The following is a 57,671-nucleotide window of genomic DNA, read 5'->3' as shown; positions in this document are numbered from 1 at the left end:
TAACCGAAGGTACTGACGCAAAGCGTTTATTAGATGCTAATAGTTTTAAAAACCTAACAATATTATCAGATACCCAACTGCATTTTGAAGCTCAGTTTGATATTGAAAATAGCGAAATAACCAAACGAGTGGCTTACTACGCTAAGCAGCTACCGCAGCTTCAAATTATAATTAATCATGCAGGGTTGCCAAGTAATTTAAATGATTGGCGACAAGGTGTTGAGTTACTTGCTCAGCATGACAACATAGCAATTAAATTCTCTGGTTTTGAATTACTACAACTCACCAGCGAGCAACAAGCCGCGTGTTTTAGTTTTCTTTTTAATCACTTTGGCCAGCAGCGTATTATGTTTGCTAGCAACTTCCCTGTGTGCCAAATAAATACAAGCTACAACAATCTATGGCACTGCCATAAGGCGTTATGCTCAAACAATAAGACATGGCATGACCTTAGCTATACAAACGCTAAGCACTACTACCAAGTGTAAGTAAAACTAGTTATATTAAACTCTCTTTTTATGATAATACGGCCAATTTATGAAAATGTACTTTTTACTAATCGTTGTATTTTCAGCGCTTCTTCTCAATGGCTGCATATCTCAAAATCCAGACCCGACACCTAAGCTGCAACATGCTCTACTGGCAAAGCCAAATAAAACAGCGGTTAGCAAAGCAATTAAAATACTTGTACATATGCAAGAGACTCAATTAGCTGATGATGTATTTACTACCAGCAGCACAGTAACCCTTAGCAATGTAGATGGTAATAATATTATCGACACGCAAAGTCGCAATACACCCGATCAGTTTGAATTGATGATTAAAGGCAAGCAATGCTATATACGCCACCTTGATAGTAAAGCAACTATTGAACTTAAAGACGTGGAATGTAAAATCAACGAGTTATAACAAGCTTTACCTCCCCCCAAACGAGTAAAAGCCGGTAAGTGACTAATCACTTACCGGCTTTTTAATGTATGACCTAAAGTTAGGTTAAAAGGCTATTATTTTATTTCTACGCGTTGAGAACGCATAACAATCTCATCGTTTAATTCAATACCCAATCCAGGTTCTTCTGACACTTCAAAGAAACCATTTTTAGGTTGTGGGTCTTGTAAACATAACTCGCGGTTCCACTTTTTAATCGCATAAGTATGATGCTCATGAATCAAAAAGTTAGGGATAGCGGTCTCTAAGTGTAGTGATGCTGCTGTTGCAACCGGACCACCACATACGTGAGCTTGAATACGCACATCAAAAATATCTGCGTAGTCACATACTTTTTTAGTTTCGGTAAAACCACCACACAAACCAATATCCGGTTGTAGTACATCAATACTTTGATCTTCTAAATACGGACGTACACCCCAACGATTATACAGACGCTCACCACCAGCAATAGGCACTGATACTTTATCAGCTACTTTTGCGTGTAATGAATGGTTTAAATAGTTAACTGGCTCTTCAAAGTACATACAGTCAAACTCTTCTGCAATTTCACCTAACTGAATAGCCGTTGTAACGCCAGGTAAGCTATGGCATTCAAAAATAATATCAACTTCGTCGCCTACCGCTTCGCGAATAGCTTGCATACGTGCACGGTATAGCTTCATTTCAGTACGTGAGATTATTTTTGTACGGTCGTAATAAGTATTGCCGTCTTTATCATACTGAATTGGGTCTACTTTTACTGCGTCGTAACCTTCAGCTATTGCCTTTAAAGCAGCTTCTGCATACTCTTGTGGCTGTACTAGCGCTTTAAATTCGCTATCCCAGTCAAACTGTAATTGCGATGCGTATGTACGTAGCTTGTCGTTAACTTTACCGCCTAGTAATTGATAGACCGGTAAACCAAGCGCTTTTCCTTTAATATCCCAAAGAGCGGTGTCTATTGCGCTCATTGCGGCATATACAACAGGTCCGCCGCCTAAGCCCCAAAAGCTTTCACGCAACATACGTGACCATAACTTTTCTGTTTGAAATGGGTCGTGACCAATTAAAAAAGCATCTGCCATTTCCTTTATCATAGCCGCTGCAGCACTATGACCTAAATCGTAAGCAAGACCGGCTTCGCCAACACCACTAATGCCTTCATCTGTATGAATACGTACAAATACTGGCGTCCAAGAAGGTCTATCAGGACAGTGAATATCAAATACTTCAACGCGATTTACTTTCATTAAAATTCCTTATTAACCGCTATGGGTTATTTTGCAAAACTAGGGTCAAGTCGATACGCTTTACGTAACATCGCAGGCCACGCAAGTTGCCCGCCAGTGCTGCCGCTGTGTACTACGTTTGCTTGATTATAAATATTGTCGATTATAGGTTGCGGTACTTCAATCACCTCTTGCAAGCTTGATTGTAGCGCTAATTGAATTTCACACGCTCGCTGTAAATCATAAAAGCGCATAAACGCATCGCCTACCGTTGGGCCTACCGTTAAGCCACCGTGGTTTACCAATAACATATGGTTAGTACTGCCCAAATCATCTTGCAGCACTTTTCGCTCGTCGTCGTTTACTGCAAGCCCTTCGTAGCCATGATAAGAAAGTGATGGCAGTGAAAACATTGAATATTGGCTAAGCGGTAATAAACCATTTTTTTGTGTAGCGACTGCGATTGTTTCTTTGGTATGAAGGTGAATAACACAATGAGCGTCTTCGCGTACCTCATGAATCGCACTGTGAATAGTAAAACCAGCAGGATTAATACTAAATGGCGTATCGTCAATAATGTTACCGTCTAAGTCGACCTTTACTAAATTAGACGCAGTTACTTCATCAAAGGTTAAACCAAAGGCATTCACTAAGTAATGATCGGTGCCAGGCAAACGTGCTGATAAATGCGTATAGATCAAATCCCCCCAACGAAAGTGCTCTACCAGTCTGTAACACGCAGCTAAATCAATACGCAGTTGCCACTCTTGTGCCGATACTTTATTTTTTAAATCGAGTTGGGGTAAATCAAACATAATAAGCCTTTTAAAAACGTACATTATTAACCTGTACGAACAGATGTTTAGAAGTCTAAAGCAGTCTCTATTTTATAGCAAACACCAAACAAAACAGCCACACTATTGTGTGGCTGTTTGTAAAACTAAAATACCAATTGTATTAAAATGGTATAACTGCGTAAATTATTTTACGTTAGCTAGGTAATCTGCAATTGCTTCAAACTCTTCATCAGTTACCGTTGCAACCATTGCTTTCATAGCCATGGTCATACCGTTATTACGTGCACCTGACTTAATATCTTTCATTTGCGCTACTAAATAATCTTTGTTTTGACCGTTTAGTTTAGGGTACATACCCATAATTGGTGCTTTACCTTCAGCGCCATGACAAGTTTGACAATTTTTAGCGGTATAGAGTGCAGCGCCATCGGCAGCAGCTGCATTAAACGAGAAGCTTGCGGCTAAAGTAATGCCCGCGCCTAATAGTAGTGTTTTCATCTTGCTCATTGTATTTACTCTTCTTTTTTGACGGTTAGAAAAACTGTTCTATTGATTGTAGTAAACAATCAAATAAAAAGCATACGTACGAAACGACGCTAGACGATCAACTTAACCAAAAACCGCTAACTCGTTTCTGTCTCACTTTTATATACTTTAGCAAATAAAAATGAGCTTACCCTTAATGGACTATTACCACACTATATCATCTGGTACTTCAAAGTCTGCGTACGGGTCATCTTCATCTTTTGGTTTGTTTTCTGGCTCTACATGAAAAACAATATACTTTTCGTCAACTTCAGCCACTTTGCGTGCTGGTTCGTCGTCTAATACGTAAAATTGCCCTTCTAGTACACAAATAGCTAAACGACCGCCCGATAACGCTTTTTGCGTTTTCTCGTTTACGTCGATATTTTTTACTTTATTTTGATAAGTAAAATTAAATGTGCGCTCACCACGAATAGCGTCTTGGTTGTGGTGCTCTAAAATTTGTTTAACACGCGCTTCTTGCTCGCGCTGCTTTAAGCTTACTTGGCGTGTTTGGTTAAGCTCTTCAGCTTTTTTTTGCTGCTCTAGCTTGGTTTGTTGAATATGCTTTTGCAGATCACTTGGGTTGCTAGTAGCCCCTTTCTTTTGCTTTTTTTGTTGCTTACGCTTTTCTGATTTAGCAACTTTAGCATTATGCGATGTTGTTAATCCTGCTTGAAGCAATTGGTCTTGTAATGAACCCATGGCTTTGTTCCACTAAAAACTAATATTATCGCTATTTTAATCACCAACGAGTTCAAATAACAGCGCTATCGACATTAATCTAGCAAACTAGTTAAAACAAACCATGATATAGCGCAATGACTATGGTTTTAATTATGAATTAAAAACAATTTTTAATACAATGCCACGCAACCAATCAGCAAATGCACAAGCCATATAATGCGTTTACCTCATCTACTCGTTTGCTCGGTATTTATATTTTTTGTGCTTTATGCACCGCAACCCCTACTTAGCCTTTTTGCGAGCGAATTTAATGTAGCACCTGCGGTAGCTGGCAGCTTAATGACTGCAACTATGCTGCCCTTAGCCATTGCCCCGCTCGTTTATGGTTTATTTTTAGCAAAAATAAATCCATTACTTATATTACGTATTGCAATGGTGCTTTTAGGCCTTAGCTGCTTACTTTTTATTTATGTACCTAGCTTTGAGCTTTTATTATTAGTCAGATTTTTACAAGGTCTAACGCTCCCCGCAGCTTTAACAGCAATGACTAGCTATATAGGTATGAGTTATAGCGCTGATACACTTCAAAAAAACATGACCCTATATATTGGTAGCAGTATAGTTGGTGGTTACTTTGGTCGTGTGCTCGCAGCTTTGTTTAGCGACTTATGGAATTGGCAGAGCTTTTATTACGTAATTGCTTTTATGCTTATTTTTTTAGCTTTAACAATCAAACATTCTCAATTTTCGAACCCAGCAACAAAGTCTCAGCTTTCACCACTGGACTACATTAAACAGCTTAAAGAAGGGGCTATCCTTAAAGTGTACGGTGCCGTTTTTTGTATGTTTTTTTGCTTTGCTGCACTACTTAATTACTTACCGTTTATATTACAAAACACGTTTTTAATTACCAATACTCGTGACATAGGTTTAGTTTACAGTGGTTATTTAGTTGGTGCCCTCGCCTCGATTGCTGCACCTTGGTTACTTAAAAAAGTCCCTTCGCCTTGGCATTTATTAACTGCGGTATTTAGTTTTTATAGTGTGAGTATTATTTTATTAATGAGCCACCAGCTTAGCTTATTTTTAATCGCATTTACTTTGTTTTGTGGCGCTATGTTTGTGATTCACTCAACTGCCGCACCGCTCGTTAATAAAATAAGTAAAGCCCCGCCAAGCGTAACCAATGGCGGATATGTATCGTTTTATTACAGTGGTGGGGCATTGGGGTCGTTATTACCCGGTGTGGTATACCAACATCATGGGCAAACAGCGTTTATGTTTACGCTGCTCGCGGTTTGCTTATGCGGTTTATCGTTAATTATGTGGGCTTATTTTGAGGGTAAAAATACAACGCGCGGTTGATGCTTTGTGTGATTAAAAAATGTTTCTAAATCAGCTTTACTAAGCAACCATGTTTGGGTGTTTTCAAACGGATGACAATGAAACAAATTACCACCCCAAATATCTTGATCGACCCATAAGCTCACTTCGTTTTGCTTATCATTTAAAAGAGCCAACATAGATACACACCCAGGAGCCACTTTTAAATACGTTGCTAAGCGTTCACTCGATGCAAACCCTAAACGCGAAAGCCCTTGTTGCTTTGATAGTGCCTTTAAATCGAGTTGCTTATTGTGCGCTGTAATAACTAAAAAGTGTCGCTTGCCTTCGTTATCGCGTAAAAATAGGTTTTTAAGACGAGTACCTGGGCGCTCAATCATAAACTCATCAGCCGCTAAGCTAGTATGTAGCGGCGGATGTTCTATTGCATCGTAAGTAATATTTAGGTCCACTAAAAGCTCTGCTAACTTAGTTTTATCAGCCAACATATTACAAGCAACGTCCTCTTAGCTGTACGCTCAAATCTCGCCATAAAACATCATTAACTTCATGTTTGTTATCGCAATACTCACGCTCTTTTAGCTCTTGATTTAATAATTCAACTGCTTGATCTTCTAGCTGCAACTTCAGAATGCTCGACTCTTCAAAATGCTCTTTCTCTATATACTGCTTAACCTCACCACGGCTTGGTCTATTGTTAGGAGCACGGTCTAGGTTAAAGTTTTCACGATGCTTAGCTTTTACCGAAACAACATAAGCAAAAAGCTTATTGCCTTGCTCATCTTGCTTTTCGTGAAACTGTTTATTATTTATTTCAAAAGGCGGCTCATCATTTGAGGCACAGCCAGCGAGTAAAACCATAAGCGCTAGAACACATTTTTTCATTGTTTTTTATCGTTTTAGTTTTGAATTAAGCCGAGTCTAACAAAAATTGACGTAAACAGTGAAAATTTACGAAAAAATACTTGACCAAATTTATAAAAAAACTTAAAGTTCTTCCCGCTTGGAACTCAGCAGTCAAGCAGTTACATTATATGTAATTTAGGAATGTGGGGCTATAGCTCAGCTGGGAGAGCGCCTGCCTTGCACGCAGGAGGTCAGCAGTTCGATCCTGCTTAGCTCCACCACTTTCCTACTCCTTTTCAAATTCGCTCTACTCTTCTATTTTTCCATTGTTTTTATTATTTTTTGATACCCTACTATTCTAGTTTTTCATTTTATATAATTTTAAATTTATCCATTCAACTTGTGTCTTTACAAGTTCTTAGCTATACATAATGTCACACATTAGTACTTTAGGCTTAACATGGACATACCTAAGCGTTCAACGCTAAAAAAGCTAGCTGCAATAGGTTTAACAGCTGGTGCAATAACACATGCGCCTTATGTTTTTGCTCGAAAAAAAGTCACATTAAGAGTGCTTGGTACGCATGTAACACTCCAAGAGGCTATCCGCAAACAAGCGATGAGTGACTTGGGTATTAATATAGAATTTACTCCCGCAGGCAGCGCTGCTGTTTTGCAAAAGGCATCAATGGACCCTAGCTCCTTTGATTTATACGAACAATGGTCAAACAGCATTAATGTGCTTTGGGATGCAGGTTCTATACAGCCAATAGAAAAAAAACGACTCACCTACTTTAACGAGATAAATCCACTTACTAAAACGGGAAAACTAACCGAAACTGCAAGTATTGGTGCAGGTGATGCTCCCTATAAATTATTAAATGCTCAACCCGATGGCACATTAAGCTCACAAGAAAGCGATCATATTAGCTTTTTACCTTATGTGCATAATGTTGACTCTTTTGGTTACAACACCGATTTTATTAAGCCCGGTATAGCATACGAAACCGAAAGCTGGAGTTGGCTGCTTGATGACGAGAACAGAGGTAAAGTAGCTATCGTAAATGCGCCTACCATTGGACTCTTTGACCTAGCCCTAGCAGCGCAAAGTAAAGGGCTTATAAAATTTAAAAATATAGGTGCGATGACTCGCCCAGAACTTGATAGATTGTTTAGTATATTACTCGACTTTAAACGCCAAGGTCACTTTAGTGGCTATTGGAACTCGGTTCCTGAGTCGATTGAATTTATGAGAAGTAAGCGAGCCCATATAGAAAGTATGTTTTCGCCTGCCGTCTCTGCGTTAAACAGCCAAAATATTAATATTCGTTTTGCCGCGCCAAAAGAAGGCTACCGAGGCTGGCATGGTGTTATGTGTTTATCGTCACAAACACAAAGTAGCGTAAAAGATGCAGCTTACGATTATATGAATTGGTGGCTTTCAGGCTGGCCTGGTGCATTTATTGCTCGCCAAGGTTATTACATTAGTAACCCACAACGCTCTAAACTACTCTTATCGCCGGCCGAATGGGATTACTGGTACGGTGGAAAAGCAACAAACATAGACTTATTAAATACAAATGGCGACGTAGCTATTAAAGCTGGTGCGCAACGTAATGGTGGTAGTTACTATAAACGCTTTAGCAATGTAGCAGTATGGAATACAGTTATGCCAACCTATGACTACAGTCTACAAAAATGGTATGAGTTGATTAGCCGATAATGATAATAAATTCAATTAAATCAAAAATAATATTAGCTTTGTGTTCGCTGATTGGATTACTTCTTTTACAAAGCTATTTGTTTAACTATTCGCAAACGTCCTTACTTAACTTGCAAAAGTCGCAGCATAACGCGCTTATTCAAAGTGAAGCTGTGAATCACTTAGAAAACGATATTATTTCCCTGCAAGGGCATGCAGTTTCATTTATTGACAATGCAAATGAAAATACGATTACCAAATTTAATTTTTATTTAAATAAGGCAAATCTAAATCTCGAGCAGCTAAAAACAAACACTCAAAACCAGACCCCTGAGTATCAAAACTCACTAATACGCCTTGGCGAGTATCTAAATAATTACCAAGATACATTTGGCCAAGTTGTCGTAAACAGACAAAAACGCGAACACCTTTACACTACTCAGTTCAAACAGCCTATTGATGACCTACAGGTAACAATTAGTGATTTAGAAGGGTCTTCAAACAATGATAATAAAGTTATTTTTAACGATGTTTTACTCACAATAAGTAATTTAAAACACGCAATTATAAGCTATCTCTATAAACCTAATTTTGATGAAGCACAAAATGTAAAACAAAACTTAAATCACTTACATAAAAAACTAACGAGCACCTCTGTAATAAATGAATCCCTCTCCAATAAAACAACAAGCTTAAAACAAGCTTATAACCAACTTGTATTACTCACCCGTAGCTACACTTTTTCTGTAAATGTAGTGCTTACAGGCATAGAAAACGAATTGCTGTATTTAACTAATGAAATTAAAAATATAGAAAAAAATAAACTAACCGAAACAGAAGAGCTACTAAGTAGCCACTTAACAAAAAATACAGAACAGGCAAATATATTTGCCGTTTTAATTATGTTAATCATTTTATTATTAAGCTATTTTATTTTTAGATCGGTTATAAAACCGATTACCCAGCTCACTTTATTACTTAAAGACATGAATAACGAAAAGCCAGTAACCATTTCAAATACCAGCCAAAATCAAACTGAAATAGCGTCGGTAATAAAAGCAGCCAACGCTTTATATTTAAAAAATAAGCAAACCAAAGAGCTACTCAATGAAACCCGCGTATTAAATTCCCAAATGGAAGCAATGAATGCCGACCTGACGAGTGCTATGGAGCAAACTGATAAAGCCAATAAAACAAAAATAGATTTTGTAGCCAATATGAGTCATGAACTTCGCACCCCAATGAATGGCATATTAGGTATGTTGCAACTCTTACAAAGCAGCGAGCTTCCCTCAAGGCAAAAACACTACGCAGATAAAGCTTTTTCAAGTGCTCAAAATTTATTGCAGATTTTAAATAATATTCTGGATTTTTCTAAACTAGAATCGGAAAAAGTTCAGTTAGAGCAAATCCCTTTTACCTTACATACTATAGTTTCTAACGTTCAAAATTTATTCTCAACAAATGCTAAGCAAAAAGGCTTGTTATTAAACTTTACTTTACACGTTGATTCAGGGCTTGAACTTATTGGCGACCCAATGCACTTAAGTCAAATAATAAATAACTGTGTAGGTAACGCAATTAAGTTTACTGAGCATGGTGAAATATCATTAATTATAGAAGCGACATCTCAACACGAAAAAACAATAAACCTTCGCTTTAGTATAAAAGACACGGGTATTGGGATGACTGAAGAGCAATCAAAAATTATATTCCAGTCTTTCTCGCAAGGTGATTCAAGCACAACAAGAAAGTATGGTGGGACTGGTTTAGGACTCACTATAAGCAAACAATTAACTAAATTGCTGGGCGGAGATATACAAGTAAGGAGCACGATTAATCAAGGTAGCGAGTTTTTCTTTACTCTACCCTTTACTTTATCTGAGCAACAAAAGCTTAAAAAACACGCCTTATTAATTAGCCCTGATAATGACCAAATTAAAAAATTAATGGACTTACTAAGTGATATAAATATAACGACAGAAACAACACAAGAACCATTAAGGGCCATTGCAAAAATGTCTCAGCCTAGTAGCCCATTTAGTATTGTAATAATGTCGATAGAAAAAAAAGAGCTCAACGATAACTTTATTTTACAACAACTGTACGCTCAAAATAAAAACGTTAATGAAAAATTGACACTGATTTTATTAATTACCGATGAAGAGTCTCCTGAGCCAATTGCAAAAAATGAAAATATAGACATTATAATTATTGGTAATAAAAATAGTGAAGTTGAAATTTTAAGAAAGCTTTCACCAAATAATTTTAAAGAAAAGCAATTAAAGCCTCACCCTAAATTCTCGGGTTTTAATGCATTAGTTGTTGATGATAATAGAATTAACCAAGAAATAGCCTCCGCCCTTTTAGCAAGATTAGATATGACCGTGATCATTGCTGATAATGGACATGATGCATTAGATAAAGTAGAGATAAATGACATCGATATTATTTTTATGGATGTTCAAATGCCAGTTATGGATGGGCTTGAAGCAACAAGCATATTAAGAGAGCGAGGCTACAAAACTCCCATAATTGCCATTACGGCAGCCGCAGATCCTAATGATAAAAAAGCAGCGTTTAGAGCGGGTATGGATGACTTTTTAGTAAAACCGATTATTTTTGATGCGCTTTACGAAAGTATAGAAAAGCATCTGCAAAGTAGCGAATCTCTGAGCACTATAAACCTGCCTTTAGCAAAAGAAAACCTAGAAAACAATGACGAATTGTTAGCTAAATTATTTACTCAGTTTGTCAACGATTACAATGACTTTTCGATTAAAGCTGATATATTAATCAAAAATGGAGAGTTAGAAAGCTTAATTCGACTAGTACATACACTCAAAGGCTTGGCCGGCACATTAGGCTTTGAGCTACTGCAACAAAGTGCGCAAAGTGTTGAGAAAAGCTTAATAGATAAGAAAAGTATTAATTTATCTCATTTTAATGAGCAATTAATACTTACACTTTTTGCTGTAAAACAATTTTTGATAGCTTACAGCTTTAAAAAAGAACATATACAGCAACATGAACTAGAAAACGAAGACTCAGTTATTGATAATATATACTCATTAGCATTAACGGCTCGCCCCGTACCTAGCAGTTTGATTAGACAGCTAGAAATGAATCAATATGAGAGAGGCCACTCTCTATTTAAGCTCAAAGAAGCAATTGATCATTTTAACTACGCGTTAGTAATTGAGCTTATTGATAAGTATAGAAACGATAATAAAAATTAGGCATAACCACTAACCTGAACTAGATTTAATATTGTAAAGAACGCAGAGAAGGACAGATAGTGCATTCAAATTACCTCGCAAACAGTAATGGATTAACCACAGAGAAAAAACATAAACCTTTAATTCTTATTGTTGATGACGAACCTAGTAATTTACACGTATTAGTAGAAGGACTTTTAACTGACTACGATGTACGTATTTCTACTAGTGGTGAGCAGGCTTTGATCTTTATTGAGTCAACTCGGCCTGACTTGATTTTATTAGACATAATGATGCCTGGCATGGACGGCTACGAAGTATGTAATATACTCAAAGCGAAACAAAATACCAAAGGTATCCCCGTCATATTTGTAACTGCGCTTACCGAAGAAGAGTCTGAAGAAAAAGGCTTTGCTATGGGCGCAATTGACTACATACACAAACCTTACAAGCTAGCGCTCGTTAGAGCACGCATTCGCACTCATATTACCGCTCAAGGCATGCTAGATAGGCTTATCGAAAAAAACTTTGACCTGCACGACAAGCTACTTGAAATAGAATCACTAATACAAGAGCTAAGCCAGCGAGAAGAAGAATTAAAAGAGCTCTCATCAAAACAAAAATTATTTTATCAAGCCCTAACGGGAACCGCTGATGGCGTTGTTATTACCGACAGTAACGGAAAAATCATTGCCGTAAACCCTTCATTTTGCCGGATTACAGGTTACTCTGAATCTGACTCCCTGCAAATGCAGTTGCACGATATTAAACAAAATAACCACCCTAGTATTAGCTTTGATCAAGTATGGCATCATGCAAACCAAGCAGGATATTGGAGTGGAGAGCTAGTAACCAGACGAAAAAATGGCGAGCTTTATCCTGAGTTATTAACTCTTAGTATGGTAAGAGGCGAGCAAGATACCAACGTGCACTATATTGGTGTATTTAGTGATATTTCTAGCGTTAAGATAACGCAAGAAAGAATTCACTACCTCACATGGCATGATGAACTTACAGGTTTGCCCAACCGAAATGGTTTTTTAAAGCAGTTGGAGCAGCAACTTCAGGTTTGTAGTACCGAAAATAGTTATGCCTATATTTATATTATTGACATAGACAGCTTCCACTCAATAAATGATGGATTAGGCCTACTCGCTGGCGATAACATTTTAAAAGAATTAACTAAACGAATTCATTCTAAGGTGAATAAAAAAGATGTTATTGCTCGCTTAGGCAGTGATGAATTTGCAGTACTGTGTACAGTTGAAAAAGGCGTTGGCAGGATCAGAGCCCAAGCTATGGCTGAAAATAAAGCCCAAGAACTGATCATAAGTGTAAACCACCCCTTTGTCGTTGATGAACAAGACGTTAGCTTAACAGTAAGTATTGGCACGTATATTTTTCCTCGGGAAGATCAGTGGGAAAGTGCTATAGAAACAATCCGTAACTGTGAGGCGGCTTGTTACAAAGCAAAAGAAAAAGGCGGTAATAGAGTTACCTTTTTTGATACTTCGTTTGGCGAGCAAGCAAAACGCCGTTTTGAAATAGAACAAGATTTACGTAAAGCAATCTCAAATAATGAGTTATCCCTATATTTACAATCCCAATTTGACCGAAGCCAAACCCTTAAAGGGGCTGAGGTTTTATTAAGATGGGAGCATCCTCAAAAAGGCTTCATTAGCCCTGGTGAGTTTATATCTATAGCCGAAGAGTCAGATATAATTTATGACTTAGATTGCTGGGTAACTTCAAATGCACTTGAAATATTAACGCAACTTAGTAAAACTCACCCTGAGTTAAACCTATCAATTAATGTAAGTGGCAGGCACTTTCATGAAGCGCGTTTTTTAAGCTTTATTAGCCAACAAATAAAGCAACATAGCATTAATCCTCAGCAACTCACTATTGAGATAATTGAAGGTACATTGCTTAATCACATGGAAGCGGCTATTGAGGCTGTTCACTTTCTCAAGAAGCTAGGTATTAGGGTATCAATTGATGACTTTGGTACTGGATATTCGAGTTTAACTTATCTTAAACAATTACCCATACAAGAACTAAAAATTGACCGTTCTTTTGTATTGGAAGCACCGACTGATAATAACGATAAGTTGATTATTGATATGATTGTAAGCTTAGGCCGTTTATTTGAACTCGAGATAGTTGCCGAAGGTGTAGAGAACCAGTCCCACTTTGATTTATTGCAAGAATATCCAGAAGTTATTCTTCAAGGCTATTATTTACACAGGCCTGAACCTGCAAGCGACTGGCTTGAAAAATTAAATTAATTACAGAGTAGTTTGAAAAAACAAAAAAGCCGAGTATTTCCATACTCGGCTTTTTAATGAAATTAAGCTTTAGCGGTTACTCGCGAACTTGGCCTTCACCATTCACTAAGTACTTCTCAGTAGTCAGTGACTCAAGTCCCATAGGGCCGTATGCATGAAGCTTAGAAGTTGCTATACCAATCTCTGCGCCTAGACCCAGCTGTGAGCCATCAGAAAAGCGAGATGATGTATTAACCATCACTACAGAAGCATCGACACTACGCTGGAATAACTCTGCAGCGGCTGCGTTTTTAGTGCAAATTACTTCAGTGTGGTTTGATCCAAACTGTGCAATGTGTTCAACCGCTGCCGTAAAGTTTGGTACAACGCGAATAGCGATTTCTAGGTCTAGATATTCTTCACCAAATTCGTTATCGGCTAACACAGTTGCATTATCAAAGTATTTAGCTGCAAAGCAGTCAGCATTTATTTTTACACCTTCTTGGCGTAATACAACTGCGCACAGATTTAAAAACTCATCTGCAACATCTTGATGAACTACTAAGCCCTCAAGTGCATTACAAACACCGGTACGCTGCGTTTTACCGTTAAGTAGTAAGTTAAGCGCAATTTCTAGGTCTGCATCTTTATCTACATATAGATGACAAACGCCTTTGTAATGCTGAATTACTGGAATCGTACTGTTTTCAGTAACAAAGTTAATTAAGCCTTCACCGCCACGTGGAATTATTAAGTCAATGCTTTCACGTTGCTGCATTAATTCCATTAATAGTGCACGATCTGGATCTGGAATCACTGAAATAAGTGATACTGGTAAGTTATGCTTTTCAAGTACGCTGTGCATTACACTTGCGATAGCTTGCGAACTTTTAAGTGCTTCTTTACCGCCACGTAAAATTACGCCATTACCTGATTTAAAACATAATGCGCCAGCGTCTGCTGTTACATTTGGGCGTGCTTCGTAAATCATACATACAACGCCAAGAGGTACGCGCATTTTACGAATTTTAATGCCATTTGGACGCTCTGTAATATCACGTAGCTGACCAACAGGATCGTCCAGGCTTACGATTACTTCAATACCTTCTGCCATTGCTTCAATACGCTCATCGTTTAGCGTTAAGCGGTCGATCATTGAGGCTGCTAAGTTATTGTCGCGTGCTGCGCTTAGGTCACTTTCGTTTTCTTTGATTATAAATGCTTTTTGCTCTCTTAATGCCGCTGCCATTTCAACTAGTACTTGATTTTTAGTCTCGGTATCGAGTAAAGCAAGTGTATGGGCAGCTTTAGCTGTCTGGCGTGAAATGTCCGTAATTAAACTCATGACTTCTCCAATAATGCGATATGTTTTTCAGATATAACTGGTCCAATTGAATCCTGCATTTTTTCGCTGAATTCACTCTGTTCGTTGTCTGCAATAAAGTTTAACAAACAGCTACTATAATTTGCGGTCGCTTTAGCTAAACGCGTACCGTCTTCACTACGTACTAAAATGGTATCACCAACAGCAAATTCACCATGGACTTCCATGATTTCATCACCGCGAATACATCCACTTTCACCTTCAAGGGATTCATCAAATGATCCATCAACAACAACTTCACCTTGCTCATTTGCTGTGTGTGTCATCCAATGTACAGAATCTTGCATCGGCTTTTCGTACGGTAAAAATACGCTACCAGGATTTTCCCCAGCTAGCAGTTTCGTAAATGTTTCTTCTTTAAAGCCGTTTATAATATAAGTCGCGATACCATGTGACGTTGCTTTTTCTGCCGCTTCTATTTTGGTTTTCATGCCACCAGTACCAACAGCACTTGTAGCACATCCTGCCATAGCATAAATAGATTCATCAATTGATTTTATTTCAGGCAGTAACACCGCATCATCATGTAAGTTAGGGTTTTTATCATATAACCCATCAACGTCTGAGAATATTAATAAAGCATCGGCATCGGCTGCTGCTGCGACCATTGCTGATAAGTTGTCGTTATCACCCACTCTTAAGTCGTCGGTAGTTACAGCATCATTTTCATTAATGATAGGAAAAACACCATGCTCAAGCAAAGTAAACACTGTTTCGCGAATACTTTGGTAACGCTCGCGGTCACGTAAATCGCCGTGCGTTAATAATAGTTGCGCAGATGGAAAGTCAAAAAAGCGGTCCCACATGGCGATCATTTCTGTTTGGCCTGCTGCTGCCATTGCTTTTTTCATCACCACAGAGCGAGGTTTGTCTGATGGGAATAAATGCGCTCCAGCCGCTACAGAACCCGATGATACTAAAATCACCTCGATTCCACGGGCACGACAACGAACAATGAACTGTGCGATGGTTAATATGTAACGCGAACGGCAGCCATCTTGATCTGGTGCAATTAATGCACTACCTACTTTAAGTACGATACGTCGCCAATTTAACTTTTGCATAAATGCTCAACTTTCCATTTTATCTGCGCTCATCTTAATTAGACGAGCTAAAACTAAGTAGCTAGGTTTAAAACATAGCTTCGAATTTTTCTTTTCATTTAGGCAACACTTTTTTACACACACGCAAAAACCATATCTAAAACAAGAAGCTTAGATTTGAGGTTAAGTAAAAGTAGCAACAACCCAATAATATTGAGCAGCACTAATCAAAAAATTTAAAAGTGTTGTTTATGCATCGCTGTAAAAAGCTGTGTGTGGCTTTTTTATTAACAACATACATAGAGCCTCTAAAGTCTGATACACCAACAGATAGGGTGAAGACCAAAGGACCGAGATTTAACCGCCACGATGGGGGGCTAAATATTGAAAGTAATAGTTCAACTCAAACCTTTATTTACTTAAATAATTAAATAAACTTGTTTGGCAAAACCATACCAAGAATTCGGCAAATGATATTTTGTAATGCTCTAATACTAGAAGCATCACTAACACATGATTATAAAGATTAAAAATGACGTTAAGATTAACAAGCCTGTTTTATCTTCAATAAACTTCGTTAGATGACTAATTATTAGAACACGAAGTATAATACACCAAATACCCCTTTAAAATCAAGGTTAAAATTCGAACTAAGTTAATACGAAACACTCATACCCTTTATATTGTTATTAAAATTCAATAAATTAAACAATTAATACACTTCAAAATAAGGTGGCTAAGTTCTCGCTAAATAATTTAAGCCTACTAATCTTTTATAAGCAGCTAAAATTGATTAGTAATATTTCAGTTTCCGGTGTATACCCCTGTATTAATAATTAACAAAAGTTATACTTTCTAAACATATCGTCATAAATAAGGAATTCTTAATCTATGTCAGCAATTTACATAGCCGGTATCGCACTTTGCTCTGTGCTTGCCCAATGGGTCGCGTGGGCTTTTAGAGTACCCGCTATTCTTTTTTTATTGCTTACTGGTCTTTTACTTGGACCATTTAGTGGTGTTTTAGACCCTGATGCATTGTTAGGTGATTTACTGTTTCCAGTAGTATCACTAAGCGTTGCCATCATTTTATTTGAAGGTTCCTTAACTCTGCATTTCAGAGAATTAAAAGGGATAGGAAAAGTTGTAAGGAATCTCTGCTCAATCGGTATGCTTACTACCTGCATTATTATTAGCTTAAGCGCCTACTGGTTGCTTGAGCTCAATTGGCGTGTTGCTGCGGTACTAGGCGCAGTACTCGTTGTTACTGGCCCTACCGTTATAGCACCGCTATTAAACTCAATGCGTCCAACACAAGACATAGACCGCATACTTCGCTGGGAAGGTATTGTAATAGACCCAATTGGCGCATTATTTGCTGTATTGGTATTTGAAGCTGTAATGCTTGTAGGCCAAGGCGAAGTATTTAGTCATACTATTATTGCTTTAGTTAAAACCCTGGGTGTTGGTTTAAGTATTGGTGTTGCTGCAGGTTGGCTAACAACCCTATTAATGCGTCGCGAGTGGCTGCCATTTGAATTACATAAGTTTGGAATTTTAGCACTAGTCCTTATTAGTTTTTCTGTATCAAATTATTTAAGCCATGAATCAGGCTTATTAGCAGTAACTGTATTTGGTATTTGGCTTGCGAACCAAGACGATTTAGAAATAGATTCTGTACTTGAGTTTAAAGAAGACTTGTCGATGATATTAATATCAACGCTGTTCATTTTACTTGCAGCACGTTTACAGCTTTCTGATTTGATGATGCTCGACAGCGATGTATTTATATTTTTAGCTATTGTGCTTTTTGTTGCACGCCCACTGTGTATTGCTATTTCGACCTTTGGTACTGACTTACCAATGAAGTCTCGCTTGGTACTTGCCTGGATTGCTCCACGCGGTATAGTTGCCGCAGCCGTTGGGTCGGTATTTGCACTAAGTATGATGGAAGCTGGCGTTGCTGATGCTGAAAAGATGGTGCCACTTATATTTACGGTGATCATCATTACGGTTGTGCTGCAAAGCTTAACAGCCATCCCTGTTGCCAAGCTATTAGGTGTACGCCAACCATCGCCAAACACAATATTAATTATTGGTGCAAACCATGTATCGCGTGCAATTGGACGTGGCTTACAAGAGCAGAATATTCCGGTTCACCTTTCAGATCCTGCATGGGAAAACTGCAGAATGGCACGTATGGATGGCTTAGCTTGTTATTATGGTAACCCGCAATCAGAGCATGCTGAACGCTACTTACCTCTAACAACTATTCGCAGTGTCTTAGCGCTATCGCCAAACCGTCATCATAATGCGCTAGGCGTTCAATACTTTTCGCATTTACTTAATGAAAAAAATGTATTTTCGCTTCGCTCATCAACGTCGCATGCTAAAGCAAATAAAGACAGTGCAACGTTTTTATCTAGACAAATATTGTTTGGCGACGAAGGCTCATACGCACGTTTGAGCAGTATCATAGCTAAAGGCGGTAAGGTTAGTTCAACACGTATCTCGGATGAGTTTAGCTGGGAGCAATACCTAGAAATGAACCCTGAGGCTATCCCTTTGTTTATTCTTAAAGGTGATAAAGACAGCGACGACGATACGCCAATTAAGCTAAGACCGTTTACAATCAACATGGAAAAACCGCCGCAAGAAGGCGAGCGTGTTGTTGCATTACAGCCGCCTAAAATGTCGGTCTTAAAAGACCCGCAAACAAAGGCTAAAGAAGAAAGTTAAACACTTTTATTACCTGTAAAAACTGAAAAACCCTAACTTAAAAAGTTAGGGTTTTGTTTTTTAAGAGCCATTAAATAGGAAGGCGAGCTCGCGCAACCACACTATCTGGCATTTTTTGCGCTAACTTAGTCAGCGCTCGCTCAATTTTTTTATGAGTCGCTTTATCTGCGACCATAGAATTAAATAGCCAACGGTATGCATCTTCAAAATCACGCGGGCTGCCATAGCCATCATTAAATAATTTAACCAAACGTAGTTGTGCTTTTAAATTGCCTTGCGACGACGCTTCACGCAAATACGTAATTGCCATTGCTTTATCTTGCTGAACTAAACGCCCGGTGTCGTAGTAACGCCCTAACTGCTCTAGCGCTGCCGCTAAGCCTTGTTCAGCCGCTTTTCGCATGTAATACACACCTAACTCTACATTACGATCCACGCACACGTTATAAGCCAGCATATCGCCGTATAAAAATTGATAAGACGGCAATGCCATTTTATTGGCTCGTGCTTCTATATCTTGCACTAACTGGCAATCATCTGCCTTCACCCGCGCTAAATGCGTATTTTTATTTATTAACGCAATTAGCTCAGATTCTGTATACAGCGGTACAGCAGCAGGGCTTTCTGTAGCTAAGCTGTTGGTTGCTATAAATAAAGACAGCGGAATTAATGAAAGCCTTAATACGCAATTACGGTAAAATAAACGCATGCTCACCACTTATAAAAATAAACTTATTAAAATATATACAAAGATCGTTCCAAGGTGAATTTTAGATACAAAAAAAGCTGCACTAGGCAGCTTTTTTTAATCTAATGGTAATTACGCAAACGGGTTGCGAAGTACCATAGTTTCTACGCGGTCTGGACCTGTAGAAATAATATCAATTGGAACACCCGTAATTTCTTCAATACGCTTGATGTAGTCAATCGCAGCTTTTGGTAAACCGTCAAGACTCGTTACACCAACAGTGTTTTCTGACCAACCTGGCATTTCTTCGTATACTGGCGTTACTTTATCGTAACCTTCAGCTGCTAATGGTGTTACGTTAGTAACTGTGCCATCTTCAAGCTTGTAACCAATACAGATTTTAAGCGTTTCTAAGCCGTCTAAAACATCAAGCTTAGTTAAACAAAAACCTGAAATACTGTTGATTTGAACCGCACGGCGCATAGCCACTGCATCTAACCAACCAGTACGACGAAGTCGACCTGTTGTAGCGCCAAACTCATGGCCTTTATCACCTAAGTGCTTACCAACTGGATCTTGTTTCTCAAGACCGTCGTAAAGCTCTGTAGGGAAAGGACCTGAACCAACACGTGTAGTGTACGCTTTAATAATACCTAAAACGTAATCAAGGTTTAATGGACCAAAACCTGCACCAGTAGCAACGCCACCAGCTGTAGTATTTGAAGATGTTACATAAGGGTAAGTACCGTGATCGATATCAAGTAACGTACCTTGTGCACCTTCAAATAAAATGTTTTCGCCTGCTAAACGCGTTTGATCTAAAAGCTCAGTTACATCTACAACCATTGCTTTTAAGATATCAGCAACAGCCATTGCATCATCAAACGTTTTTTGGAAATCTACAGCGTCTACTTTGTAGTAGTTAACTAAAGTGAAGTTATGGTATTCAAGAACTTCTTTTAATTTAGCTGCAAATAATTCAGGATTAAATAAATCGCCTACGCGTAAACCACGGCGAGCCACTTTATCTTCGTACGCAGGACCGATACCACGGCCAGTTGTACCAATTGGCTTATCGCCACGAGCAGTTTCGCGGGCTACATCTAATGCAACATGGAAAGGCAAGATTAGCGGACATGCTTCACTTATTAAAAGACGCTCACGTACTGGTACGCCGCGTTCTTCAAGCATGCCAATTTCTCTCATTAGCGCTTCTGGTGATAAAACTACACCATTACCAATCACACATTTAACATTGTCACGTAATACACCCGATGGAATAAGGTGTAGAACCGTCTTTTCACCTTCGATAACTAAAGTATGACCCGCATTGTGGCCACCTTGATAACGAACTACTAAAGATGCTTTGTCTGTAAGGAGATCAACTACCTTACCCTTTCCTTCGTCACCCCATTGGGTGCCTAATACAACAACGTTTTTACCCATCGTAAATTCACTTAGAGAAAATTAGGACGAGATTTTACCAGAAAACTAAAGTAAAGATCACCCCTGTTCAGCTTATTTTTTCTGCGCGCATTTGTTATATCCAAATATTAGCTAATAACCACATAAATAACAGTGATTTAAAGCACTAGACTGTGTTTAACAAAAAGCCCCGCAAATGCGAGGCTTTTTAACTTTTAAATAATTAACGTAAAGCCTATTGAGCTTTAGCGCCTTTCATATATTGGAAGAAGTCGCTATCTGGTGAAAGCACCATAACGTCTTGCTTATTTTTAAAAGTCTTTTTGTAAGCCTCAAGCGAACGCACAAAACTAAAGAACTCAGGGTCTTTGTTATACGCGCTTGCATAGATGCCTGCGGCATCAGCATCGCCTTGACCACGTACAGAACGCGCATTACGCTCTGCATCGGCAAGCATTACTGTTACACGACGGTCAACACCCGCACGAATAGTCTCGGCTTTTTCCTGACCTTCAGAACGATGCTCTTTTGCAACAGCAGTACGCTCAGCGCGCATACGTTGGTAAATAGAGCTACTCACTTCTTGTGGTAGGTTGATTTGCTTAACACGTACGTCTAGTACTTCAATACCTAGCTCACGTGCACTTTCAGAAGCTTGTACTAACGCTTCTTCCATCAACTCGCTACGCTCACCTGATACAATTTCACGAATTGTACGTGTACCAAAGTTTGTACGAAGACCATTATTTACTTTTTGTTTAAGTAGCGTTTCAGCATATTGCTTATCGCCACGGGCACGTAAGTAAAAAGCGCTAAAGTCATTAACACGCCATTTTACAAACGAATCAACAATTAAGTCTTTTTTCTCACTAGTAACAAAGCGATCCGGCGCACCATCTAGCGTTTGAATACGTGCATCAATACGACGTACTTGGCTAAAAAATGGCACCTTAAATTGTAGGCCTGGGCCATATACAATCGCTTGATCGTCACTGTCTTTTTGTACTTTACTAAATAACATTACAATTGCTTTTTGCCCTTCAGGTACAACAAATACCGATGAGAAAGACATAACAATGGCAGCTAATAGTATTACTAAACTAAAGTTTTTCATTATGATTATCTCCCATCATTGAAGCGGTCGTTGTTAAAGCGGTCATTGCCACTATTAACAGAGCTATTGCGCGACGTATTTACTTTATTGCGTAAATCTTGAATATCACTAGAGCTTGGAAGTGCAACACGTGTTGCTGTCCCTTGCTTATCCATGATCTTATCAAGTGGTAAATAAAGCATGTTATTACCGCCTTTAACATCAACCAATATTTTAGAACTACTCCCTAACACTTCTTCCATTGCATCAATGTATAAGCGCTCACGAGTAACTTCTTTAGCTGCTTGATATTCAGGTAGTAGCTTTTCAAAACGAGCTACTTCACCTTGTGCTTCTAATGTAATACGCTCTTGGTAACCTTCCGCTTCTTGAGTCATACGCGTTACTTGACCACGAGCACGCGGTTCAATTTCACGAGCATATGCTTCTGCTTCACGAATGAAACGTTCTTCATCTTCTTGTGCAGCAATCGCATCATCAAATGCATCTTTAACTTCAGTTGGCGGACGAGAGTCTTTAAAGTTCACGTCAGTAACAATTAAACCTAAGTTATATGGTTCGATAATCTTATTAAGCTCATCCCATGTATTTTGACGAACAACCTCACGGCCATTAGTTAATACTTGGTCCATTTTTGCATGGCCCACAACGTAACGTAGTGCACTATCTAGTGCTTCTTCTAAGCTACTATCAGCGTTAGTTACGCTAAATTCATAAAGGTATGGGTCAATAACACGGTATTGCACCTGAAACTCAACGCTCACTACGTTTTCGTCTTCAGTAAGCATAAAACCAGAAGCCGATAATGAACGAACTGCTTCAATATCTACTGGGATTACCGTTTCAATAAACGTCATTTTCCAACGCAGACCAGGATCAGCAATTCGGTCATATTTACCAAATTGAAGAACCACACCACGCTCGGCTTCTTTAACCGTATAAATACCACTTAACGCCCATACAATAACGGCGATAATAAGTATGAATGAAATACCGGCTCCGCCAAGTCCACCGCCGCTACCATTGCCGGATTTTTTCCCGCCAAATAAGCCACCGAACTTGTTACTAAACTTGCGGAACACCTCGTCTAAATCAGGTGGGCCTTGATCACGTCCGCCTTTATTATTCCACGGATCTTTGTCATTGCCATTATTACCCGGTTCATTCCAGGCCATAGCTATACTCCATTGTTATCTAAATAAATTAGGAAATTGTGTTAAATCTAACAAATCTACCGCGTTTCTCATACAAAAACCGACATTAAAACGTCAATTTTTAATTACGGTTGATAAAACCAGCAATTTCAGGACCAAATTCTTTAATTAAACGATTCCACTCAACCATTGGCATTCTAACATCTAACAGCCAATTACCTTGCTCATCAAATCGCTCTTCATGTACTGCATTTAAACTAAACAATGCAGCCCTTAGGCGACCATACAATGGCGTAAGAAATAATGTTTCGTTAAACATCTTCTTAGCAAGCAGTTCACTAATAGCCTCACTAAGTAATTCACACCCTTCACCAGTCTGAGCGCTAAGCCATACTCTTATAGGTTGGCCTTCGTCATCTCGATCAATACGTGGGCTTACGTTATCCAGCGCATCAATTTTATTATAAATTAATAGCTGTGGTACTTCATCGGCTTCAATTTCTTTAAGCACCGATTGTACTTGTTCAATATTTTCTTGAAGACGAGAGTCTGCTGCGTCAATTACATGTAACTGTAAATCAGCTTCACGAGTTTCAGTTAGCGTTGCTTTAAAAGCAGCAACTAAGTCGTGCGGTAAATGACGAATAAAGCCCACTGTATCAGCCAAGATAACAGGACCAACATCACCTAATTCAAGCTTACGTAGAGTCGGGTCAAGCGTTGCAAACAACTGATCGGCCGCGTATACATCTGAATTCGTAATTCGATTAAATAATGTAGATTTACCCGCATTGGTATAGCCAACTAACGATACCGTAGGTATTTCGTTACGAGTACGAGCTCGCCTACCTTGTTCGCGTTGCACTGCTACTTTAGCTAAACGCGCACGGATATTTTGAATTCGGGCACGAAGTAATCGTCTATCTGTTTCAAGTTGGGTTTCACCAGGTCCACGTAAACCAATCCCGCCTTTTTGGCGTTCAAGATGGGTCCAGCCCCGAATTAATCGAGTCGACATATGGCGAAGTTGTGCCAATTCAACCTGCAGCTTACCCTCATGGGTACGTGCACGTTGGGCAAAAATATCAAGAATTAGCGTCGTTCTATCAAGCACACGACACTGACAAACACGCTCTAAATTACGCTCTTGTGACGGCCTGAGTTGATGATTGAAAATTACGACATCTGCATTGTGGATTTTGACAATCTCAGCTATTTCTTCTGCTTTACCGGTACCGACGAATAGTTTCGGATGTGGTGCTTGACGGCTGCCTTGCACAACCGCCAAACTACTAACACCAGCAGAAGATACCAACATTTCTAATTCATGAAGATCTTCACGATCCCCTTCTTTAGGTAAGTCGATATGAACTAAAATTGCCTGTTCGCCGGATTCATAGCGGTCAAACAAACATTATGCTCCTAATTAAAAGTTACCAGCTTCTGGTTCTTCAGTGTCTTCACTCCCTTGAACTGCTTGGAAGTTAACTGCGCGAGCAGGGACAACTGTTGAAATTGCATGCTTATAAACCATTTGATTTACGGTGTTCTCTAGTAAAATAACAAATTGGTCAAATGACTGAATTTTGCCTTGTAATTTTATGCCATTTACCAAAAAGATTGATACTGGAATGCGCTCACGTCGTAGTGCATTCAAAAATGGGTCTTGTAACGATTGGCCTTTTGCCATGTTATTGTTCCTTCGTTCTAGGTGTTATTATAATTAAGTGGCTGAACTTATTTGATAAAAAACAATATTCAACTACTACTAGCTTAGCGAACTTACTACACGATGCAAGTTTTCTTCGTCACCCGTTGTTAACCAAGTAACATCAGGCCAGCTACGAAGCCACGTTAACTGACGTTTTGCCAATTGACGTGTTGCTGCGATGCCACGAAAAACCATTTCATCATGGCTTGTTTCACCCGCAAGGTAATCCCACATTTGTCTATAACCAACACAACGAATAGAAGGCATATTGGGGTGTAAATCCTTACGTAGATATAGGGTCGAAACTTCATTTTCAAACCCCTGATCAATCATTATTTTAAACCTTTCTTCAATTCGGCGATGTAATTCGCTACGTTCTTGCGGTGCAATCGCAAATTGATGAAAAGTATAAGGTAAAGCCGGCTGTTTTTGCTTTTGCAACTCAGTCATGGTCTTACCAGTTAACCTGTAAACCTCTAAAGCTCGATTAATTCTTTGTGAGTCATTCTCACTTATTTTTTCGGCTGCTTTTGGGTCAACTTTAACTAATTCTTTATATAAATGAGGCCAGCCAAATTCTTTAGCTTGTGCTTCTAGCTCTGATCTTATTACTGTATCTGCTTCAGGCAAAGGCGATAAACCATCAATTAAAGATTTAAAGTACAACATTGTACCTCCAACCAATACAGGCACTTTACCTTGTCTATGAAATTCGTCAATTTTTTGTACTGCATCGCGCCTAAAATCAGCAACTGAATATGTTTCACTCGGGTCAAGTAAGTCGATCAGATGATGCGGAGCTTTAGCAAGTTCTTCTGCATCGGGTTTTGCAGTACCAATGTTCATATCTTTATACACTAACGCTGAATCAACGCTGATTATTTCTGTATTTAAATGCTCGCACAGTGAGATTGCCAATGCTGTTTTACCAGCAGCAGTTGGACCCATTAAAAATATGACTGGTAAATTACTCAACACTGATACCTTAATCTAATTGCATTAAATAGTGATTTAGCTCTATTTTAACTGCTTTTTCGCGTAAGCGTTCAATAGTTTGCGGATTATTTTGTAAGCGCATTTGTTGCGCTAAAAACACATTGCTTAAATAAAACCGGGGAGGTACACATTTTATCTGCCACTCTAACCAATTCTCTATATTTTCAAGATCTGCTTTACACCCATCAAGTAGCTCACCTATCGCTGTACTTACATCAAGTAAATATAAGCACGCTGGCAATTTTTTAACCATTACAAACTGTTTTTCTATTACGAGTTCAAAACCAAGTAAAGTAAACCACGATTGCTGAGCTTCTATAAGTAAGCAATCTTCTTTTGATAAGTTTACTCTTACGGGCAGCAAAAGGGCTTTCCCTTCTAAACTTCCGGACTCTTTAATTTGATTATGCCAATCATCTACCAATGCATATTTGAAATGTGAGCAATACAATTGCTGCTCAACACTAAATACACACGCACCTTCATTAACACTGATGATTGAAACTGTCTTTAAAACATTATGCGCAGACTCTAACTGGTGTTGTGCTACGGGTATGTTTGCTACATTATCAAAATGCGCAGCGTGTTGCTCACTCACACCTTGATAAAACGCGTTTACATCATGATGGCTCGTACTTGGTGTAGCCCGATATCCCCCATTACCTCCACCAGTTCTAGTGCCTGATGATGAGCTACCAGCACTTCCAGAATAAGAGGGCTGTAATTGCGATTTAGGGTAATCAAACACGGCTTCGCTCTGAATATTATTAGCAATGCTATGCGTTGTTCTCATGGACGCTGGCGAGGACTCAGTTTCGGTGTTCACCGGTGCATTACTAAATTCGCCTTGCAGTGGTACTACTACCTGCTTAATCGCTTGCAATATAAAATCATGAATTAAGCGCCCTTGATGAAAGCGCACTTCATGCTTAGCTGGATGAACATTTACATCAACCTGGCGAGGGTCTATATCAATATAAATGACAAAACCGGGTAATTCTTGTGTTCCACTTACTTCTTCAAATGCTTGGCGTATAGCATGCAGAATAAGTTTATCGCGCATCATACGATTATTAACATAAGTATACTGAGTCGTATTAGCTGAACCTACAGGCAGTACCCAACCATGCAGCTGTAAGCCACCCTCTCCTGATTGAATATGCAGACCTTGCTCAGCAAAAGCCTTACCTGCAACTTGCGCTACACGTGTAATAGCCTGAGAGGGATCTGTCTTCGCACGATACTGCCTTACTACTTTTTCGTTGTGAGTTAGTGTAATAGAGACATCAAAGCGACTAAGCGCAATACGCTTTATCAACTCATCAATGTGGCTAAATTCAGTCTTTTCGGTGCGTAAAAACTTACGCCTTGCTGGGGTATTAAAAAATAAATCTTTTACTTCAATCGTTGTGCCATCAGGGTGCGCTACAGGCTTTACTTGCACGGCCATATCGCGACCTTCTGCAAATGCTTGCCAGGCTGCTTCTTGCTCTTTAGGTTTTGAGCTCAGCGTTAAACGCGATACAGAGCTAATTGACGCAAGCGCTTCGCCCCTAAAACCAAGTGAACAAATATTTTCAAGGTCATCTAGAGATTTTAATTTACTCGTAGCGTGACGAGAAAGTGCAAGCGTTAGCTCATCTTTACTTATCCCTGAGCCGTTGTCGCGAATACGAATAAGCTTATGACCACCACGCTCTATATCTATTTGAATACGTGTAGCGCCAGCATCTAAACTGTTTTCGACCAACTCTTTTACTACCGACGCTGGGCGCTCTACCACTTCGCCTGCGGCAATTTGGTTAGCTAAACGCGCGGGTAATATTTCAATATTCATTAATTTCCTAACAGATATATTTTAGTGATGATTTAGCTTTGCGGTATATCGAGCTCTTGCCCAATAAATAAAGTATTAGAGCTAAGCTTATTAACTTGTTTTAATTTAGTGACCGTAATGCCATAGCGACTCGCTAACATACTTAAAGACTCACCCGGGCGGACTTTATGCTTTGTTGGATATTGCGATTTTAATTTGGCAAATAAAGAATCATCGGGTGGATTTTTTAAATAATAATTTTTAATTGAAGTAAATATAGCTTTAGCCAAACGCTCTTGATGGTTAGCACTTTTAAGCAGCTTTTCTTCTCGTGGGTTAGATATAAACCCTGTTTCTACTAAAATTGATGGGATATCTGGTGATTTAAGTACAGCAAGACTCGCATGTTGGGGATCTTTTTTATGCAGCTTAGCAACTTTACGTAGCTCTTTAACCACTTCGTCAGCTACGTTTAAGCCGGTTTTCATAGAGTGATCCATCGACATATCAAGTAATGCTTGCGCTAAGTATTTTTCGTTAGCGGCATCTTTCATTACATCCGCAGCGCCACCTAAAAGCTCAGAGTGCTTTTCTTTATCTTCTATCCATTTACCTATCTCTGAATTAGCACGCCTTAACGACAACACCCAAACAGAGGCACCATTTGGTCCCGGGCTCGTAAATGCATCAGCATGAATAGAGACAAAAAAGTCGGCCTTTTTTTCACGAGCACGATTGGTACGCGTATTAAGTTTTACAAAGTAGTCACCGCTTCGTACCATGCGCGAAATCATCCCACGTTCGCCATCAATCATGCGCTCTAAACGTTTTGCAATTTGCAGTGTTACTGTTTTTTCGTACGTGCCAGATGGACCAATTGAACCTGGATCTTCGCCGCCATGACCCGCATCAATTGCAATCACAATATCGCGCTCTTGGCTTAACTGGCGGTTTTTAGCTGCTGTTTGAGCAGGAGAAACAACTGTGGCAGCTTGGCTTTTATTGTATAAATCAACAACGAGCCTGTTTTTATAAGGGCCTGTAGGCGCTAAAGCAAATACAACTGGCTTTACTGGTGCGTTTAATTCAAACACTAACCGAACACTGTGCTTATTTTTAGGTTTTGAGTAGCGTAGCTTGCTCACTATTTGATGTTTTGGTGGTACACCTGGTAGTATTTTTAATTCACTAGTGTTTTCTAAATCAATTACTAAGCGGCTTGGGTTTTTAAGCATGAAATAGCTAAAGTCAGGCTTATCATTTAAATCAAATACCACACGCGTACTATCAGGGGACGGCCATACGCGTACACTATTAATTGTATTTTTGGCCCACAGCGGCAAGCTTATGGTAATAACCATAAGGTAAATAAAGAGTTTAACTACACCTCGGCTCATTTGATAATTACTGCCTTAACTATATTATTATTTGTTATTTAGTTTTTCGACAATTGCTACACCACGCTCACTGGCGCTATTAATAACAATTTTACGTTCGTTACCCATATAGCTTAGAGTAATATCTAAATCAGGCACAGGAATAAATTCACCACCTTTTTCTGGCCACTCAACAACGCAAATTGCATCTGGTGAAAAATAATCGCGTATTCCCATGTATTCTAGTTCTTCAGGGTCACCTAAGCGGTATAAATCAAAATGATAAACATTTGCGCGCTCGAGTTCATAAGGTTCAACAAGTGTATACGTTGGGCTTTTAACTTTGCCTGTATGTCCAAAGCCTTGCACTACACCTCGAGTAAACGTTGTTTTACCAGCGCCTAAATCACCATGTAAATAAATAACCGCACCTTGCTCTATAATATCAGCAACGCAATTACCCATTGCGACCGTGGCTACTTCATCAGTCAAATGAAATTCAAAACTACGCGTCATTACTACCTCAAAAATTCATTCAAAAGCGCATATTTGCTAATCATACCAGAATATTAATTTAAGGCGATAAATTGAGGTTTTAGACATAAAAAAACAGATAAGCTGATAATGAAAGTTGTGTATGGATGTCTATTTTCGATACTTTGAAACTGTATTATTGTAATAAAATAAGGTAAGTGAGTTCTCAGACTAAAAGACTGTAAAAGAAAAGTAACACCACGAATTAGATGACCCCATATTGGCATTAAATTAACTGAGATATGTAAGTTTATTATCTAACTTCTTCTGATTCAGCAGATGGTTCTGCTAGCAAAAAAGTAACTGGTAAATGAAACTCTCACTACTCCCCAAGATAACTTTGTATTTTCAGATAGAAGACTAATCCAGGTGACCCGCTCATCCTAGTTTACTGTTTGCAGGTGCTTTAAAAACAAAAAGCCCCAGCTAATGCCGGGGCTTTTTTACAAAACTAACTTAATTAAAAAATTAAGCTTGTTTTGGACTAGAAATAACGTCTACTAAAGTCCAAGATTTATTCTTAGAAATTGGTGCGCATTCACGGATAGTAACTACGTCACCCGCTTTTGCTGTGTTATTTTCGTCATGTACGTGTAACTTAGTCGTACGTTTAATGAATTTCCCATAGATTGGGTGCTTCACATAACGTGCGATAGCGATAGTGAAAGATTTTTCCATCTTGTCGCTGATTACACGGCCTTGAAGAGTACGAATTTTATCGCTCATTATTGACCTGCCTTCTGGTTAATAACTGTTTTTACACGCGCGATATCGCGGCGTACTGTTCTTAGCGTGTGTGTCTGAGCTAACTGACCAGTGCTAGCTTGCATGCGCATATTAAATTGCTCACGAAGTAGTCCTAGAAGTTCAGCATTAAGCTCTTCTACGCTTTTGTCTTTTAGTTCGCTAGCTTTCATCACATTACCGTCCGAGTTACGAAAGTTGTTTTGAATGGCAATTTACGAGCAGCAAGGTCGAATGCTTCACGAGCAAGCTCTTCTGAAACACCTTCCATTTCGTAAAGTACTTTACCAGGCTGAATTTCAGCAACCCAATATTCAACAGAACCTTTACCTTTACCCATACGAACTTCAAGAGGTTTTTCTGTAATCGGTTTGTCAGGGAAGACACGAATCCAGATTTTACCTTGACGTTTCACGTGACGCGTCATAGCACGACGAGCTGCTTCGATTTGACGAGCAGTCATACGGCCACGGCCAGTTGCTTTCAATCCGAAAGTACCGAAGCTTACTTTGTTACCGTTTTGCGCTAAACCGCGGTTGCGGCCTTTGTGCATTTTACGGAATTTTGTACGTTTTGGCTGTAACATTAGTCGCTACCTCTACTTAGCACTTTTCTTGGCTTTCTTTGGTGCGCGTTTAGCTGGCTTCTCTTGCTCTTGTACTAGTGGTAAACCACCAATAACTTCGCCTTTGAAGATCCAAACTTTAACACCAATGATACCATAAGTGGTTAAGGCTTCAGAAGTTGCGTAATCGATATCAGCACGAAGAGTATGTAGAGGTACACGACCTTCACGATACCATTCTGAACGTGCGATTTCAGCGCCGCCAAGACGACCGCTAACTTCAACTTTAATCCCTTTAGAACCGATGCGCATTGCATTTTGTACCGAACGCTTCATAGCGCGACGGAACATAACACGACGTTCTAGTTGAGAGGCAATGCCGTCTGCTACTAGTTGTGCATCTAGTTCTGGTTTACGTACTTCAGAGATATTAATCTGAGCAGGTACACCAGCGATTTTAGTTACCGCTTGACGTAATTTTTCTACGTCTTCGCCTTTTTTACCGATAACAACACCCGGACGAGCCGTGTGGATTGTTACTCGGATTGATTTTGCTGGACGCTCAATAACGATTTTAGACACAGAAGCCGTTTTCAATTCCTTTGTAAGGAATGTACGAACTTTGTGATCGCCAAAAAGCTGTGCAGAGAAATCTTTTGAACTCGCGTACCAGGTAGAAACCCAAGGTTTAGATATACCTAGGCGAATACCAGTAGGATGAACTTTTTGTCCCATTACTTATACTCCTAGCTATCTGAAACCATAACAGTGATATGGCTTGTACGCTTAAGGATGCGGTCTGCGCGTCCTTTAGCACGAGGCATAATACGTTTCATTGTAGGACCATCGTCCACAAAGATCGTTGTTATACGAAGCTCATCAATGTCAGCACCTTCGTTATGCTCTGCGTTAGCAATAGCAGACTCAAGTACTTTCTTAACTAATACAGCGGCTTTCTTAGGGCTGTACGCCAGGATTTCTAGTGCGCGATCTACAGGTAACCCGCGGATCTGATCTGCAACTAGACGTGCTTTTTGCGCCGAACCAGAGGCGAATTTATGTTTAGCTAATGCTTGCATTTATCTTCCCCTCTTATCGTTTCTTCGCTTTCTTATCCGCAGCATGGCCACGGTAAGTGCGAGTTGGTGCAAATTCACCTAGTTTGTGACCGATCATTTCGTCAGAAACGAAAACTGGTACGTGCTGGCGACCATTATGGACAGCAATGGTCAATCCGATCATGTTAGGTATGATCATTGAACGACGGCTCCAAGTTTTAATTGGCTTTTTCTCACCGCTTTCCAAAGCTTTCTCTACCTTCTTCAGCAAGTGTAGGTCTATAAAAGGACCCTTCTTGAGAGAGCGTGGCATGGCTATTCCTCAATATTACTTAGTACGACGACGTACTATAAATTTATCCGTACGCTTGTTCTTACGCGTCTTCGCACCTTTAGTCGGTTTACCCCATGGAGACACAGGATGACGACCACCAGATGTACGACCTTCACCACCACCGTGTGGGTGATCTACCGGGTTCATGGCAACACCACGAACTGTCGGACGAATACCACGCCAGCGATTTGCACCTGCTTTACCAAGTGAACGAAGCATATGCTCAGCATTGCCTACTTCACCTAGAGTCGCACGACAATCAGATTCAACTTTACGAACTTCGCCTGAACGAAGACGTAATGTTACATATTGACCATCACGAGCAAGGATTTGAACGTATGCACCAGCAGAACGTGCTATTTGAGCACCTTTACCTGGTTTTAATTCTACGTTGTGAACAGTCGAACCTACAGGCATATTACGCATTGGTAATGCATTACCAGGTTTGATTGGTGCATCAACACCAGACTGGATTGCATCGCCAGCTTTTAAGCCTTTAGGTGCGATAATGTAACGACGCTCACCGTCTGCATATAATACAAGAGCGATGTTTGCGCTACGATTTGGATCGTATTCTAAACGTTCAACAGTAGCTGGAATGCCATCTTTAGTACGTTTAAAATCGATTAAACGGTAGTGTTGTTTATGACCACCACCGATATGACGAACCGTAATACGACCATTGTTATTACGACCACCTGATTTAGAGTTTTTCTCTAAAAGTGGTGCGTATGGCTTACCCTTATGTAGATCAGAGTTAACCACTTTAACTAGGTGACGACGGCCCGCAGAAGTAGGCTTACACTTTTGAAGTGCCATAATTCTATCCCCTTATTACTCGGCGCCGCCGACAAAGTCTAGCTCGCTGCCTTCTTTAAGAGTAACGTAAGCTTTCTTCCAGTCGCTACGACGACCGAAACGTGCGCCAGTACGTTTTGTTTTACCCTTAACGTTAAGTGTGCGAACACCAGTTACTTCTACTTCAAAAAGCTTCTCAACTGCTACTTTAATTTCAGCTTTAGTTGCGTCATTTACTACTTTAAAAACAATAGTATTGTTTTCTTCAGCAGCAATTGTGCTTTTTTCAGAGATATGTGGAGCAAGGATCACTTTTAAAAGACGTTCTTCGCGAATCATGCTAGCGCCTCCTCAAGTTGCTTAACAGCAGCGGCTGTAATAAGTACCTTATCGAAAGCAATTAAGCTTACAGGATCGATACCAGCTACATCACGTGTGTCAACCTTATAAAGGTTACGTGCCGATAAGAAAAGATTTTCATCTACTTCTTCAGTCACGATAAGAACATCTTTAAGCTCAAGTTCTTTAAGCTTAGCAACTAGTTCTTTAGTTTTTGGTGCTGCTAGAGCAAAACTTTCAACAACGATTAAACGCTCTTGACGAACTAATTCAGATAAGATGCTTTTAATCGCACCACGGTACATTTTACGGTTTACTTTTTGGCTGTGGTCTTGTGGTTTAGCTGCAAAGCTAACGCCACCTGAACGCCAAATTGGGCTACGGATTGTACCGGCACGTGCACGGCCAGTACCTTTTTGAGCCCATGGTTTTTTACCACCACCGCTTACTTCAGAACGTGTCTTCTGAGCACGAGTACCTTGACGAGCGCCTGCTGCGTATGCAACAACTACTTGATGTACTAATGCTTCGTTAAACTCACGTCCAAAAGTAGCTTCAGAAACTTCAAGACCGCCAGAAGCGTCTTTAATTGCTAATTCCATCACTAAATCTCCAGGACTTATGCTTTAACAGCTGGTTTAACGATAACGTCACCGCCAATAGCTCCAGGTACTGCACCCTTAACTAAAAGCAAATTACGCTCAGCGTCAACGCGAACTAGTTCTAAGTTTTGAGTCGTTACACGCTCAGCACCCATATGACCGGCCATTTTCTTACCTTTAAACACCTTACCAGGTGATTGGTTTTGACCGATTGAACCAGGAGCACGGTGAGATAGAGAGTTACCATGTGTAGCGTCTTGCATGCTGAAATTCCAGCGCTTAACACCACCTTGGAAACCTTTACCTTTAGAAGTACCGGTTACGTCAACCTTGTTGATTTCGTTGAATAATTCAACAGTAAGCTCAGCGCCTACTTCAAAATCGCCTTCACCACCGTTAAGGCGGAATTCCCACAGACCGCGACCCGCTTCAACACCAGCTTTAGCGAAATGACCCGCTTTAGCTTTGTTTACACGACTTGCTTTTTTAGTGCCTGCGGTTACTTGAAGCGCGTTATAACCGTCTGTTGCGTCAGATTTGATCTGAGCAATGCGGTTAGGTGTCGCTTCAATAACTGTCACAGGGATAGATACACCATCTTCAGTGAAGATTCGTGTCATACCCACTTTACGACCGACTAGACCTAATGCCATTTTCCTAAAACCTCTCTAATCTTTCGATTAACCCAGGCTGATTTGAACATCAACACCAGCAGCAAGATCTAAACGCATAAGCGCGTCTACAGTCTTGTCAGTTGGTTCTACGATGTCAATCAGACGTTTATGGGTGCGGATCTCGTACTGATCACGCGCATCTTTATTAACGTGCGGTGAAGTTAGTACAGTAAAACGTTCAAAGCGTGTAGGTAGTGGAATTGGTCCACGTACTTGTGCGCCAGTGCGTTTCGCAGTTTCCACGATTTCTGCCGTTGATTGGTCAATCAAACGGTGGTCAAAAGCTTTTAGGCGAATACGAATGCGTTGATTTGACATTCTTAACCTCAATATAAAGAGCATATAAAAGAGCATAAAAAAACGACCGAAACAATCTTAAAACTTAAGATGCCGGCTGTTTGATTATATCTACGTTGAGTTCCAAATCGGAACTCCTGTTTATTAGCTTGAAATCCAAGCTTAATTTATCCTTTCTAATTCCCAGAGGAATTTTGAAAGCCTGCGTATTATAGAGGTATTGGTGATAAATGCAACAACTATTTAGAAACAATGCAATGGCTGTAAATTTGATTAAATAAGCGCCCATAAATGCTTATTCGCTATACTTGAACTAATAGCTCTACTTGCTAGTCAATAAACAAGTTAACACCTTAATTACGCAAACTAAGTGATTTTTAGATATTATGGTATCCTACTGCGCTAATTTTGCCCTTAATACTCTCAATATGGTGAGTCGATGCGTATTTTTAATTATTGTTTAAATGTTATGTCTGCTGGATTTAGCCGCTTATTTGTGAAAAGCAAAGTGCTGCCAGAAAATCCTATTAAACAGTATGATCTAAACCCTGAGTATCCTACATTTTATATAGTGCGCCTAAATTCGCGATTTGATTTAGCCGCCCTTGCACATGCTTGTAAAAAAAATGGCCTACCTAGTCCAACCGAAGAGCAAGTATTAGGCAACCAAAATTTAGACCGCTTTATTGGCATTAAAAACCCGCCGCCACTGTTTGGTGATGAAGCTAAGCCAACCAATGCTTTAGCTCAAGGTAAGCAAATTATTGAGTACCTCATACAAAGCGGACAGCAAAATGTACAAGTTGTTCCGGTAACTATTTTATGGGGACGCGACCCAGGCAAAGAAAAGCCAGGATTGCGCACTTTAATCACGCACTCCCTAACTCCTAGCTGGTTTAGAAAGATTTTTGTCGTGTTGTTTTCAGGTCGCGATAACTTTATTCGCTTTAGTCAGCCTCTCGACTTATCGCTGTTAGTGAATGAGAAAGCAGACGTAAGTGAATTACCACATAAGTTGTTACGTGTTGCACGTGTACATTTTAAGCGTCAAAAACTTGCAGCTACGGGCCCTAAAATGCCCTCTCGCGAGCAATTATTTAATTCATTATTAGCATCACCTACAATAAAAAAAGCAATTCAAGATGAAGCTAAAGCTAAAAATATCAGTCAAACCGAAGCGCGCCAAAATGCACTTAAGCTACTTGATGAAATAGCGGCTAATTACTCTGAGGCGATGATACGTGTAGCTGAAAGGTTTTTAACCTGGTTGTGGAATAAGCTTTATAACGGTATAGACATTAAACATGCTGAACAAATTCATGAGCTAACCGATAAAGGTCATGAAATTATTTATATGCCTTGTCATCGTAGCCACATGGACTACTTACTGCTTACCTACTCTATTTATCATTTAGGTTTAGTACCACCGCATATTGCTGCGGGTGTAAATCTTAATTTTTTCCCTGCTGGCGGTATATTTAGACGCTCAGGTGCATTTTTTATTCGTCGCTCGTTTGCCGGTAATAAGCTTTACTCAGCCATATTTAAAGAGTATTTAAGCCAGCTATTTATTAAAGGCTACTCTGTTAAGTTTTATACAGAAGGCGGACGAAGCCGCACTGGGCGTTTGCTACCGCCTAAAACCGGCATGCTCTCAATGACCTTACAAGCCATGCTACGCGGAATAGACAGACCTATATCTATTGTTCCTGTGTATATTGGCTATGAGCATGTAATGGAAATTAATACTTATCTTAAAGAACTAGATGGTAAAGATAAAAAAGGCGAATCTATTTTTGGAATTTTTAAGGCAATCAAAAACCTTAAAAACTACGGTCGTGGTAATTTAAACTTTGGTGACCCAATCTCTATAAACCAATATTTAAACGATAACCAACCAGATTGGCGTGATTCAATACACCCAACCGACGTGCAAAAGCCGCAATGGTTAGCGCCACAAGTAACTAAGCTTGCCGACCAAGTGATGGTTAAAATTAATAATGCGGCGGCGCTTAATGCGGTTAACTTACTAGCGATGATATTGCTGGTTAACGATAAACAAGCATTGAGCAAACCAAAGCTATTAGCACAACTTGATTTTTACCTGCGTTTACAACGCGATGCAAGCTATAGCGATAAAGTAACCGCGCCAGACGAAACACCAGAGCAATTACTAACGCATGCATTAAAGCTGAATAAGTTTGAAGTTATCAGTGATGAATTTGGCGAAATTATTACTATTAGCGATAAAGAAAAAGTACTGTTTAATTACTACCGAAACAACATTTTACACTTGTTTGCAGTACCAAGCTTAATTGCACTACATCTATTTAAACAACACAGCACAACTATTGAGCAATGCCAGCAACTTGTAAAAACGTTTTATCCGTTATTTGCTAAAGAATGGTATTTACAGCCTCTTGATGAAAACTACATTACACGTATTTTAGCGAACTTTGCAGATCAAAACTTAATTGAGTTTGATGGTGACAATATTCATATAACAAACGGTAATGACTGCTTAGCTAAGCTAGAGATGCTTGGGCGAGCACTTAGCTTTACTCTGCAACGATACGCTATTGTGATTGGTTTTATTCAAACAAGTGATGGCATTGAAAAAGCTGAGTTAGAGCGAGAAAGCCAAGTGTTAGCGCAACGTTTAGGCACACTGCATGGTATTAAAACACCCGAATTTTTTGACAAAAAAGTACTTGTTAGTTTTATTGAAAACTTGCGTGGTGAATCATTAATAACAGAAGGTGATAAGGGCTTAGTAGGTAGTACACAACTTTGTGAAACCTATGCACACCTTAAAACATTACTGCCAGCACGCGTCTGGCAGTCAATCAGCGATATAGTACAAGATCAGTGTAACTAGCACTATATCTATAAAAGGGGGTTAGCGCTGACGCATAACCCCTTCTTGCATTGTTGAGGCAACCAAGTTGCCTTGGCGATCAAAAAACTGCCCGCGTACCAAACCACACCCATTACTCGCACTTGGACTATCAATTGAATACAAAATCCAATCATCCATTCTAAATGGGCGATGAAACCACATTGCATGATCAATAGTCGCTACTTGCATATTTGGCTGCATAAACGATACACCATGTGGCTGTAATGCAGTTGGCAAAAACTCAAAGTCAGACGCATAAGCAAGTAAATAATTATGAATGCGTTGATCGTCTGGCATTTCACCATTAGCTTTAAACCAAATATGCTTTACCGGCTCCATAGCTTCTGGTTTAAATGGATTATGAAAAGTAACTGGTCGCATTTCAATCGGCATTTCACGCGTAAACTTATTACGGATCACCTCTGGAATATGCGCAGCATTTTCTTGATAAAACTCAAGCGATGAACGCAGGTCTTCAGGTGCGGGTACATCAGGCATTGTTGCTTGATGCGACAAACCATTTTCTTCACCCTGAAACGACGCTGTCATATAAAAAATTGGCTTACCGTACTGAATCGCTTTTACTCGGCGAGTACTAAAGCTCTTTCCATCGCGAATAGTTTCTACATCATAAACAATCGGTTTAGCTGGATCGCCTGGGCGTAAAAAGTAAGAATGTAATGAGTGAACTATACGCCCCTCAGGTAGAGTTTCTTTAGCGGCAGAAAGCGCCTGCCCCATAACTTGACCGCCAAACACAGCACCAAAGCCTAAATCTTGGCTTTGTCCTCGATATAAACCTTGCTCAATTTCTTCAAGTGTTAACAACGACAATAAATCATCTAATACTTGGCTCATTACTTCTTCCTCATTACCCTAATATCCAAATGATACTATACAATAGTGGGAAGTAAATATTTGTTAGGAATACTGTTATGGCTTACTGGCTATTTAAAACTGAACCCGATGCGTTTTCATTAGATGATTTAAAAAACGCACCAAAACAAACGACTCTTTGGGAAGGCGTGCGTAATTACCAAGCGCGAAACTTCATGCGTGATGGCGTTAAGGTCGGTGATTCAGTGATGATTTATCATTCAAGCTGTAAACACGTAGGTGTAGCGGGTATTGCCGAGGTTACAAAAGAAGCCTACCCAGATCCCACTCAATTTGATTTAAGTAGCGACTATTACGATGCAAAAGCCACCAGCGACAAACCACGCTGGGTTGTTGTTGAAGTTACTTATCAAAGCCATTTAAAAAAATTAATTAGCCTTAAAGATATTAAAGCCAATAATAACATTACTGAAATCGCACTTAAAAAAGGCGGACGACTATCAATAATGCCTGTTACTAAAAATGACTGGGATGAAATAATCAAAATGGCGCAGTAACACCCTCTCGGTTTGACCTAATTTCATTGAGTTTGATATGATCTATGCTGACTTATAGCTGGAGGATTAATGAAATTACTGTATTGGTTAGATGAATGGTTAACTCTCCCGCGCAATGAGCAACAAACTCGATTACCCATGACGGGTAGTGATTTACTCGGCGATGTATTTGTTAAGTATGATTTTGTTGACGTTAATAAGCCCCTGCTTTTTACCTTTTCACCCGCAGGCACTAACGTGCAAGAGCAAGATCTTCACCCTGATTTTGCACCATGGGGTTATCACTTGGCTCAAAAACAAAACGTAAACGTAATCGCTTTTCAGCATTTAGGTAAAAGTAATTGGTTTCGTAATCGTAATTTAATCTTTTTTCTCGAGCAATTATCAACATTACTTACGCCGTTTAATTGTCGATTAGGCTATGGCTTAAGCCGTGGCGGATTTGCTGTTGGCGCTTTTGCTAAACTATTAAAGCTAAACCAAGTACTGTTCTTTCACCCGGTAAGTACTAAAAATAAAGAATTAGTACCCTGGGATGACCGCTCTAGTACCGATATAGCTCAGCAGTTTGACTGGCAACAAGATTATCACGATCTAGATTTAGGAGATGCCCAAGGCTATATTATTTACGATCCTACTAATCGTATAGACCGAATGCACGCCAAGCGCTATAAGCAGTTAACTCACTTGCGAGTATTTGGTATGGGACATGGCACACACGCTACATATTTGAATAAGTTTGGGTTTTATAAGCAAGTAGCCGTTGATTTCATTCAACATCAGCAAATCGATATTGCACAGTTTCGCCTGCAAACCAAAACCTTACGCTTAAAAGAAGATTATTATCAAAGTCTCAATACGGCTAATGCAGACTCCCCCCATCGTTTAGCATTATTGAGTACAGCGCATAAAATTTTAGCTGATGAAAAAGAAGTGTATGTACAAGAGCATCAAGCAAAAATTGATATTCAGCCATTAATAGATGTGGCACTTAAGCACCAAGATGAGCACCCTAATGATGCTATTCAGCTATTAGAAGTCGCCCAGCAACTTCTACCTGACGACCCTCTAATTGAGCATAAACTCAAACAGTTGGAAGAGTAATTATTCCAACTAAAACGGCTATAAAGGCTAACTACTCTATTTAGCCTTTTTCTTTTTGTGCCTATGCTTGGGCACAATGGTAAAGTACATCATTAAACCTAACCAAGAAAATATAATGATTCCCATTAGCCAGCCATTCTTTTCATGACCCTGTGTACGCTTACTGTTGAGTACAATAACGACAGGTAATATGTAAGCACTTAAAACAACAATTAAAAATACAACTTCATTCATTATTTTTCTAGGCTCGACCAGTCTACTTCACTACTTAATACTCGATCTACCGATATATAGTGCAAAATATCGCCTTCACTTACTTTGTAATCTAATGGTGGGTTTAAATCCATATTTTGCGCACTTAAATTATGGGCAACACCTAACAGTATTGCATCATGCTCAAGCTTAAAATGATGAAACAAAGTACCAAACTCCATATCTTTGCAGCCACTTGGTACTTTCAAGCTAAATTGTGTATCGCCGTGCAAAGTAGATAGCAGCTCCTCTTGCACACGGCTCGAACCTGGATCTTGCATTGAGCGTACTAATATCTCAGCTGATTTTGCACTACTACATTCTACATTTTGGCAATGCTCTAACATCATCTCAACTTTAGTTTCATCTAAAAAGTGAGCACTTATATGACAATCATCTTTTACTAAGCGACTTATGCGCAGGGCTGTCGTAAATGTCTGGTCGTCATCTTGACCATCAATAATCACCTTATCAGCACTACGAATAGCTACCCGCTCTAGTTCAGCTAAATTTGTAAAACTCGTTAAACGTGCAAAATCAACGCTTTCGTTAGCTAAAAAAGGATGATCCATTTGCTCTGTTACCGCGAGTAAAATACGACGGTCAGTACGTTTCGTATCTGCCAAAATGTAATCAATCATCTTTTTTGTACGAGTGTCGTGCCAACCAAAAATAATAATATGGTGGTTACTGTGGGCAAAGTTTTTATCACCAGTCATAGCGCGCCTAATTAAGTAAGTAACAGTTTGTCCTGCTTTTCCTAGCAAAACACCAAATAAAGCTAAACCAAATGGAATTTGTATTAATGCTACCACCCAACGACCAAGATCAGTAGTTGGACTAAAGTCACCATATCCCACTGTTGATGTTGTTACTGTGTAATAGTAAAAAAAGGTAGTAAGCGAGGTTAACGCTTTCTCATTCGCTATAAATAGTAAGCTCCATGTTAATAGCATATGAGTCAAAATAGCTAATGCCACTGCTTGCCAACTCAACTGATCTATATGAGCGCGAACAAGTAACGCTAGCCTTTTAAATATCACCGGCATAATACAAAGTCTTCGTTAGTAAATTATCTATAAACAGTACGTTACTGTAAGCGATGCTTTTAAGCAATGTTTAAGCTTTTAACCACAAATATAAGACTAAATGCTGTTTGCCAATGGTGATTTTTCATGATTAATTAGCGTTAAAATAATAACCAAAACAGTTGTGCTTATGCTTAATAAAATAGCCCGCCCTTTTACTAAAATTGTAGAGCGCTATCTTCCCGACCCTTTTATATTTGTAATTTTACTTACAATAATTACTCTTATTAGTGCGAGCTTATTTACAACCGCAACCAACATTGAAGTATTACAAGCGTGGGGAGGTGGATTTTGGAACTTATTAAGTTTTGCTATGCAAATGCTACTAGTGTTAATTACAGGCTACATGTTGGCAAGTACGCCACCTATAAGTAAGTTATTAGAAAAACTAGCAACACTCGCAAATACAGCACCTAAAGCAATTATATTGGTAACGCTTATTTCGCTTTTAGCGAGCTGGATAAATTGGGGATTTGGCTTAGTTATTGGTGCTCTTTTTGCCAAAGCAATTGCTAAACATACTCGTGTAGATTATCGATTATTAGTAGCCAGCGCTTACTCAGGTTTTGTTGTATGGCATGGCGGATTAGCCGGTTCGATTCCTTTAACTATCGCAACCGATAGTCACTTTTCAGAGGCCAGCATTGGTATTATTAGTACAGAGCACACTTTATTTGCGGGCTTTAATATAGCCATATTAGTTGGTTTATTCATTATTATGCCGCTCGTTAATCGCTATATGCTGCCAAGCGAGCAAGAAAGCGTATATATCGACCCAGCTCTTTTACAAGAGACAACACCTAAGCCCACAACAATAACCAGACCCGCCCAACATTTAGAACAAAGTAAACTACTCGGTATGACAATTGGCTTATTAGGTTTGGCATATTTAGGTTATTACTTTTTTATTGCTGGCGGAAACTTAAACCTTAATAGCGTTATTGCCGTATTTTTGTTTTTAGCTATTACGCTGCATCAAACACCCCATAATTTACTTAACAGTCTGCAACAAGCAATTCCAAGCGGGGCTGGCATTGTTATTCAATTTCCTTTTTATGCCGGCATCATGGCGGTAATGGTTGATAGCGGATTAGCACAACAGATATCACGTGGCTTTATTGCCGTTGCAGATGCTGATAGCTTGCCATTTTTTAGTTTTATAAGTGCAGGACTCGTTAATATGTTTGTTCCCTCTGGCGGTGGCCAATGGGCTGTACAAGCACCCATTGTAATACCCGCAGCGCAAGAGCTAGGCGCCGATATATCTCGCGTTGCAATGGCCGTTGCATGGGGTGATGCGTGGACTAATTTAATTCAACCTTTTTGGGCATTACCCGTCCTTGCTATCGCAGGCTTAAAAGCAAAAGATATTATGGGATTTTGTGTTGTGCAGTTATTTGTAACTGGGGTTTTTATATCGCTGGTATTGAGCTTTTATTAAATGTAAACATAATAAAAAGGCGTGTAAAACACAAGCACTGGTCATTTTATGCACTCTCGTTCTGCTGTTGTAGCTCCACCAACCTACCCTCTTTCAGTTGATAGACTTTGCTGGCCATGTTAATGGTTTCTTGGCGATGAGCAATCATAATCCGCGTGATGGGTAAGTGCTGAATTTGTTCACTTATTTTCGCTTCGTTGTCTTTATCTAAATGACTAGTTGCTTCATCCATAAACAACACGCAGGGTGATTGATACAATGCGCGAGCAAGAAGTAAACGCTGTACCTGCCCGCCCGATAAGTTTGATCCCATGTCCCCAACTAATGAGTTATAGCCCATAGTCATTTTGGTAATATCATCATGAATAGCCGCATGACGAGCACACGTCTCTATTTTTAAATAATTCGGCTGTGGGTCAAAAAAACTGATGTTATCAGCGATTGAGCCAGCTAACAGTGTGTCATCCTGCATTACTGCAGCTATTTGTTTGCGGTAGTTTTTAAGGCCAAGCTGAGTAATATCTTTGCCATCAAGCAACACAGTCCCTGAGGTTGGCTGTAATAACCCTAGCATTATTTTCATCAACGTAGTTTTACCCGCACCTGACGGACCCGTAATCGCAATCGAGTCACCGGAATTCAGCGTTAAATTAACATTGTTTAAAATCGGCACTTGCTCTTCACTGTAACTAAAGCAAATATTTTCGAGCGTAAGCTGACCTCTCACTTTACCTTCGTCATCACCTGTATAGGCCATTTCACCGTCACGATTAGCTTCTTGTTTCGTGAGTGCTATATCTGCAATACGGTCTAAGTGTAAGCGCATCATTTTGAATTGAATGATTTGTTCAATTAAGTTGGCAAAGCGGCTGGTTAACTGGTTTTTATAAGCAATAAACGCCAGTACCATACCAACAGACAAGCTATTGCTCATAACTAGTAATGCAGCAAAGTAAATCACTAATACATTTTCAAGGCCAAATAACAGCTTGTTAAATGAATCAAAGCTAATGTTTAAACGCCCTAAACGAATTTCACTGTTTATTACCTCTGCATAACGGTTTTGCCAAATTCCTTGGCGCTGCGATTCATTACCAAACAATTTTATAGTTTGCATACCCCGAATATTTTCTAAAAAGTTCGATTGCTCTTTGGCAGATGATTGAATCATTTCTTCGGTGGCTTGATGTAGTGGACGATACAGCGCTAAACGTACCAAGGTATACAGTACAATTGCACCAACAACTACCGCAGTGAGTTTTAGCGAATAAATTAGCATCATAATCAATACGGTAATGCCCATTACGCCATCGACCAGTGTTTCTACAAACCCTGTAGTTATGCGCTCCCGTATTTGCGCTAATGAGCCAAAGCGCGAGACAATATCGCCAATATGGCGGGACTCAAAATAGTTCATTGGCAAGCGCAATAAGTGCCTGAGCAAATTCACGCCCATTTGCATATTGAGCAAACTCGAAAGCCGTAAAATTAGCCAACTTCGTACCGCATTAGTCACCACTGAAATTATCGCAATCAGAGCAAAACCCATGGCAAGTACCGTTAATAACGATTCATCAAAACTAATGAGTACTTCATCCACCACCCACTGCATATAATAAGGGGTCATCAAAGCAAATAATTGCAATACCAGTGACAACGCAATCAGTTTTATTAGCCCTGCTTTTAAGCCCTTCATTGAGCTCCAAAGTTGGGTAAACTTCATCTGTGCTTGTTCTTGTTTGGCTTCAAACTGACTGGTTGGAGTCAGCTCTAAACAAATACCGGTAAAGTGTTTACTAAACTCATTACTATTTAAACTGCGTTTACCAACAGCTGGGTCGTTTATAGCAAACTTAGTTGAAGATCCTTTACCAGAGACTTTGGTCAATACCACAAAGTGATTCATATCCCAGTGCAATATACACGGCGTTTGCAGTTTATGAACTTCATCAAGCGGGCATTGTAGCGCACGGCTAGCTAGCCCTAAATTATCACCTAGCTCAATCAACTGCTGTAAGTTCATACCCTTTAGATTAGCCGAAAAGCGTTTTCGCATGGCAGGCATATCCAGCTTATGACCGCGATAACATGCCACCATAGCCATTGAGGCAAGGCCGCATTCGGCTATTTCGGATTGGAGAATCACTGGGACTGGTTTTGAGAATGAAAAAGTTATAAGTCCATTTGCAGAGTTCATAATTACCTTAGTCAAACAACATTTTATTAATCAAGCTCATTTTTTGAGAAAATAGCCATTGAATCTAACTTCAGCATAACTCGTATTACTATCGCGGAGACACCTAAAGTACAAGTAATAATCCAAAAATCAACTAGCTCTAAGGCACCATTGAGGCTTAATCTTAAAATAATAAAATTACCTCCCATAAAGAAAACCATAGAGATAAAAATATATAACGCCCATTTTTTATTTTTATATATACCCGTTAGAATAGCTAAAGAAAACCCAAGAGTTACAGTAAAGAAAGCTAGCTCACCGTATGAAATTACATTATCACTAAGCAGCAAATTTACGTCTTTTATAATTACATATACAGACCCTAGGACTATCAAAGAACACATTGCAAAAATTGATACGATCGCGGATAGCTTCATTTTAAATAAAGAAGGGAATAAATCCCCTTCTATCTCCTCTATTATAATTACTCAGCGGCGTTATGATATACTGCAGCTATACCACCTACAATTGCACCAAAACCAGCTCCAATCCCAATTGCAGTAGCCAAACCGCCTGCAGTAATCGACGAGCTAGCATATAGACCAGCAATAATAAAAGGTAGTGGGCCACCATTTATTTCTTGTATTTCATTACTTGTTAATTCTCTCATTGCAAGACCCTCCTATTTTCTAATTGCATTATAAGTTGCTATACCACTAATGATTGCAGCAAAGCTTGCAACTTCTCCATAGACTGCTATTGCTACAAACAGGGGGAATGGACCACCACTTACTTCTTTAAGTTCATTTACATTTAATTCACGCATAATGTTATACTCCATAAATCCGATGCTTTTTAGTTAAGTCATCGGGTTGTTAATATGCTCCCCTTCAATAAAGGTGAGCGATTAATAGGCTAGCTTTAGCTGCTCGCTAAAGTTAACTAAAGCTGGCCGTCTTTTTCGGTTGTTTGCATTTAGCAAACCACCAAAACTTTCAAATTTTTCTTTATTTTATAAAACGCTACACTTAACTTACGCGCCCTTTTAGGCTGTACAGTGGCTCTAGTAACCACTCGATTAATGTGCGCTGCTCCAACATAATATCTGCCTCAAACAACATGCCACTTTTCAACTCAAACGCCTTACCATAGGCCTGCATTTGTTGTTGGCTGAGTGTCGCTCGCAAACGGTACACTGGCTCTTGCAGGGTAATAGGCAGGCGTATTTCATTTGGAGTAATGAGCGCCTTGTCGATGCGGATAATTTTGCTATTAATAAAACCAAAGCGTTGGTAAGGGAAAGCATCAAAACGCAGGCGCGTATCGTTACCTAGTTGTATAAAGCCTGCTGAACGTGTTGGTAGCAGCAACTCTGCTACTAGCTCTGAGCCTTCGGGAATAATATGCAACAGTGGTTTGGCTTGGGTAAGTGTTTCGCCTTCAACCACTTGAATGCCAGTAACAACACCGCTGTTACTGGCTGTTATGGTATATTGATAGTTACTTTTAATTTGTGTGAGCTGGTTTTGAATATCCGCTTGTTGGCGCTTAAGACTATTTATACGCAAAGTATACTGCTGGGGCACGTTAGCAATATTAAAACTAAGTTGACTTAATTGATTTTCTTGCTGCATAAGCAAGCGCGCTAGGTTTTGTTTTTCTTGCTTAGCATCTAAGAGGGCTTGCTGCTGTTGCTCTCGCTCGATGTTTGATAAAAAGCCATTTTTATTAAGTTGATTAAGGTTGCTTTGTTGGCGGTTAAGTAGCCCTAATTTTTCATCAGCTAGAGCAAGTTGACTTTGTAATGCAGCTTGCTCATTAGTAAGTGCACGTTTTTGCGCGTGCAAGTTAAGTGACTCTTGCTTTTGTAGGGTAAGGTTTTGTGTTATCTCATCATTGAGCAACTGTATTTGCATACTTAGCTGCTCAACAAGCTGGGTACTCAAGGCTATGCCTTGGCTGTTATTTTGCTGCACAATAATGGTCGCCAACGGCTGACCTTTAGTAACGGCATCACCCTCTTGTACAAATAGCAGCTCAATCATACCACCTTGACTAGCAAAGGTTTGGATTATCCCTTTATTGGGTATTAAAAACCCCCGTACTGTTTCCTTGCGGGAATACTCTGCTGTAAATAAAAAGCTTATCACTACAATCGCAATACATACCAAAACAAATACGATAAGTTTTATTGATAGTGGTTGTGCTAGCGTAATCACACCAGTTAAACGCTCACTTTGCTGAGCGACAGCTTCCTTTCTAAATAACATCCAGTTGATCCGCTAAGATTGTTCTAATTTATATTACACTAGAATTCAATTAACAATAAATCAACATAAAAGTCGAAAAATAAAATATTAATGCAAAAAACTAACTTATTTAGTTAGAAAAAATAAAAATACTAGCTCGATAAAATAGTCATCGGCAGGCTCAATATTGGATTTTCCGAATCGGCAAAGTGCATCATTACAGCTACATGCCCAGCTACTACAATTGCATACATAACCGCTGAAAAACCTTGGCCATATTTATCTAGTGGCATTAAATGTGAATAGTGACGGCCTCGCCATTCAAATACAATTTCCAGCGCACCTACAAACAAAAAGAATACCAGTAACATTAAGCCAAATGTGTAGCTCAGCCATAAACCAAACAGTACACCGAGTAAACATACACTTAAACCAATCCATGAACGCATTGAAAAGCTAATACTTTTTAATACATGCCCGCCATCAAGCGGTAAAATAGGTAACAAGTTAAATAAATTTAATAACGCACTAAGAACTGCCACACCTGCAAATATTTCCATCTCGGTGGCGTAATATAAAACGACACCCAGTACCGAGGTAATTAAACCAAATGCGGGTCCCATTAATGATATAACGACATCTTGCCAACGAGTTGTTATTTTGTCGTCACTTACAGCGAGCCCACCTACAAATGGGATTAAGTAAATACCTTTGGTTTTTATGCCAAAGTATTTCATTGCTCGCACATGGCCGTACTCGTGTACGACTAAGCAACCAATTAGCATCAGTGCAAATTCAATACTAAATAACCACGCATAGCCTGCAACAGAAGCCCCCGCAAGCACTACTTTAATGACCTTAGCACTTTTAAAAAGCTTAAAGCCTAATGCAGCCAGGCCTAAAAAGCCTTTTTTAGGTGAGCCATTTGTAGGTGCTGGTAGCGCAAGCTGTGTTGCAAATTGCTCATCCACAAAAAGCGAAATACTTTGCTCTTCCGCCGCTCCAGTATCAATACCAATTACTTTGTTGTCGTAAGTAAACTGATAATAGTTTTCACGAGGGTTATCAAAGGTAATGGCTTGTTGTCCATGAAACACTTGCACAATTTTTTGCCCAGACACCATAAGCGAAAATGGTTGCTCGGCTAAGGTAAGATCTATTCTTATCATAATTAAGACCGTTTAAAATAATGGCGCTAGTATACCTAATCAGCTTAAAAACACGAGTGAAGGTGCTAGGTAACTATTTTCAAAATAAAAGTATTTGATACTGACAAAATAAAAAAACACTACTACTTTTATAGTAACTCCAAGCGATACATTGAAAGGGATAACAGTGGACAAAATAGTGCCTAATATTTTAGTTGTTGACGATTCAAAAGCAATTTTGATCGTTATGGAAGCTATACTTAACGAATTGGGTATGTCTAACACTATAACTACGTGCCTGAATGCAAAAGAAGCTCTTGAAAAAGTAAAAGAAGATGTTAACTACTTTGATGCTATTTTTACTGATCTCAATATGCCCGAAATGGACGGCATGGAACTAATCCGCCACTTAGGAGAGTTACATTATCAAGGCGGTATTATAATTGTTTCTGAAATGGACCATAAAGTTATTAGCTTAGCTGCCAATCTCGCGAAACAACATAACGCTCACCTCATTGGTAATATTTCAAAGCCAGTGCAACTGTCTCAGGTTAGTAGGTTACTTATTAAAGTGGCGCAATTAAACAGCCACACTTTATTAAAAGAGTCGGCCATTTCAAAAGATGAGCTTATTGATGCATTAAAAAACGATGAAATAACGCCTTTTTACCAACCAAAAATAAACGCTGATAACAATAAAATTGAAAGCGTTGAAGTCTTAGCACGTATTTTATCAAGTAAAGACGGCAATATTATTTTACCTAACCGTTTTATAAACACTGCCGAACAACACAACTTAATTAATCAAATTACATTTTCTCTTTTTGAAAAGGCCACCAGCGAATTCAAAAATATGAAAGCGCAACTAGGTCATGATTTTAAAATGGCATTTAATTTATCGCCAACTCAGCTCGACGACTTAAACTGCCCTAATAAATTACTGCTCATTTTAGAATTAAACCAACTCACGCCTAGTAATATAATTATAGAAATAACAGAACAACATGCACTCTCAAGCCTCATGCAATTAGAAACACTAAACAGATTAAGAATGCATGGCTTTGGTATATCGCTAGACGACTTTGGTGTTGGTTTTACTAATATGAATCAGCTTCGAAATCTTCCTTTTACTGAAATTAAAATAGACCGTTCACTTATTAGCCATATAGAAACAGATTTATTTTCTCAAGTGGTCGTAAGTTCGTTATTTAATATTACGAGTAAAGATAATTTAGACTTAGTAGCAGAAGGTGTTGAACGACCAGAAGAGCTCGTTTATTTAAGGCATTATAGAAGAAAACTAGCCATACAAGGTTTTTTATTTAGCCGCCCTAAACCACAAAACGAATTTATATCTTGGGCTAAAGATTGGCTGAAAACTGATGGCAGCCCCGCTTAAAGCGGTATTAATATTTAATCGGGGCTGGTTAACTAATTATCACCCCGAGTGTGTTTATCTTCTTCACTGACTATATGCGCACTGCTTGCTAAACGTTTGTGCCAACGCTGCCTTGCTACTGCGCGCATATTAGTAGATTGGTCACGCTCATCTACAATCTCTAGCCCCATTAAAGCTTCAATCATATCCTCTAGCGTTACAATACCTTGCACGTCACCGTACTCATCAACAACTAAGCATATATGCGTGCGCTTTGTTAAAAGAGTTTGCAGTAACGACGATACATTTTGAGAACTCGGCACCGTATAAATAGGCTTAATCAATTTGCTAATTTTGTAATCGGTACCTAAACGGTGAAATGCCAGCATAATATCGTTTTTATGCACAAACCCAACAATATCGTCGCTGTCTTTATCAAATACCAATATACGAGAAAATGACGACGAGCCGTGATCGTTTAAATACTGATTTACTGTTAAGTCTTTGTGGATTTTAAAAATTACAGTTCGAGGCGTCATTAAGTCGCATAATTTTGCATGTCTAAAATGCAATAAATTACGAATTATTTCGGACTCATCCTGATGTAATGCACCCGACTCCGTACCTATATCAGCCATTGCCTCTATCTCTTGACGAATATAGTATGCCTCATCGTGCTTTGGACCCATTAAATTTGTTAGCTTTTGTGCAAACCATACAAAAGGCTTTAGCAATATAACTAAAAACCTCAAAGCGTAAGTAACACTTGGCGTTAGAGCTCGCCAGTAATTAGCCCCCAAGGTTTTAGGAATAATTTCAGAAAGAATTAATACGAGGAATGTCATAATGGCTGATGCAATACCTACAGCCGCATCGGAAAACACGACAGCTGCCTGTGCGCCTACCCCAGCAGCACCCGCAGTATGGGCAACCGTATTTAAAGTTAAAATAGCAGCTAAAGGCTGATCTATATTGTTTTTAAGTTTTTCGAGCTGTTTAGCAAGCTCAGGATGATCTTTCCTAAGTGATGCAACATAGCTGGGCGAAATACTTAATAACACAGCCTCCATCACAGAACATAAAAACGAAATAACAATCGCCACTACCATATAAACTATCAGTAAAGTCACTTTCTCTCCTCTATATTGGATATGTGAGCATGGTATCAATACATGCTATATTTGGCCAAACTTCCAATAATAATAGGCATAATAATGAAATTTAGCGCACCATGGTGTCATCAAAATAAGCTATTTAAGTACGCAGCGACTCTTTTAACGCTTAGCAGCTTAAGCTTTGCTGCAATAGCTGCACCATTGGATAAATCAAAAATTCAGTTTATCGGCCTACTTGCCGAAGATATGCAGTTAAAGCCTTTTCAGACACCTCATGGCAGTGCGATTATTAACAACCTATTGCCGCAACTACAAGCAGACTCAGATAGTTTTTCTGTATTTGGGAAAAAACAAAACTGGCAGCCGTTTAATAAAATCAATGCGCTCACTTTAGGTGGGTTACAGGCACTAAAATTTAATATTGAAACTACCCGCTTTACACAAGGTACGCTTACCTTAAAAGGGATTGAGCAAGGTCAGTTATTTATTAATGGCGAACTACAAACAGGCGATAAAAATAGCTATAAGTTAGCTTTAAATAACAGTACTCACTCTATTTTAATAGTAGCCCAACAAGTAGCTAATTGGCACGATGTAATGCTTGATTTTGCACCTAAAAGCGACGTTGATAAAATTACGCTTAGCGCCTCAAAAACAAAACGCTTATCTGCAAAACAATTGTTTGATGCCCCTACAATCAGCCAATTATCACTCGCACCTAATGCTAAGCAGTACGTTACTACTACTCGCACTTATAGCGATAAAACACAAAACCAAGCAAATACAGTTACTGTACTTAAAGATTCAGATAATCAAACGCTTTATCGCTTCGAAGCAGGCCAACCAAGTAACATTATTTGGAGTCCAGATAACCAATATTTAGTGTATTTGTTAAATGGTGAGCTTAAACAACTTAGCCGTAAAAACTTCTCAATAAAAACATTAGCAAACGATTTAGAAGGAGCCAATGGCTTTACCTTTTATAACGACACCAGTCTTTTGTTTAGCTGGTCTAAATCACCTGAGAGCACTAACAGCTTAACCAAGCACTATAAAGGTCTACAAGATCGTTGGTCGTATGCACGTACCACCAGCCAAATTTACATGCTTGATACTAAAAGTGGTTTAACAAAAGCACTTAGCCAAGGTCCTCTTTCTTACAGCCTTGAAGATTCAAATAGTAACCGTGGCAAAATATTAATGAGCCGCCCAGTAATGGCAATGCAAGCATCAACCCACCCTGAAACAGAGTTAGCCGAACTCGATTTAAAATCAAACAAGCTTTCATCGCTTGGTAAATTCAAAACATTTAATTTAGCCAAATACGCAAATAAAGATATTTATGTAATTGCAGGCCCCGATTTTAAAAATGGCGCAGGCAGAGCTCTACCAAAAGCAATGCTTGCTAATAACTACGACGGGCAACTTTACCTACTTACTGAAGGCGGTAAAAACGTAAAAGCACTTAGTAAACAATTCGATTCTGCTATTGGCCAACTGCAAGTTTTAGAAAACGGCGATGCGCTCATTAAAGTAACAGAGCAAGACACTCAACCGCTTTACCTATTTGATTTAAGTAAACAGCGCTTTAAAAAGTTAAATACAGGATTGGATATTGTTGAACAATTTAGTTACTCACACGACCGTAATACCGAAATTTTATTAAGTGGCACTAACGCTTTAGCGCCACAACAGCTAAAGCGCCTTAACGTCAGTAAAAATAAAACAGATTTAATATGGGATTCAAAACCAAGTAGCTATGCAAATACACGACTCCCTACATTAGAAGAGTTTAATTTTAAAAATAAACATGGGGTTGAAATAACTGGCCGCGTTTATATTCCTAGCAATTTAGATAAAACTAAAAAGCACCCGGCGCTCGTGTATTACTACGGCGGCACTTCACCAGTTACGCGTGGTTTTACAGGTCGTTATCCGTTTAACTTATGGGCAGAAAATGGCTACGTTGTTTATGTAGTACAGCCTACTGGCGCAACAGGGTTTGGACAAAAGTTTTCAGCGCAGCATGTTAATGCCTGGGGCGACTACACTGCAGACGATATTATCGAAGGCACGCAAGCCTTTTTAAAGAAATACAACTATGTTGATAGTGAAAAGGTAGGAAATTTAGGGGCATCATACGGTGGCTTCATGACCATGTTATTGGCAACTAAAACCGATATATTTAGTGCTTCAATAGCTCATGCGGGTATTTCTAATATTACCTCGTATTGGGGTGAAGGTTGGTGGGGCTACTTATATTCTGGCGAAGCATCAAAAAATAGCTTCCCATGGAATAACCCTGAGCTTTACAGCCAACATAGCCCTGTATTTCATGCCGACAAAGTAACAACACCTATGCTACTTCTTCATGGTGATAGTGATACCAATGTACCTGTTGGCGAAAGCTTAACAATGTACACTGCGCTTAAACTGCTTAATAAGGACGTAGAGTTAATCGAATACAAAGGCGCCGACCACCAAATTTTTGCACGCGATAAACGATTTGATTGGTGGAACACCATGCTCGCATACTTTGATAAAAAGCTAAAAGATGAACCTCAATGGTGGGACTCAATGTATAAAAATAACTGAGCCTGAACCTTTAAAATAACGACTTAATACAGATTTATTAATAGTAGTATTAATTATTTAGCACCTTTTAATTAGTTTAAAGGTGCTAACCTCATCCTCTAATAACGTCTTATACACCTTTGAAATATTAAGTTACTTAAAACTAATAAACCCCCTTCTCAGCATTTACCTAATGGTGCTACCATACAGAGCTATAAGCATTCAAAATAAAGTACTATGGCTATTAATGTTTTATTGGTTGAAGACGATGAACTACTCGTTAAACGCATCCAAAATCACTTTGCAGATACCGAATTTACAATAGAGGTAGACCCAACTGGCGCTGATGCACTTAACATTGTAAGGCAGCGGGTAAACCTGCGCGGTGCTATATCATTAGCCATAATTGACATTGTTTTGCCAAAGCGTGATGGGCTTCAGCTGGCAAAAGAATTAAACACACTTACCGATATTGGCGTTATTGTATTATCGAGTCGTGACTCCCAAGCCGATCGTATTGCAGGCCTTGCACAAGGTGCTGATGACTATATTTGTAAGCCTGTCGATTTACTTGAGTTAGAACTTCGCATGCGCGCGCTCTATAAGCGTGTTGCCGTTAACCTAGAAGACGACGAAAGCGAAGAATTTATAGAATATGCTGACTTTAAGCTTCACCCCGATAACCGCACACTAATTACTGCTGCGGGCGTTGAGTCACGCTTAACTGAAGCCGAACATAAAGTGCTTATTTGCTTAATTAGTAATGCAGGTAAAGCCACATCCCGTGAAAAAATATCAGAAGAAATAGGCCAGCCCGATTGGAGCCCAAACGATCGTACTGTTGATGTGCTTATTGGTCGTTTACGTAAAAAATTAAATGACGAAAAAGATCAAAAACGTATTGTTACCGTTCGCGGTAAAGGCTATATGCTTTCTATTTAATACTTAGTTAATTGCGCAATAAGGCGCTCAAATGCGCGGTAATTAAGTGCTTCTTTAAGCTCATTTAAACTAATGTTTTCAGCGCCTTTTAAATCACTAATTGTACGCGCCACCTTAATTACTCTATGGTAAGAGCGTGGCGATAAAGATAACTTCTCGCTTGCTCTAGCTAAAAACTGCAACTCTGCTGGCGCCAGTACACAGTGCACACTCATTTCTTTATTATTAAGCCTCGCATTAACCTTACCTTGGCGTTTTAGCTGTAGGTAATAAGCCGCTTCAACTCTTGCTCTAACCTCAGCACTACTTTCCTCTGGCTGAGTACTTTGTAGTTCAACGCTCGTTAGACGAGGCAGTTCTATTTGCAAATCAATACGGTCAATAAAAGGTCCTGATACTCGCGATAAATAACGCATAACTTGATCGGGAGTTGCCCGCTTATCAGTATGGCTCCCTGTTGGGCTTGGATTTAATGCTGTAATAAGCTGAAACTGCGCCGGAAACTCCATTTGCCTTGCTGCACGTGAAATAGTAACCGTGCCGGTCTCCATTGGCTCACGCAGTGAATCAAGCACCTTACGCTCGAACTCCGGTAATTCGTCCAAAAAAAGTACGCCATTATGCGCCAATGAAATTTCACCGGGCTTCGGGTTTGAAGAGCCACCCACTAAAGCAACAGCTGAGCATGTATGATGCGGATTACGAAATGGCCGCTGTCGCCAATTAGTTAAATCTATGGATTGCCCAATAATGGAGTAAAGCGCGGCAGTCGAAATAGCTTCATCGTCCGACATAGTAGGCATTATAGTTGCCATTCGCTGAGCAAGCATTGATTTACCAGTGCCTGGTGGACCTAAAAATAATAAATTATGCCCGCCAGCTGCAGCAATTTCGAGTACTCGCTTTGCACCGGGCTGACCTTTCACATCGCTTAAATCAAGTAAAAAGTCAGGGGCTTGTGTGCAGTCGGGATACTCTATATTTAATGGTAAGGGTTGTTGATTAAGTAAATCCCCCCACACTTCTTGAATAGAGCTTACGGCTTTGCGTTTAACGCCATTAACTAGGCTTGCTAGGCTGTCGTTTGCAATAGGTAAAAAGCAGCAACGATCTTGCTCTTTTGCAGCAAGTACCGAAGGTAAAATAGCGTTTACACCACGCACCTCACCATTAAGAGCAAGCTCACCATAAAACTCGTACTTGTGAATATCAGGACACACTATTTGCCCAGAGGCGACTAAAATACCCACCGCAATAGCAAGATCAAACCGTCCGCCATCTTTTGGCAAATCGGCAGGGGCTAAATTTACAGTTATTCGTTGATCGGGAAAACCAAATTGTGAGTTTTCGAGTGCGCTACGTACTCTATCTTTTGATTCTTTAACGGACGCTTCGGGCAGGCCTACTATATGAAAAGCGGGTAAACCATTTCCTAGGTGAACTTCTACAATAACTTCAGGGGCATTTATACCCACTTGAGCACGAGAAAATATACGAGCTAACGACATTCCTTATCCTAGTAAATGGTGTGATTACACCAGTTTAGTCAGGATATTTAAAAACGTGTAATGTGATTTGCCATTTTATAGCAGCTAAACGAAGTAATAAGGTCATTAACATACCTAATACCATCGCCATTTCGGTTACTAACGAAAAACTAATGCCAAGCGTATAAACAGTGCCACCCGCTATACAGGTAATAGCGTAAAGCTCACCTTTTAATAGCATAGGGATCTCGCGTGCAAGCACATCTCGAATTAATCCACCAAAGCAGCCTGTAATTACAGCCATAATTACCGCTGTCATATCGGGCATACCAACAAGCTGCGCTTTTTGCGCCCCCATTACTGCAAAAAAAGCTAAACCAAACGCATCCGCTGTTTGTAAAATATAATGAGGTATCGGCTTTTGTTTATTTATAAGGCGTGTTGTAACAAATACTGAAGCTAGTATGGCAAAAAAGTAACTTTGATCGTGTAACCAAAACACAGGAACATCTAAAATTAGATCTCGCACTGTACCACCACCAATAGCAGTTACCGTCGCTAAAACTACGACTCCAAAGCCATCCATTTTTTTTTCGTACGCTAGCAAAGTGCCCGACACAGCAAACACCGCAATGCCTATTAAATCAAACCAGTGATAAAGTTCTGTCATGTGATGTGTATTGTTACTTAAAATCTTTTAACCGTTTTAACATAAAATACTCTTTTTTAAAAAATAAGTTATTTGTTAAACGTCACAGATATTAGAGTAAAGTCATTAAATAAAGCAGAATATAAGGTATTTTATCAAACTGCTGACACAAAAAATCACTCGATAAAGAGTGCGATTTTGTTTTAAATTTTTAGATATTTAATTTCAGTGGTTGCGGGAGCTTGAGTTTATAAAAAGCGAACCGACGACCTTCGCTTACTTATGCAGAGTATTTTGCGCAGTAACAGTGGGTTTAAATTTATAAGAATTTATTAAACTGCAGACGTAAAAAATCACTCGATAAAGAGTGCTATTTTATTTTAACTTTTTAGGTATTTAATTTCAGTAGTTGCGGGAGCTTGAGTTTGTAAAAAGCGAACCGACGACCTTCGCTTACTTATGCAGAGTATTTTGCGTAGTAACGGTGAGTTTTATAATTATAGGAATTAATTAAACTGCAGACGCAAAAAATCACTCGATAAAGAGTGCGATTTTGTTTTAGCTTTTTAGGTATTTAATTTCAGTGGTTGCGGGAGCTTGAGTTTGTAAAAAGCGAACCGACGACCTTCGCTTACTTATGCAGAGTATTTTGCGTAGTAACGGTGAGTTTTATAATTATAGGAATTAATTAAACTGCAGACGCAAAAAATCACTCGATAAAGAGTGCGATTTTGTTTTAGCTTTTTATGTATTTAATTTCAGTGGTTGCGGGAGCCGGATTTGAACCGACGACCTTCGGGTTATGAGCCCGACGAGCTACCAGACTGCTCCATCCCGCG

Annotated in this window: 55 protein-coding genes and 2 tRNA genes (1 of these 57 running past the window's edge); 15 read left to right on the top strand and 42 right to left on the bottom strand. The window is 39.3% G+C overall.

The window, feature by feature from the left end:
- Window positions 1–488 carry the 3' portion of an amidohydrolase gene (locus tag I6F50_RS15330; RefSeq protein WP_197176640.1) on the top strand. Its footprint begins 352 nt before the window's first position, so only the last 488 of its 840 coding nucleotides appear in the window; its start codon lies beyond the left edge, outside the window; its stop codon occupies window positions 486–488.
- Window positions 489–537: 49 nt separating this feature from the next.
- Window positions 538–909 (top strand): hypothetical protein, encoded by a 372-nt coding sequence (locus tag I6F50_RS15325; RefSeq protein ID WP_101164329.1) that lies wholly within the window; start codon window positions 538–540, stop codon window positions 907–909.
- A 95-nt stretch (window positions 910–1,004) separates the two neighbouring features.
- Here the strand turns inward: I6F50_RS15325 and I6F50_RS15320 are convergent, their stop codons facing one another.
- The 4 genes from I6F50_RS15320 to I6F50_RS15305 form a co-directional block, all read right to left on the bottom strand.
- A complete protein-coding gene (locus I6F50_RS15320; RefSeq protein WP_024610450.1) occupies window positions 1,005–2,180 on the bottom strand; it encodes a mandelate racemase/muconate lactonizing enzyme family protein in 1,176 nt (391 codons plus the stop codon).
- 26 nt (window positions 2,181–2,206) lie between these two features.
- Window positions 2,207–2,974, bottom strand: coding sequence for a class II aldolase/adducin family protein (locus tag I6F50_RS15315; protein WP_197140972.1), 768 nt, complete (start codon window positions 2,972–2,974; stop codon window positions 2,207–2,209).
- A 165-nt stretch (window positions 2,975–3,139) separates the two neighbouring features.
- Window positions 3,140–3,463 (bottom strand): c-type cytochrome, encoded by a 324-nt coding sequence (locus I6F50_RS15310; protein ID WP_002957866.1) that lies wholly within the window; start codon window positions 3,461–3,463, stop codon window positions 3,140–3,142.
- A gap of 183 nt (window positions 3,464–3,646) precedes the next feature.
- Window positions 3,647–4,186 carry a DUF2058 domain-containing protein gene (locus tag I6F50_RS15305; protein WP_002957867.1) on the bottom strand — a complete coding sequence of 180 codons (540 nt, stop codon included), beginning with the start codon at window positions 4,184–4,186 and terminating at the stop codon, window positions 3,647–3,649.
- 198 nt (window positions 4,187–4,384) lie between these two features.
- Between I6F50_RS15305 and I6F50_RS15300 the strand changes: the two genes are divergently transcribed.
- Window positions 4,385–5,533, top strand: coding sequence for an MFS transporter (locus tag I6F50_RS15300; RefSeq protein WP_165727106.1), 1,149 nt, complete (start codon window positions 4,385–4,387; stop codon window positions 5,531–5,533).
- Here I6F50_RS15300 and I6F50_RS15295 read toward each other — a convergent pair.
- Window positions 5,500–6,000: a prolyl-tRNA synthetase associated domain-containing protein gene (locus I6F50_RS15295; RefSeq protein WP_165741164.1), complete on the bottom strand. Its 501-nt coding sequence runs from the start codon at window positions 5,998–6,000 to the stop codon at window positions 5,500–5,502. The two genes, I6F50_RS15300 and I6F50_RS15295, sit on opposite strands and share 34 nt — an antisense overlap.
- A gap of 1 nt (window position 6,001) precedes the next feature.
- A complete protein-coding gene (locus I6F50_RS15290; protein WP_197176638.1) occupies window positions 6,002–6,397 on the bottom strand; it encodes a hypothetical protein in 396 nt (131 codons plus the stop codon).
- Between the two features lie 166 nt (window positions 6,398–6,563).
- Here I6F50_RS15290 and I6F50_RS15285 point away from each other — a divergent pair.
- The 4 genes from I6F50_RS15285 to I6F50_RS15270 all read left to right on the top strand — a co-directional run bounded on the left by I6F50_RS15285 (window position 6,564) and on the right by I6F50_RS15270 (window position 13,566).
- Window positions 6,564–6,639 (top strand) — tRNA-Ala (locus I6F50_RS15285).
- Window positions 6,640–6,818: 179 nt separating this feature from the next.
- Complete coding sequence (locus tag I6F50_RS15280) at window positions 6,819–8,081, top strand: PotD/PotF family extracellular solute-binding protein (RefSeq protein WP_197176636.1); 1,263 nt, start codon at window positions 6,819–6,821, stop codon at window positions 8,079–8,081.
- Complete coding sequence (locus tag I6F50_RS15275; protein WP_197176633.1) at window positions 8,081–11,299, top strand: ATP-binding protein; 3,219 nt, start codon at window positions 8,081–8,083, stop codon at window positions 11,297–11,299. Before I6F50_RS15280 ends, I6F50_RS15275 begins: the two co-directional genes overlap by 1 nt.
- Before the next feature lie 59 nt (window positions 11,300–11,358).
- Entirely contained in the window at window positions 11,359–13,566 is a 2,208-nt protein-coding gene (locus tag I6F50_RS15270; protein WP_007586418.1) for an EAL domain-containing protein, read from the top strand.
- Window positions 13,567–13,642: 76 nt separating this feature from the next.
- Here the strand turns inward: I6F50_RS15270 and I6F50_RS15265 are convergent, their stop codons facing one another.
- Together I6F50_RS15265 and proB are read right to left on the bottom strand one after the other, a co-directional pair.
- A complete protein-coding gene (locus I6F50_RS15265) occupies window positions 13,643–14,890 on the bottom strand; it encodes a glutamate-5-semialdehyde dehydrogenase (RefSeq protein WP_165741894.1) in 1,248 nt (415 codons plus the stop codon).
- A complete protein-coding gene (gene proB, locus I6F50_RS15260) occupies window positions 14,887–15,993 on the bottom strand; it encodes a glutamate 5-kinase (protein WP_010554355.1) in 1,107 nt (368 codons plus the stop codon). The genes I6F50_RS15265 and proB overlap by 4 nt, the downstream gene beginning before the upstream one ends.
- An 870-nt stretch (window positions 15,994–16,863) precedes the next feature.
- Here proB and I6F50_RS15255 point away from each other — a divergent pair.
- Window positions 16,864–18,711, top strand: a complete 1,848-nt coding sequence (locus tag I6F50_RS15255; RefSeq protein ID WP_007586413.1) for a sodium:proton antiporter — start codon at window positions 16,864–16,866, stop codon at window positions 18,709–18,711.
- 70 nt (window positions 18,712–18,781) lie between these two features.
- Here I6F50_RS15255 and I6F50_RS15250 read toward each other — a convergent pair whose 3' ends face one another.
- The 21 genes from I6F50_RS15250 to rpsJ all read right to left on the bottom strand — a co-directional run bounded on the left by I6F50_RS15250 (window position 18,782) and on the right by rpsJ (window position 34,957).
- Complete coding sequence (locus tag I6F50_RS15250) at window positions 18,782–19,420, bottom strand: tetratricopeptide repeat protein (protein ID WP_007586412.1); 639 nt, start codon at window positions 19,418–19,420, stop codon at window positions 18,782–18,784.
- A gap of 111 nt (window positions 19,421–19,531) precedes the next feature.
- Window positions 19,532–20,845 (bottom strand): adenylosuccinate synthase, encoded by a 1,314-nt coding sequence (locus tag I6F50_RS15245; protein WP_010554354.1) that lies wholly within the window; start codon window positions 20,843–20,845, stop codon window positions 19,532–19,534.
- Window positions 20,846–21,059: 214 nt separating this feature from the next.
- On the bottom strand, window positions 21,060–21,938 hold the full coding sequence (gene hflC / locus I6F50_RS15240; RefSeq protein WP_010554353.1) for a protease modulator HflC: 879 nt from the start codon (window positions 21,936–21,938) through the stop codon (window positions 21,060–21,062).
- 5 nt (window positions 21,939–21,943) lie between these two features.
- Window positions 21,944–23,113, bottom strand: coding sequence for an FtsH protease activity modulator HflK (gene hflK / locus I6F50_RS15235; protein WP_010554352.1), 1,170 nt, complete (start codon window positions 23,111–23,113; stop codon window positions 21,944–21,946).
- 100 nt (window positions 23,114–23,213) lie between these two features.
- Window positions 23,214–24,503 (bottom strand): ribosome rescue GTPase HflX, encoded by a 1,290-nt coding sequence (hflX, locus tag I6F50_RS15230; protein ID WP_007586404.1) that lies wholly within the window; start codon window positions 24,501–24,503, stop codon window positions 23,214–23,216.
- A gap of 15 nt (window positions 24,504–24,518) precedes the next feature.
- Window positions 24,519–24,782: an RNA chaperone Hfq gene (hfq, locus tag I6F50_RS15225; RefSeq protein ID WP_007586402.1), complete on the bottom strand. Its 264-nt coding sequence runs from the start codon at window positions 24,780–24,782 to the stop codon at window positions 24,519–24,521.
- 78 nt (window positions 24,783–24,860) lie between these two features.
- Window positions 24,861–25,778 (bottom strand): tRNA (adenosine(37)-N6)-dimethylallyltransferase MiaA, encoded by a 918-nt coding sequence (gene miaA / locus I6F50_RS15220; RefSeq protein ID WP_007586400.1) that lies wholly within the window; start codon window positions 25,776–25,778, stop codon window positions 24,861–24,863.
- A gap of 10 nt (window positions 25,779–25,788) precedes the next feature.
- Complete coding sequence (gene mutL / locus I6F50_RS15215; RefSeq protein ID WP_165740848.1) at window positions 25,789–27,636, bottom strand: DNA mismatch repair endonuclease MutL; 1,848 nt, start codon at window positions 27,634–27,636, stop codon at window positions 25,789–25,791.
- Window positions 27,637–27,668: 32 nt separating this feature from the next.
- Entirely contained in the window at window positions 27,669–29,012 is a 1,344-nt protein-coding gene (locus I6F50_RS15210) for an N-acetylmuramoyl-L-alanine amidase (protein ID WP_165727098.1), read from the bottom strand.
- A gap of 27 nt (window positions 29,013–29,039) precedes the next feature.
- Window positions 29,040–29,507, bottom strand: coding sequence for a tRNA (adenosine(37)-N6)-threonylcarbamoyltransferase complex ATPase subunit type 1 TsaE (tsaE, locus tag I6F50_RS15205; protein ID WP_007586392.1), 468 nt, complete (start codon window positions 29,505–29,507; stop codon window positions 29,040–29,042).
- A gap of 486 nt (window positions 29,508–29,993) precedes the next feature.
- Window positions 29,994–30,251, bottom strand: a complete 258-nt coding sequence (gene rpsQ / locus I6F50_RS15200; RefSeq protein WP_002957888.1) for a 30S ribosomal protein S17 — start codon at window positions 30,249–30,251, stop codon at window positions 29,994–29,996.
- The gene (gene rpmC, locus I6F50_RS15195) at window positions 30,251–30,442 is read right to left on the bottom strand and encodes a 50S ribosomal protein L29 (protein WP_002957889.1); all 192 of its coding nucleotides are present in this window, start codon (window positions 30,440–30,442) and stop codon (window positions 30,251–30,253) included. Before rpmC ends, rpsQ begins: the two co-directional genes overlap by 1 nt.
- Window positions 30,442–30,855, bottom strand: coding sequence for a 50S ribosomal protein L16 (rplP, locus tag I6F50_RS15190; protein ID WP_002957890.1), 414 nt, complete (start codon window positions 30,853–30,855; stop codon window positions 30,442–30,444). Before rplP ends, rpmC begins: the two co-directional genes overlap by 1 nt.
- Before the next feature lie 12 nt (window positions 30,856–30,867).
- Window positions 30,868–31,569 carry a 30S ribosomal protein S3 gene (rpsC, locus tag I6F50_RS15185; RefSeq protein WP_002957891.1) on the bottom strand — a complete coding sequence of 234 codons (702 nt, stop codon included), beginning with the start codon at window positions 31,567–31,569 and terminating at the stop codon, window positions 30,868–30,870.
- A gap of 11 nt (window positions 31,570–31,580) precedes the next feature.
- Window positions 31,581–31,913: a 50S ribosomal protein L22 gene (gene rplV / locus I6F50_RS15180; protein ID WP_002957892.1), complete on the bottom strand. Its 333-nt coding sequence runs from the start codon at window positions 31,911–31,913 to the stop codon at window positions 31,581–31,583.
- A gap of 13 nt (window positions 31,914–31,926) precedes the next feature.
- Entirely contained in the window at window positions 31,927–32,205 is a 279-nt protein-coding gene (gene rpsS, locus I6F50_RS15175) for a 30S ribosomal protein S19 (RefSeq protein ID WP_004588689.1), read from the bottom strand.
- A gap of 15 nt (window positions 32,206–32,220) precedes the next feature.
- Window positions 32,221–33,045 (bottom strand): 50S ribosomal protein L2, encoded by an 825-nt coding sequence (gene rplB / locus I6F50_RS15170; protein WP_002957895.1) that lies wholly within the window; start codon window positions 33,043–33,045, stop codon window positions 32,221–32,223.
- 15 nt (window positions 33,046–33,060) lie between these two features.
- Window positions 33,061–33,363, bottom strand: coding sequence for a 50S ribosomal protein L23 (gene rplW, locus I6F50_RS15165; RefSeq protein ID WP_002957896.1), 303 nt, complete (start codon window positions 33,361–33,363; stop codon window positions 33,061–33,063).
- Window positions 33,360–33,965, bottom strand: coding sequence for a 50S ribosomal protein L4 (gene rplD, locus I6F50_RS15160; protein ID WP_002957897.1), 606 nt, complete (start codon window positions 33,963–33,965; stop codon window positions 33,360–33,362). The genes rplW and rplD overlap by 4 nt, the downstream gene beginning before the upstream one ends.
- A 17-nt stretch (window positions 33,966–33,982) precedes the next feature.
- Window positions 33,983–34,618, bottom strand: a complete 636-nt coding sequence (rplC, locus tag I6F50_RS15155) for a 50S ribosomal protein L3 (protein WP_002957898.1) — start codon at window positions 34,616–34,618, stop codon at window positions 33,983–33,985.
- Between the two features lie 27 nt (window positions 34,619–34,645).
- The gene (gene rpsJ, locus I6F50_RS15150) at window positions 34,646–34,957 is read right to left on the bottom strand and encodes a 30S ribosomal protein S10 (RefSeq protein WP_002957900.1); all 312 of its coding nucleotides are present in this window, start codon (window positions 34,955–34,957) and stop codon (window positions 34,646–34,648) included.
- Window positions 34,958–35,375: 418 nt separating this feature from the next.
- Between rpsJ and plsB the strand changes: the two genes are divergently transcribed.
- On the top strand, window positions 35,376–37,814 hold the full coding sequence (gene plsB / locus I6F50_RS15145; protein WP_197119723.1) for a glycerol-3-phosphate 1-O-acyltransferase PlsB: 2,439 nt from the start codon (window positions 35,376–35,378) through the stop codon (window positions 37,812–37,814).
- A gap of 21 nt (window positions 37,815–37,835) precedes the next feature.
- Here plsB and tesB read toward each other — a convergent pair whose 3' ends face one another.
- Entirely contained in the window at window positions 37,836–38,693 is an 858-nt protein-coding gene (gene tesB / locus I6F50_RS15140) for an acyl-CoA thioesterase II (RefSeq protein WP_165740429.1), read from the bottom strand.
- Window positions 38,694–38,770: 77 nt separating this feature from the next.
- On the opposite strand from tesB, the gene I6F50_RS15135 reads away from it, so the two are divergent.
- Together I6F50_RS15135 and I6F50_RS15130 are read left to right on the top strand one after the other, a co-directional pair.
- Complete coding sequence (locus tag I6F50_RS15135) at window positions 38,771–39,229, top strand: EVE domain-containing protein (protein WP_024592465.1); 459 nt, start codon at window positions 38,771–38,773, stop codon at window positions 39,227–39,229.
- A gap of 69 nt (window positions 39,230–39,298) precedes the next feature.
- On the top strand, window positions 39,299–40,333 hold the full coding sequence (locus tag I6F50_RS15130) for a hypothetical protein (RefSeq protein WP_007587047.1): 1,035 nt from the start codon (window positions 39,299–39,301) through the stop codon (window positions 40,331–40,333).
- 36 nt (window positions 40,334–40,369) lie between these two features.
- Here I6F50_RS15130 and I6F50_RS15125 read toward each other — a convergent pair whose 3' ends face one another.
- On the bottom strand, window positions 40,370–40,567 hold the full coding sequence (locus I6F50_RS15125) for a PLDc N-terminal domain-containing protein (protein WP_007587044.1): 198 nt from the start codon (window positions 40,565–40,567) through the stop codon (window positions 40,370–40,372).
- A complete protein-coding gene (locus I6F50_RS15120; protein ID WP_007587041.1) occupies window positions 40,567–41,634 on the bottom strand; it encodes a potassium channel family protein in 1,068 nt (355 codons plus the stop codon). Before I6F50_RS15120 ends, I6F50_RS15125 begins: the two co-directional genes overlap by 1 nt.
- Window positions 41,635–41,803: 169 nt before the next feature.
- On the opposite strand from I6F50_RS15120, the gene I6F50_RS15115 reads away from it, so the two are divergent.
- Window positions 41,804–43,114 (top strand): short-chain fatty acid transporter, encoded by a 1,311-nt coding sequence (locus I6F50_RS15115; RefSeq protein WP_165740426.1) that lies wholly within the window; start codon window positions 41,804–41,806, stop codon window positions 43,112–43,114.
- Between the two features lie 46 nt (window positions 43,115–43,160).
- Here I6F50_RS15115 and I6F50_RS15110 read toward each other — a convergent pair whose 3' ends face one another.
- From I6F50_RS15110 to I6F50_RS15085, 6 genes are all read right to left on the bottom strand, one after another.
- Window positions 43,161–45,311: a peptidase domain-containing ABC transporter gene (locus I6F50_RS15110; protein WP_197176631.1), complete on the bottom strand. Its 2,151-nt coding sequence runs from the start codon at window positions 45,309–45,311 to the stop codon at window positions 43,161–43,163.
- 26 nt (window positions 45,312–45,337) lie between these two features.
- Complete coding sequence (locus I6F50_RS15105) at window positions 45,338–45,640, bottom strand: hypothetical protein (protein ID WP_139047204.1); 303 nt, start codon at window positions 45,638–45,640, stop codon at window positions 45,338–45,340.
- 134 nt (window positions 45,641–45,774) lie between these two features.
- A complete protein-coding gene (locus I6F50_RS15100) occupies window positions 45,775–45,960 on the bottom strand; it encodes a hypothetical protein (protein WP_007587028.1) in 186 nt (61 codons plus the stop codon).
- Between the two features lie 12 nt (window positions 45,961–45,972).
- Entirely contained in the window at window positions 45,973–46,116 is a 144-nt protein-coding gene (locus I6F50_RS15095; protein WP_007587027.1) for a class IIb bacteriocin, lactobin A/cerein 7B family, read from the bottom strand.
- A gap of 202 nt (window positions 46,117–46,318) precedes the next feature.
- Window positions 46,319–47,560, bottom strand: a complete 1,242-nt coding sequence (locus I6F50_RS15090; protein WP_165722370.1) for an HlyD family efflux transporter periplasmic adaptor subunit — start codon at window positions 47,558–47,560, stop codon at window positions 46,319–46,321.
- Window positions 47,561–47,691: 131 nt separating this feature from the next.
- A complete protein-coding gene (locus I6F50_RS15085) occupies window positions 47,692–48,708 on the bottom strand; it encodes a metalloprotease (RefSeq protein ID WP_165727092.1) in 1,017 nt (338 codons plus the stop codon).
- 166 nt (window positions 48,709–48,874) lie between these two features.
- Between I6F50_RS15085 and I6F50_RS15080 the strand changes: the two genes are divergently transcribed.
- Window positions 48,875–50,086 carry an EAL domain-containing protein gene (locus I6F50_RS15080; RefSeq protein WP_165727091.1) on the top strand — a complete coding sequence of 404 codons (1,212 nt, stop codon included), beginning with the start codon at window positions 48,875–48,877 and terminating at the stop codon, window positions 50,084–50,086.
- Window positions 50,087–50,118: 32 nt separating this feature from the next.
- On the opposite strand, the gene I6F50_RS15075 is transcribed toward I6F50_RS15080, so the two are convergent.
- Window positions 50,119–51,195 carry a hemolysin family protein gene (locus I6F50_RS15075; RefSeq protein ID WP_007587021.1) on the bottom strand — a complete coding sequence of 359 codons (1,077 nt, stop codon included), beginning with the start codon at window positions 51,193–51,195 and terminating at the stop codon, window positions 50,119–50,121.
- An 84-nt stretch (window positions 51,196–51,279) separates the two neighbouring features.
- On the opposite strand from I6F50_RS15075, the gene I6F50_RS15070 reads away from it, so the two are divergent.
- On the top strand, window positions 51,280–53,775 hold the full coding sequence (locus tag I6F50_RS15070) for a S9 family peptidase (protein WP_197176629.1): 2,496 nt from the start codon (window positions 51,280–51,282) through the stop codon (window positions 53,773–53,775).
- Between the two features lie 216 nt (window positions 53,776–53,991).
- Window positions 53,992–54,696 (top strand): response regulator transcription factor, encoded by a 705-nt coding sequence (locus tag I6F50_RS15065; RefSeq protein WP_002957913.1) that lies wholly within the window; start codon window positions 53,992–53,994, stop codon window positions 54,694–54,696.
- On the opposite strand, the gene I6F50_RS15060 is transcribed toward I6F50_RS15065, so the two are convergent.
- The 3 genes from I6F50_RS15060 to I6F50_RS15050 form a co-directional block, all read right to left on the bottom strand.
- Window positions 54,693–56,204 (bottom strand): YifB family Mg chelatase-like AAA ATPase, encoded by a 1,512-nt coding sequence (locus I6F50_RS15060; RefSeq protein WP_165727089.1) that lies wholly within the window; start codon window positions 56,202–56,204, stop codon window positions 54,693–54,695. The two genes, I6F50_RS15065 and I6F50_RS15060, sit on opposite strands and share 4 nt — an antisense overlap.
- A gap of 34 nt (window positions 56,205–56,238) precedes the next feature.
- Entirely contained in the window at window positions 56,239–56,853 is a 615-nt protein-coding gene (locus I6F50_RS15055; protein ID WP_007587018.1) for a trimeric intracellular cation channel family protein, read from the bottom strand.
- 741 nt (window positions 56,854–57,594) lie between these two features.
- Window positions 57,595–57,671, bottom strand: a tRNA-Met gene (locus tag I6F50_RS15050).

It is taken from the genome of Pseudoalteromonas sp. NZS127_1, from assembly GCF_015864295.1.
Taxonomy (GTDB): Bacteria; Pseudomonadota; Gammaproteobacteria; order Enterobacterales; family Alteromonadaceae; genus Pseudoalteromonas; species Pseudoalteromonas arctica.
Note: the sequence above shows the minus strand (reverse complement) of the source record. Positions and strands in the feature narration are given on the sequence as shown.

Bases quoted from the DNA above. Each gene is read 5' to 3' on its own strand.
- I6F50_RS15325 (WP_101164329.1), top strand. From the start codon at position 538: ATGAAAATGTACTTTTTACTAATCGTTGTATTTTCAGCGCTTCTTCTC.
- I6F50_RS15320 (WP_024610450.1), bottom strand. From the start codon at position 2,180: ATGAAAGTAAATCGCGTTGAAGTATTTGATATTCACTGTCCTGATAGA.
- I6F50_RS15315 (WP_197140972.1), bottom strand. From the start codon at position 2,974: ATGTTTGATTTACCCCAACTCGATTTAAAAAATAAAGTATCGGCACAA.
- I6F50_RS15310 (WP_002957866.1), bottom strand. From the start codon at position 3,463: ATGAGCAAGATGAAAACACTACTATTAGGCGCGGGCATTACTTTAGCC.
- I6F50_RS15305 (WP_002957867.1), bottom strand. From the start codon at position 4,186: ATGGGTTCATTACAAGACCAATTGCTTCAAGCAGGATTAACAACATCG.
- I6F50_RS15300 (WP_165727106.1), top strand. From the start codon at position 4,385: ATGCGTTTACCTCATCTACTCGTTTGCTCGGTATTTATATTTTTTGTG.
- I6F50_RS15295 (WP_165741164.1), bottom strand. From the start codon at position 6,000: ATGTTGGCTGATAAAACTAAGTTAGCAGAGCTTTTAGTGGACCTAAAT.
- I6F50_RS15290 (WP_197176638.1), bottom strand. From the start codon at position 6,397: ATGAAAAAATGTGTTCTAGCGCTTATGGTTTTACTCGCTGGCTGTGCC.
- I6F50_RS15280 (WP_197176636.1), top strand. From the start codon at position 6,819: ATGGACATACCTAAGCGTTCAACGCTAAAAAAGCTAGCTGCAATAGGT.
- I6F50_RS15275 (WP_197176633.1), top strand. From the start codon at position 8,081: ATGATAATAAATTCAATTAAATCAAAAATAATATTAGCTTTGTGTTCG.
- I6F50_RS15265 (WP_165741894.1), bottom strand. From the start codon at position 14,890: ATGAGTTTAATTACGGACATTTCACGCCAGACAGCTAAAGCTGCCCAT.
- proB (WP_010554355.1), bottom strand. From the start codon at position 15,993: ATGCAAAAGTTAAATTGGCGACGTATCGTACTTAAAGTAGGTAGTGCA.
- I6F50_RS15255 (WP_007586413.1), top strand. From the start codon at position 16,864: ATGTCAGCAATTTACATAGCCGGTATCGCACTTTGCTCTGTGCTTGCC.
- I6F50_RS15250 (WP_007586412.1), bottom strand. From the start codon at position 19,420: ATGCGTTTATTTTACCGTAATTGCGTATTAAGGCTTTCATTAATTCCG.
- I6F50_RS15245 (WP_010554354.1), bottom strand. From the start codon at position 20,845: ATGGGTAAAAACGTTGTTGTATTAGGCACCCAATGGGGTGACGAAGGA.
- hflC (WP_010554353.1), bottom strand. From the start codon at position 21,938: ATGAAAAACTTTAGTTTAGTAATACTATTAGCTGCCATTGTTATGTCT.
- hflK (WP_010554352.1), bottom strand. From the start codon at position 23,113: ATGGCCTGGAATGAACCGGGTAATAATGGCAATGACAAAGATCCGTGG.
- hfq (WP_007586402.1), bottom strand. From the start codon at position 24,782: ATGGCAAAAGGCCAATCGTTACAAGACCCATTTTTGAATGCACTACGA.
- mutL (WP_165740848.1), bottom strand. From the start codon at position 27,636: ATGAATATTGAAATATTACCCGCGCGTTTAGCTAACCAAATTGCCGCA.
- I6F50_RS15210 (WP_165727098.1), bottom strand. From the start codon at position 29,012: ATGAGCCGAGGTGTAGTTAAACTCTTTATTTACCTTATGGTTATTACC.
- tsaE (WP_007586392.1), bottom strand. From the start codon at position 29,507: ATGACGCGTAGTTTTGAATTTCATTTGACTGATGAAGTAGCCACGGTC.
- rpsQ (WP_002957888.1), bottom strand. From the start codon at position 30,251: ATGAGCGATAAAATTCGTACTCTTCAAGGCCGTGTAATCAGCGACAAG.
- rpmC (WP_002957889.1), bottom strand. From the start codon at position 30,442: ATGAAAGCTAGCGAACTAAAAGACAAAAGCGTAGAAGAGCTTAATGCT.
- rplP (WP_002957890.1), bottom strand. From the start codon at position 30,855: ATGTTACAGCCAAAACGTACAAAATTCCGTAAAATGCACAAAGGCCGC.
- rpsC (WP_002957891.1), bottom strand. From the start codon at position 31,569: ATGGGACAAAAAGTTCATCCTACTGGTATTCGCCTAGGTATATCTAAA.
- rplV (WP_002957892.1), bottom strand. From the start codon at position 31,913: ATGCAAGCATTAGCTAAACATAAATTCGCCTCTGGTTCGGCGCAAAAA.
- rpsS (WP_004588689.1), bottom strand. From the start codon at position 32,205: ATGCCACGCTCTCTCAAGAAGGGTCCTTTTATAGACCTACACTTGCTG.
- rplB (WP_002957895.1), bottom strand. From the start codon at position 33,045: ATGGCACTTCAAAAGTGTAAGCCTACTTCTGCGGGCCGTCGTCACCTA.
- rplW (WP_002957896.1), bottom strand. From the start codon at position 33,363: ATGATTCGCGAAGAACGTCTTTTAAAAGTGATCCTTGCTCCACATATC.
- rplD (WP_002957897.1), bottom strand. From the start codon at position 33,965: ATGGAATTAGCAATTAAAGACGCTTCTGGCGGTCTTGAAGTTTCTGAA.
- rplC (WP_002957898.1), bottom strand. From the start codon at position 34,618: ATGGCATTAGGTCTAGTCGGTCGTAAAGTGGGTATGACACGAATCTTC.
- rpsJ (WP_002957900.1), bottom strand. From the start codon at position 34,957: ATGTCAAATCAACGCATTCGTATTCGCCTAAAAGCTTTTGACCACCGT.
- plsB (WP_197119723.1), top strand. From the start codon at position 35,376: ATGCGTATTTTTAATTATTGTTTAAATGTTATGTCTGCTGGATTTAGC.
- tesB (WP_165740429.1), bottom strand. From the start codon at position 38,693: ATGAGCCAAGTATTAGATGATTTATTGTCGTTGTTAACACTTGAAGAA.
- I6F50_RS15135 (WP_024592465.1), top strand. From the start codon at position 38,771: ATGGCTTACTGGCTATTTAAAACTGAACCCGATGCGTTTTCATTAGAT.
- I6F50_RS15130 (WP_007587047.1), top strand. From the start codon at position 39,299: ATGAAATTACTGTATTGGTTAGATGAATGGTTAACTCTCCCGCGCAAT.
- I6F50_RS15125 (WP_007587044.1), bottom strand. From the start codon at position 40,567: ATGAATGAAGTTGTATTTTTAATTGTTGTTTTAAGTGCTTACATATTA.
- I6F50_RS15120 (WP_007587041.1), bottom strand. From the start codon at position 41,634: ATGCCGGTGATATTTAAAAGGCTAGCGTTACTTGTTCGCGCTCATATA.
- I6F50_RS15115 (WP_165740426.1), top strand. From the start codon at position 41,804: ATGCTTAATAAAATAGCCCGCCCTTTTACTAAAATTGTAGAGCGCTAT.
- I6F50_RS15110 (WP_197176631.1), bottom strand. From the start codon at position 45,311: ATGAACTCTGCAAATGGACTTATAACTTTTTCATTCTCAAAACCAGTC.
- I6F50_RS15100 (WP_007587028.1), bottom strand. From the start codon at position 45,960: ATGAGAGAATTAACAAGTAATGAAATACAAGAAATAAATGGTGGCCCA.
- I6F50_RS15095 (WP_007587027.1), bottom strand. From the start codon at position 46,116: ATGCGTGAATTAAATGTAAATGAACTTAAAGAAGTAAGTGGTGGTCCA.
- I6F50_RS15090 (WP_165722370.1), bottom strand. From the start codon at position 47,560: ATGTTATTTAGAAAGGAAGCTGTCGCTCAGCAAAGTGAGCGTTTAACT.
- I6F50_RS15085 (WP_165727092.1), bottom strand. From the start codon at position 48,708: ATGATAAGAATAGATCTTACCTTAGCCGAGCAACCATTTTCGCTTATG.
- I6F50_RS15070 (WP_197176629.1), top strand. From the start codon at position 51,280: ATGAAATTTAGCGCACCATGGTGTCATCAAAATAAGCTATTTAAGTAC.
- I6F50_RS15065 (WP_002957913.1), top strand. From the start codon at position 53,992: ATGGCTATTAATGTTTTATTGGTTGAAGACGATGAACTACTCGTTAAA.
- I6F50_RS15060 (WP_165727089.1), bottom strand. From the start codon at position 56,204: ATGTCGTTAGCTCGTATATTTTCTCGTGCTCAAGTGGGTATAAATGCC.
- I6F50_RS15055 (WP_007587018.1), bottom strand. From the start codon at position 56,853: ATGACAGAACTTTATCACTGGTTTGATTTAATAGGCATTGCGGTGTTT.